Source organism: Deltaproteobacteria bacterium (assembly GCA_016875395.1).
GTDB lineage: Bacteria > Myxococcota_A > UBA9160 > UBA9160 > UBA6930 > VGRF01.
This window is the reverse complement of sequence record VGRF01000014.1, coordinates 1-57671: the sequence shown is the minus strand read 5'-3', so window position 1 is coordinate 57671 and position 57671 is coordinate 1. Positions and strand designations below refer to the sequence as shown.

Sequence of the window (57671 nt, the reverse complement as noted above, 5' to 3'; positions counted from 1 at the left end):
GCACCGGCGACGGGCTGCTCACCGCGCTGCAGGTGCTCGCGATCATGAAGCGCAAGAATCGCCCGCTCTCGGAGCTTGCCAGTGGCATCGAGCGCTTCCCGCAAGTGCTCGTCAACGTGGCGGTGGCGCAGAAGCGACCGCTCGATTCGCTGCCCGAGTTCACGCGCCAGCTGCGCCAGGTCGAGCAGGCGCTTGGCGACCGTGGGCGCGTGCTGATCCGCTACTCCGGCACCGAGGCGAAAGCGCGCGTGATGGTCGAGGGCGAGAACGAGGCGCACGTCAGCGCGCTCGCGAACGAGCTCGCCGACGCCCTGAAGCGGGCGCTCGCCGCCGCGACCGGCTGAAGCCCGCAGCGCCGCAAGCGGGCGGGCGCTGCCCAGAGGCCCGCGCAGCTGCGGAACTTCGCGCTTCCGGCCGTTCACTCCGCTACGGGTCTCGCATGCTCACCTACCGCTGGCCCCTCGCGACCGCCGCCGAGATGCGCGCGCTCGATCGCCACACGATCGACGTGCTCGGCGTGCCCGGCGAAGTGCTGATGGAGAGCGCGGGCCAGGCGATCGCGGCGCAGGCGCTGCGGCTGCTCGGCCGTGGCGGCGAGGTCTGGTGTTACTGCGGCGCGGGGAACAATGGCGGCGACGGCTTCGTCGTCGCGCGGCTGCTGCATCTGCGCGGCGTGGCAGTCCGGATCGCGCAAGTGGGGGACGGCGCGCGCTTCACGCCCGAGGCTGCGGCGAACTTCGCGCGTGCCGAGCGCGCGGGCGTCCCGCTCGTGAAGCCGAGCGCAGCGCCGCCGCGCGGCAGCGTGCTGGTCGACGCGATCTTCGGCACCGGCCTCGCACGCGAGGTCGCAGGCGCCGCCGCCCGCGCGATCCGGCGCATCAACGCGAGCCGGCCGCAGTGCAAAGTGCTCGCGGTCGACGTGCCTTCGGGCGTCGAGGCGGATGGCGGCCAGGTGTTAGGGGCAGCGGTCGAGGCGGACGTCACGGTGTGTCTCGGTCTCCCGAAGCTCGGGCTCACGCAGGAGCCGGCGCGGTCTCTCGCGGGCGAGATCGTGGTGGCCCGCATCGGCATCGTGGATGCGGCGCCCGGCGTCGCGCCGCGCGCGGAAGGCTGGACGCGCGTCGCCGCGTCGCGCGCGCTGCCGAAGCGACCGCGCGGGGGGCACAAGGGCACGTTCGGACACGTGCTGATCGCGGGCGGCTCCACCGGCAAGGCCGGCGCGGCCGCTCTCGCAGCGCGCGGCGCGGCGCGCGGCGGAGCAGGGCTCGTGACGGTCGCGTGCCCACGCTCGCAGAGCGCGATCTTGCAGCGCGCGAGCCTCGAGGCGATGACGGCGCCGCTGGCCGAGTCGAAGCACGGCACGTTCGCGCGCGACGCCGAGCAGGCGCTCAGCGCGCTCGCGCGCGAGCGGAGCGCGCTCGTGCTCGGCCCGGGCTGCGGGCGCGACGCCGAGACGCGCGCCGCGCTGCGCGCCTTCGCCCTCGCCGCGCCCGGGCCGCTCGTGCTCGACGCGGACGGCCTCGTCGCGTTCGAGGGGCACGTCGAGGCGCTGCAGGCGCGCAGGGCGCCGACCGTCCTCACGCCGCATCCCGGCGAGGCGGGGATGCTGCTCGGCCTCACGCCGAAGCAGATCAACTCGTCGCGGCCGCTGCACGCGCGCGCGCTCGCCGAGCGCACCCGCGCGATCGTGGTGCTGAAGGGCGCGGGCACCGTGATCGCGGAGCCGAGCGGGCGCATCGCGGTGAATCCCACCGGCGGCCCGGTGTTGGGGACGGGCGGCACCGGCGATGTGCTTGCGGGCCTCACGGGCGCGCTGCTCGCGCAGAAGGTGGCCGCGTTCGAGGCAGCGACGCTCGCCGCATTCGTGCACGGCGCGGCGGGAGATCTCGTGGCGTCGCGTCGCGGCAGCCGCGGCGCGCTGGCCAGCGAGATCGCCGACTCGATTCCCGAGGTGATGCGCGCGCTCGCCGAGAAGGAGCCTCAGATCGGAGCGGGCGATGCGATTCGTTTCCCAGAGCCCCGCTGACACGCGCAGCCTCGCGGCTGGCCTCGGCGGCGCGTGCGACGAAGACGGAGGCGTGATCTCGCTGACCGGCCCGATCGGTGCCGGCAAGACCCTCTTCGTGAAAGCGCTCGCGGGCGCGCTCGGCATCGAGGAGCGCGCCGTCGCGAGCCCGACCTTCGTGATCGCGGGCGAGTACCCGACTGCGCGCGCCGGCGCGCCGTGGCGGCTCGTGCACGTCGATTTCTACCGCGTCGAGAGCGAGGGTGAGCTCGAAGCCGCGGGGCTGCTCGACTGGCTCGAGGCAGGCACGCTGCTCGTCGCCGAGTGGGGCGAGCGATTCCTCACCGCACTTCCTGCGGACCGGCTGGAAATTCGCATTGCGAGAGGCGAAGCTGCCGAGTCCCGAATTTTGGAGGCCGCCGCGCTCGGACCGCGCTCGCAGGCACTCCTCGCGCGCTGGAGCAAGCGATGGCCCTGATAGTCCAGAAGTTTGGCGGCACGAGCGTCGCCGATGTCGCGCGCATCCAGAACGTGGCGCGGCGCGTCGTGCGCACGCTCGAGGCCGGCAATCAGGTGGCGGTCGTCGTGTCGGCGATGGCGGGCGAGACGAACTCGCTCGTCGCGCTCGCGAAACAGGTCGGCGGCGATCACCCGGATCCGCGCGAGTACGACGCGCTCACGTCGATCGGAGAGTCGAAGACGATCGCGCTGCTGGCGATGGCGATTCATCAGCTCGGCCACAAGGCGCGCAGCTTCACGGGCACGCAGATGGGCATGCTCACGGACTCGAGCTTCACGCGCGCGCGCATCCAGAACATCGACACGGCCAAGATCGGTGCGGTGCTGAACGAGGGCGGCGTCGCGGTGCTCGCTGGCTTCCAGGGCGTCGATGATGCGGGCAACGTGACGACGCTCGGCCGCGGTGGCTCGGACACGTCGGCGGTGGCGATCGCGGCCGCGGTGAAGGCCGACGTGTGTGAGATCTACACCGACGTCGACGGCGTCTACACGACGGACCCGAACCTCGTGCCCGCGGCGAAGAAGCTGAATCGCATCTCCTTCGAGGAGATGCTCGAGATGGCGAGCCTCGGCGCGAAGGTGCTGCAGATTCGCTCGGTCAAGTTCGCGATGCAGTTCGGCGTGCCGTTGTGCGTGCGCTCGTCGTTCGACGACAGCGAAGGCACCTGGGTGGTGCGCGAGGAGGACGTGGTGGAACGGCTCGTAGTTTCGGGAGTCACGTACAACCGCGGCGAGGCGAAGATTCGCGTGATCGGCGTGAAGGATTCCCCCGGCGTAGCCGCGAAGCTGTTCGGCGCGATCGCCGACAACGGCATCGTCGTCGACATGATCGTGCAGAACGCCTCGGCCGACGGCACGACCGACATGACCTTCACCGTCCCGCGCGACGACTTCGCGCGCGCGAAGGCGATCGCCGAGCAGATCGCGCCGCAGGTGGGCGCGTCGCACGTGGAGGGCGACAAGTCGATCGCGAAGGTATCGGTCGTTGGCCTCGGCATGAAGGACCACGCGGGCGTCGCGGCGCAGATGTTCCGTGTGCTCGCGAGCGAGGGCATCAACATCCAGATGATTGGGACGAGCGAGATCAAGATCTCGGTCGTGGTTGAAGAGAAGTACACCGAGCTCGCCGTGCGCGCGCTGCACGCCGCGTTCGTGGAAGCGGGCGCGGAGGCGCCGCGCGCCGAGGCCTGAGCAGTCGCGACTCCCTGTCTCGCGAGGTGCGGGATGCTGCAACACGGCCGAGTCCTCGCTCTCGCGGGTGCGCTGCTCGCCGTGCGTGCGCTACTCGACGCGGAAGTCAGCTCGAGCCCGCCCGAAGCTCGCTCCGCGCCCACGCACGGAGCAGCGCGCCTGCTGTACGGCGAGCGCCTCGATGCGAATCGGGAGCCCTCCGAGGTGCTCGCGCTGCTGCCGGGGCTCGGACCCGTTCGCGCACAGGCGCTGGTGGACGCTCGTCCGCTTTGCTCGCTCGCGGAGGTCGATCGCGTGGCGGGAATCGGTCCTGTGACGCTGCGTACACTCGCGGGGCAGCTGGCTTTCCCCGACTTGCCGCGCGGATGCGAGCACGAGTTGCGGGTGCAGAGCCATTGATCCCTCGAAACTCTGCGGGTTAAGTTGCGCCGCACCGCGTTTCCGCGGAATGAGGAGTTTCTCTCGATGACTCGAAAATCCGGCTCTCGCTCGCTGGTCGTTGCGCTCGTCGCGTTCGTCGCGCTGAGCACTGGTTGCGCCAGCGTCACCCCGAAGACCTGCGCGCTGGTCGGTGCGCTGGCTGGTGGCGCAGGCGGCGCCACTTACGGCACGAACAACGACAAGGGCCACGACATCGACTCGGGCATCGGCTATGGCGTCGCGATCGGCGCTGCGGCCGGCACCGCGGCCTACTTCGTGTGCAAGGCGCTCGGCGTCGGCGAAGGTGCTGCCGAGCCTGCCCCGCGCGCGGCCGAGCCGGCGCCCGCTCCCGAGCCCGCTCCGGCTCCGGCGGAAGAGCCCGCACCGGCGCCGCAAGCGCAGCGCATCGTTCTGCGCGGCGTGAACTTCGACCTCGACAAGTCGGACATCCGCGCGGACGCGTCGGTGATTCTCGACGAGGCGGCGAGCCAGCTCGGTCAGGCGCCGAGCACGCGCGTGAGCGTCGAGGGCCACACCGATTCGAGCGGCAGCGACGCGTACAACCAGTCCCTGTCCGAGCGCCGCGCGGCTTCCGTGCGCGACTACCTCGCGAACAAGGGCGTGGACGCGGGCCGGCTCTCGACCGCCGGCTACGGCGAGTCACAGCCGGTGGCTGACAACGCGACGGCCGATGGCCGCGCGCTGAACCGCCGCGTCGAGCTGAAGGTCCAGGAGTAATCCCGGGGCCGTTCGCACGTCTCCGCGACTTCGTCGCGGAGAACCTCTGGAATCCGGAGCCACTCGAGCCCAAGCCGCTCGGGTGGCTCCGGTCTGTTTTTCAGCTCGTGGTCCTGATCGGCGAAGGCTTCGTTCGCGACGCGCTGCTGCTGCGCGCCAACTCGCTCGCGTACCTGACGCTGCTCTCCATCGTGCCGTTGCTCGCGCTCGGCGTCGCGCTCGTCGACCTCGTGGGTAGCGGGAAGGAGGTCGCGGAGCAGCTGCTCGACCTTCTCGCCGTCGCGCCTGAAGCGAAGCTGAACTTTCTCGCTCGCGTGGAGAGCTTCAACTTCAAGACGCTCGGCGGCGTCGCGAGCGGCGTGCTGCTGGCGACGATGGTGCTCGCCGTCGGGCGCGTCGAGCACGCGCTGAACGCGCTGTGGGGCGTGACGGAGCGGCGCCCGTGGTCGCGGCGGATTCCCGACTACCTGGCGGTGATCGTCGTGACGCCGCTGTTCGTGGGCGTCGCGGTGTCGCTGCGCGCATCTTTCGAGAGTCAAACCCTCGTGCAGAAGGCGCTCGAGTTTCCGCTGCTCGAGCTCTTCTATCGCTTCGGCCTGCGCTGGGCGCCGCTGCTCTTGATCACCGCCGCGTTCGGCTTCCTCTACTGGTTCTTGCCGAACACGCGCGTGCGAAAACGCTCCGCGCTGTTCGGTGCGGTGGTCGGCGCGGTGCTCTTCAACGCGGCGCAGGTCGCGTACGTGCACCTCACCCTCGGCGCGAAGGAGCGGATGGACGAAGCCTTCGCCGCCTCGGCCTGGGTCGTGATGTTCTTGATCTGGGTCTACATTTCGTGGGCGATCGTGTTGTTGGGAGCCGAGGCCGCCTACGCGCACCAGACGCTCTCGCTCTACCGGCGCGAAGTGCGCGGCAAGAGCGCAGGGCCGGCGGCGCGCGAGACGATCGGCCTCGCGATCGCGCTGTGCTGCGCGCGCGCATTCCGCGACCGCGCGCAGCCTTGGCACCCCGACGCACTCTCGGACGCGCTCGACATCCCGCTGCGCACCGTGCGCGACATCCTGCGCGCGCTCGAAGAGGCCAACATCGTGGCCCCGTGTGGCGGTGAGTCGGCGGGCTGCTTCCAAATGGCGCGCCCGATCGAGCAGGTGCGCGTCGCCGACGTGCTGATCGCGCTGCGTGGCGCCGCCACGGTGCCGCTCGGCGTCGCGGATCTCTCGCGCACGGTGAACGGCGTGATCGCCGACGTCGAGCGCGCCGCGAGCGTCGTCGCAGAGGCGCGCAACCTGCGCGATCTGATCGGAGACGCGCCGGCGGCGTGAGCCGCGCGCGAAGTCGGCGTTCTTCACGCTGTTAAGCTGCCGACCGTGAAACGCATCTACCTCGATCACAACGCCACGACGCCGCTGCGCGACGAAGTCGTCGCCGCGATGAGCGACGTGCTGCGCGCGAACTTCGGGAATCCCTCGAGCACGCACGCCGAGGGCGCCGCGGCGCGCGCGGCAGTCGAGCGCGCGCGAGCGGAGGTCGCCTCGTTGTTAGGAGTCGCGAGCGGCGACGTGATCTTCACGGCTGGCGCGACCGAGGCGAACAACGCCGCGCTGCGCGGCGCGCTGCGTGCGCGCGCGGGGCGCGCGCACGTCGTCACCACGACGATCGAGCACCCGTCCGTCGAGGAGCCGCTGCGCGCGCTCGAGCGCTCGGGCGAGGCGCGCGTGACGCGCGTGCCCGTGGACGCGAACGGGCGAGTCGACCTGGATGCCTACGCCGCCGCCATCGGCGAGGAGACCGCGCTCGCCGCAGTGATCCTCGCGAACAACGAGATCGGCGTGCTGCAGGACGTGGCGAAGCTCGCCGATGCGGCGCACGCGCGCGGCGCATGGCTTCACGTGGACGCGACGCAGGCGATCGGGAAGATCCCCGTCGATGCAGTCGCGCTCGGCGCGGACCTGCTCGCGTCGTCCGCGCACAAGCTGAACGGACCGAAGGGCACGGGCTGCCTCGTGGCGCGCAAGCACGCCGCGATCCCGGCGCTGTTGTTAGGGGGTGGCCAAGAGAAGCGGCGGCGCGGCGGCACCGAGAACGTCGCCGGCATCGTCGGCTTCGGCGTGGCATGCGCGCTCGCGCGGGCAGAGCTGCCCGTGCGCACGGTGCGCCTCGAGGCGCTGCGCGACCGGCTCTGGGCCGGGATCGAGGCGAGCATTCCGCGCGTGCGGCGCAACGGCGACGCGCGCTTCGTGCTGCCGAACACGCTCAGCGTCGAGTTCGAGCACACCGCGGGCGAGGTGCTGCTCGAAGCGCTCGACGGCGAAGGCATCGCGGTCTCGGCAGGCGCCGCTTGCCACTCGGGCTCGGTCGAGCCCTCGGCGGTGCTGCTCGCGATGGGACGCACGCCGGCAGCGGCGCGCGGGACGCTGCGCTTCTCGGTGGGGCCGAGCACGACCGAGGGCGAGGTCGCGCGCGTGCTCGAGGTGCTCCCGGCATTAGTCGCGCGCGTGCGCGCGCTCGAGGCGTGACGTGACGCGCGTGGTCGTGGGCATGTCGGGTGGCGTCGACTCGTCGGTCGCGGCGGCGCTGCTCGTGGAGCAGGGCTTCGAGGTGATCGGCGTGACGATGCACCTCGCCGGCAGCGAGAGCCGCTGCTGCTCGCTCGACGACGCCGACGACGCGCGCCGCGTCGCCGAGAGACTCGGCATCCGCTTCTACGTCGCGAACTACAAGGACCGCTTTCGCGAGGAGGTGATCGAGCCCTTCGCGGACGCCTATCTCGCGGGCAAGACGCCGATCCCGTGCGTCGCGTGCAACGACCGCTTCAAGTTCGATCACCTGCTCGCGCGCGCGAAGGCATTAGGGGCAGACGCGGTCGCGACGGGCCACTACGCGCGCGTCGAGCGCGACCCGAGCGGCGAACCGCGACTCTTGCGCGGCGCCGATGCGCGCAAGGACCAGAGCTACTTCCTGTTCCGCCTGACGCCCGCCCAGCTGCGCCACACCCACTTCCCGATCGGCGCGCTCACGAAGCCCGATGTGTGCGCGCGCGCGCGGGCGCTCGGGCTCGCGACCGCGGAGAAGGCCGAGAGTCAGGAGATCTGCTTCGTGCCGGACGGCGACTACGCTAGGGTCGTGGGCGAGATCCGCCCGGGACGCGCACGGCGCGGCGAGATCGTGGACAGCGAGACCGGCCGCGTGCTCGGCACGCACGACGGCATCCACCACTTCACGGTGGGGCAGCGGCGCGGACTCGGCGGCGGCGGCAGCGAGGCGCGCTACGTCGTGCGCGTCGATGCGATCACGAACCGCGTGCTGGTGGGGCCGGCGAGCGCGCTCGGCGCCCGCGGCGCGAGGCTCAGCGGCGTGAGCTGGACGCGCGGCGAGGCGCCCGAGCGCGAGCTCCGCGCGAGCGTGCAGGTGCGGTACAAGCATGCGCCGGTCGCGGCGGTCGTCACCGCGAGTGCGGACGGGAGCGCGCGCGTGGCGTTCGACGAGCCCGTGCGCGCGGTGTCGCCCGGCCAGGCCGCGGTGTTCTACCGCGACGAGGAGCTGCTCGGCGGCGGCTGGATCGAGGAGTCGCTGCCGTGAGCGACGGCGCCGCCACGCCGGTCGACGAAGTCGCCGCGCATCTCGGCTACCGCTTTCGCGACGCCGCGCTGCTCGAGACCGCGCTCACGCATCCCTCGGCGGCTTACGAGCGCGACCGCAGCGGCGGCAACGAGCGCTTCGAGTTTCTCGGCGATGCGGTGCTCGACCTCGCGGTGGCGAAGCTGCTCTTCGAGGCGCATCCCGACTGGCGCGAGGGCGCCCTCACGCGCGCGCGCGCTGCAATCGTGAACACGCGCTCGCTCTCGCGCCGCGCGCGTCACCTCGGCCTCGGCGCGCACATTCGCCTCGGGCGCACCGAGCAGAAGAGCGGCGGCGAACGCAAGGAGCGCGTCCTCGCGAACCTCTTCGAGGCGGTGGTCGCCGCGGTCTATCTCGACGGCGGGCTCGAGCCCGTGGTCGCGCTCGTGCGGCGCGTGTTCGGCGGCGAGATCGCGAGTGGTGCGCTGCTGGAGCGCGATCCCAAGACGACGTTCCAGGAGTGGACGCACGCGAAGCTGAAGGAGACGCCGCGCTACCGGCTCATCAGCGACAGCGGCATCGAGGAGGCGGAGGACCGCTTCGCCGTTGCCGTGGACGTGAGCGGGAGCTGCTGGGGCGAGGGCGTGGGCCGCTCGAAGCGCGTCGCGGAGCTCGCCGCCGCGAGCGCCGCGCTGGAGCGCGTGCGGAAGCAAGATGAGTCCTGACGCGCCCGCTCATCGCGCAGGCGTCGTCGCGTTGTTAGGCCGCCCGAACGCGGGCAAGTCGACGCTGCTGAACGCGCTGCTCGGGCAGAAGCTCGCGATCGTCACGGCGAAGCCGCAGACGACGCGCAGCCGCATTCTCGGCGTGCTCACGCTGCCGCACGCGCAGCTCATGCTGCTCGACACGCCCGGCCTTCACGACGCGACGCGCGCACTGAATCGCTCGCTCAACACGATCGCCGAGGAGGTCGCCGAGGATTGCGACGTCGCGCTGATTCTCGTCGATCCGCGCACGGGCTGGGATGCAGGTCACGCGGCGCTGCGCGAGAGGCTCGCGGCGCAGCGCACGCCCACGCTCGTCGTGGCCACCAAGTCCGATCGCGACGGCGCCGTCCCGGCAGAAGCGGAGCATTCGGTCTCCGCGGAGACCGGCGCGGGACTCGACGAGCTCGTCGCGCGGCTCGTCGCGCTGCTTCCCGAGTCGCCGCCGCACTACGACGCGGAGCAGGTCACGGACCGCACGCTGCGCTTTCTCGCGGCGGAAGAGATTCGCGAGGCGCTGTTCGAGGAGCTGGAAGAGGAGCTGCCGTACTCGACGGCGGTCGAGATCGAGAGCTTCGACGAGTCGCGCGCCGACGGCGTGCGCATTCGCGCCACCCTCTGGGTCGAACGCGACTCGCAGAAGGGCATCGTGCTCGGCCAGGGGGGTCGCAAGATCAAGGCGATCGGCACGCGTGCGCGTGCGGCGATCGCGAAGCTGCTGGAGGGCCCCGCGCACCTCTCGCTGTGGGTGAAGGTCGATCCGAAGTGGGCGAAGAAGCCGAAGAAGCTCGCCGCGCTCGGGTATCACTGAGCGAGCGGGACGCATCCCGCTGCGCGTACTGACATCCTGCGTGCCACTTGCGCCGCGGCTGCCGCGAGGCGGCTGACCCCGAGTCGGCGCCGCGACTCTCCGAAGGGCTCGAAGGCCACCCATGGGTCACCTAAGGTGCGCCTCTTTTCCGGCGCAGGAGCCCCGCAATGGCCATCGACACGAAGCAACTCCGCACGCTGATCGCATCGCGCAAGATCGAGCGAGTCGTCGTGCTCGGCGCAAACGGCACGATGGGCTACGGCAGCGCCGCACTGTTCACGCAGGCCGTGCCGCAGGTGACGTTCCTCGCGCGCAGCAAGGCGAAGGCGGAAGAGGGCCTCGCAGCGGCGATCAAGCAGGTGCGCTCGCCCACGGTCGCGCTGCGCGCGAAGACGGGCGACTACGCGAACGATCTCGCGGCGGCCGTCGCGGGCGCGGACCTGATCTTCGAGGCGCTCACCGAGGAGCTCGCGCTGAAGCAGGAGATGTTCGCGAAGGTGGACGCTGCGCGGCGCGACGACGCGATCGTCGCGACGGTCACCTCGGGGCTCAGCATCAACAAGCTCGCCGAGGGCCGCAGCGCGTCGTTCCGCAAGCACTTCCTCGGCCTCCACTTCTTCAATCCGCCGAACGTGATCGTCGGCACCGAGCTCGTCGCGGGTCGCGAGACGGCGAAGGACGTGGTCGACTTCGTCGAGGCCTTCGCGACCGTGCGGCTCGGGCGCGAGATGATTCGCACGCACGACACGCCGGCGTTCGCGGGCAACCGCGTCGGCTTCAAGGTGCTGAACGAGGCGGCGCAGCTCGCGGAAGAGCACGGGCCGCTGCTCGTCGACAAGCTCGTCGGTCCGTACACCGGCCGCGCGCTGACGCCGCTCGCGACGATCGACCTCGTGGGCTGGGACATTCACCGCGCGATCGTCGACAACGTGTACGCGCAGACGAAGGACGAGGCGCACGCGACGCTCGCGATGCCGGCCTACATGGCGCGCGCGATGGAGCAGGGCACGCTCGGCGACAAGTCGGGCCGCGGCTTCTTCAAGAAGGAAGGCAAGGCGCGCCTCGTGCTCGATCCGGCGAGCGGCGCCTACAAGCCCGAGAGCGAGATCAAGCTGCCGGCGCTGCCGTTCATCGACGAGGTGTCGCGGCTGCATCGCGAGGCGCGCTACGGCGAAGCGATGCAGGCGTTCCTCGCCGCGCACGGCGAGTACGCGGCGATCGCGAAGCGCGTGATCGCGGGCTACCTGAGCTACGCGTTCCATCGCGTCGGCGAAGTGACGGACACGATCGACGGCATCGACCGCATCATGGGCACCGGCTTCAACTGGGCTCCGCCCTCGGTGCTCGTGGACGCGCTCACGCCGAAGGGCGCCGTCGCGCTGATCGAAGGCGCGAAGCTCCCCGTGCCTGCGGCGCTGCGCGCGCTGAAGCCGGGTGAGCGCCTGTTCCGCCACGCCACGATCAACCCCGGCCGCTTCTTCGTCGCCAGCTAGCTCGGCGGCGATCACAACTTCACCCGCACCGGAGACTCTGATGACGACTCGAGAGGTCTACGTCCTCGGCGGCTTCCAGACCGACTTCGCCCGCAACTGGACGAAGGAAAACAAGCACTTCTCGGCGCTGATGCGCGAGTCGGTGCTCGGCGCGCTCGAGCGCTGCGAGATCGCGCCCGAGGAAGTGCAGAGCGCGCACGTCGGCAACTTCGCCGCCGAGCTCTACTGCATGCAGGGCCACCTCGGCGCGTTCTTCACCGAGGTGCACCCCGCGTTCAGCGGCCTGCCTACGTCGCGCCACGAGGCGGCGTGCGCGTCGGGCTCGATCGCGCTGCTCGCGGCGTCCGCCGAGATCGAAGCGGGCCGCTACGACCTGCAGGCCGTCGTCGGGATCGAGCAGATGAAGACCGTCTCGGCCGCGAAGGGCGGCAGCTACCTCGGCACCGCCGCGTGGTACGAGCTCGAGGCGGACGGCGTCGAGTTCCCGTTCCCGAAGCTGTTCGGAAAGCTCGGCGACGAGTACGACGCGCGCTACGGGCTCAAGGACGAGCACCTCGCCGAGATCAGCCGCATCAACTACGACAACGCGAAGCTGAACCCACTCGCACAGACGCGAAACTGGTACATGAACAAGGACCACGCGCTGGTCCGCACCGAGGACAACGCGGCGGTCGGCGGGCGCATCCGCATCAGCGACTGCTCGCAGGTGACGGACGGCGCGGTGACGGTGTTCCTCGCCTCGCGCGAGTACGCCACGCGCTACGCGAAGGGCCGCGGGCTGCGCCTCGATCAGATCCCGCGCATCAAGGGCTGGGGCCACCACACGGCGCGGCTGCGCTTCGCGGACAAGGTCGCGGAGAGCAAGTCCGCGCAGTACGTGCTGCCGCACGTGCGCGCCACGATCACGGATGCGTGGAAGCGCGCGGGCATCGCCGACGTGAACGGCATCGACGGGATCGAGACGCACGACTGCTTCACCACGAGCGAGTACATGGCGATCGATCACTTCGGGATCACGGCGCCCGGCGAGAGCTGGAAGGCGATCGAGCGCGGCGATCTCGAGATCGGCGGCAAGCACCCGATCAACCCGAGCGGCGGCCTGATCGGTGCGGGTCACCCGGTCGGCGCCACGGGCGTGCGCCAAGTGCTCGACGCGGTTCACCAGGTGACTGGCAACGCCGGCGCGTTCCAGGTGGAGGGCGCGAAGAACTTCCAGACGCTGAACATCGGCGGCTCGGGCACGACGAGCTGCAGCTTCATCATCGGCGTCTGAGCGAAGTCGGGCTTACGATGCGGCGCGCGGGAGCGATCTCGCGCGCCGCAGTCGTTTGAGGCACGCGAAGGAGAGCGCGATGGACACGGTGCGGATTCACGAAGCCGGCGCGCGCGACGGCTTGCAGAACGAGGCCGACGTCATCGCGACGCAAACCAAGCTCGAGCTGCTCGGGCGCCTCGCGGACGCCGGCATTCGCTCGATGGACGCGACCAGCTTCGTCTCGCCGCAGTGGATCCCGCAGCTCGCCGACGCGGACGAAGTCGCGGCGCGCATCGAGCTGAAGCCTGGCGTCTCGTACATGGCGCTGGTGCCGAACCTCGCGGGCTACGAGCGCTTCCAGAAGTCGCGCTTCGACGTGGTCGCGTTCTTCGCGTCGGCGAGCGAGTCGCATAACAAGTCGAACGTGAATCGAGGGGTCGCCGAGCACCTCGACCGCTTTCGCCCCGTGGTCGAGCGCGTGAAGGCCGACGGCAAGCTGCTGCGCTGTTACCTCTCGACCGTGTGCGGCTGCCCGTTCGAGGGCGATGTCCCCGTCGCGCAGGTGATGCGCGTGACGAAGCAGCTGCTCGCGCTCGGCGCCGACGAGATCTCGTTCGGCGACACGATCGGTGTCGGCGTGCCGAGTCAGGTGCGCGAGCTCGTGCGCGCGCTCGCGGGCGAGATCTCGCTGGAGCGCGTCGCGCTGCACTTCCACGACACCTACGGCCGCGCGCTCGCGAACGTCGCGGTCGGCTACGAAGAGGGCATGCGCGCCTTCGACTCCTCGCTCGGCGGCCTCGGCGGCTGCCCGTACGCGCCCGGCGCCTCGGGCAACGTGGCGACCGAGGACGTGGTGGACCTGTTCGAGCGCTCGGGCGTGCGCACGGGCGTGAATCTCGACGCGCTCGTGGATGTGACGGACTGGATGGCGCGCGACGTGCTGAAGCGCCCGCTGCCGGGTCGCGTGTACCGGGCCGTGCTCGGCGGGCGAGCGAGGGCGGCACGAAAGGCGACCGGAGCGGGCTGAGTGCGAACGCCGGCGGAGAGCTCGCGCCCCGCGGGGCTCTCCATCCTTCTGTGGCTCCTATGGCTCGTTCCCCCGCCGCTCGATAAGGTTTGCCAGTTCACGTCAACTGGCCGAGGCCGACATGACAGCTGACCCCGCCGCAACCGAGCTCTCCATTTCCGAGGTCTGTGCGCGCCTCGATCTCTCGGCGCGCACGGTCCGGTACTACGAAGAGCTCGGGCTGCTCCCGGGCGTGCGCCGCAAGGCGGGGGCGCGCCGCGTGTACGGCGAGGACGAGCTGCAGCGGCTGCGCTTCATCACGCGCCTCAAAGCGCTCGGCCTCTCGCTGGAAGAAGTGCGCGAGCTGAACGCCGTCTACGCCATCGAAGGCTCGACGCGGGCGATGCTCGCGCGGCTCGACGCGCAGCTCGGCACCCGCCTCGCAGACCTCGACCGCCGCATCGCCGAGCTCGGCGCGCTGCGCGACGAGATCAGCAAATACCGGGACCACGTGGGAGAACGCGTCGAGGCGCACCTCGCCGCCCAGCGCACCCGCGACAAGGAGAACGCATGACCGCCGCCGCCAACGTCACGCCCCTGCACCGCACGCCGCAGCGCATCCGCGTCGTCACGGCCGCCTCGCTGTTCGACGGCCACGACGCCGCGATCAACATCATGCGCCGCCTGCTGCAGCAGCAGGGCGCCGAGGTGATCCACCTCGGCCACGACCGTTCGGTGCACGACATCGTCGAGGCCGCGATCCAGGAAGACGCACAGGCGGTCGCCGTGTCGAGTTATCAGGGCGGCCACGTCGAGTTCTTCAAGTACCTCGTCGATCGCCTGCGCGCGCTGGGCGCCGGCCACGTTCGCGTCTACGGCGGCGGCGGCGGCACGATCGTTCCGGAAGAGATCGCCGAGCTTCACGCCTACGGCGTCGCGCGCATTTTCTCGCCCGAGGACGGCCGCGCGCTCGGGCTCGAGGGCATGATTCGCAAGATGCTCGACGAGTGCCGCGAGCACGCGCTGCCCGCGCGCGCTGCGGACGCGAGCGCGCTCTCGAGCGGCGACTTCGGCGCGATCGCGCGCACGATCACGTGGTTCGAGGAGGAGTCCGCGGACGCGCTCGCAGCGGCGGAGAAGCTGCGCGCGCAGCTGCGTGCGCAAGCTGCTGCGAAGGCGGTGCCGGTGCTCGGCTTCACCGGGCCCGGCGGCGCGGGCAAGTCGAGCGTCGTCGACGAGCTCGTGCGGCGCTTCCGGCTCGACTACCCGGAACGGCGCGTGGGCTTGTTGTTGGTGGACCCGACGCGGCGGCGCTCCGGCGGCGCGCTGCTCGGCGACCGCATCCGCATGAACAGCGTGCACGGCGACGGCGTGTTCGTGCGCTCGCTCGCGACGCGCCAGGCGCACCTCGCGCTCTCGCAGGCCGTGCAGGATGCCGTGCTCGTCCTGAAGGCGGCGGGCGTCGATCTCGTGCTCGTCGAGACCGCGGGCATCGGCCAGAGCGACAGCGAGATCGTCGACCTCGCGGACGCCGCGGTCTACGTGATGACGCCCGAGTACGGTGCGCCTTCGCAGCTCGAGAAGATCGACATGCTCGAGCTCGCCGACGTGGTCGTGCTCAACAAGTCCGATCGGCGTGGCGCGGCCGATGCGCTGCGCGACGTGCGCAAGCAGTGGCGCCGCAACCACCCTGGCGCGCCGAGCGCGGACGACCAGCTGCCGGTGTTCGCGACGGTCGCCTCGCAGTGGGACGACCCCGGCGTGGAGAAGCTGTTCGCGACGCTGCGCGCGAAGGCGGAGTCGCTCGGCGGCTCGTTCCCGGCGCGCGAGTCGAGCGCGCATCAGCCGATCGTGTCGCCGCCGCCGCTCGTGCCCGCGGGCCGCGAGCGGTACCTCGACGACATCGCGCAAGCGGTGCGCCGTTATCGCGCGCGCACGGACGAGCTTGCGCAAGCGGCGCACGCGGCGCAGTCGCTCCGAGCCGCCGAGCGCGAGCTCGCCGACGCCGCTGTGAGCGTGCGCGACGCGCTCGCGACGAAGGCCGCGCAGCGCGAAGCCACGCTCGAGCCCGCGCTGAAGGATGCGCTCGCGCAGTGGCCAGGGCGGCGCGCGCAGTACGAAGCGGAGCGCCAACGCTACGAGGTGCGCGGGCGCGCGATCGAGGTGGAGAACACGGTCACGACGCTCTCCGGCACGAAGCTGCCGCGAGTGTCGGTGCCGCGCAGCGACGACGCCGCCTCCCTGACAAGGTTCCTTCGCCAAGAAAATCTGCCCGGCGAGTTCCCGTACACCGCCGGCGTGTTCCCGTTCAAGCGCCCGGAGGAAGAGCCGGCGCGTATGTTCGCGGGCGAAGGCCCGCCCGAGCGCACGAACCGCCGTTTCCACGTGCTCGCGCAGGCGCAGCCCGCGAACCGGCTCTCGACCGCTTTCGACTCGGTCACGCTCTACGGCCGCGATCCCGACGAGCGTCCCGACATCTGGGGCAAGGTCGGTACGTCGGGCGTCTCGGTGCCCACCGTCGACGACGCCAAGAAGCTCTACTCCGGCTTCGACTTGTGCGATCCCGCGACGAGCGTCTCGATGACGATCAACGGGCCCGCGCCGACGATCCTCGCGTTCTTCCTCAACGCCGCGATCGATCAGCAGGTGGAGCGCCACCTACGCGAGACCGGGCAGCTCGCTGCGGTGCGCGCCAAGTTCGCCGCGCGCGGGCTGCCGACTTATCAGGGCGACCAGCCTGGAACGCACGACGGCCTCGGCCTCGCGCTGCTCGGGATTCGCGGCGACGAAGCCGTCGACGGCGCGACCTACGCGCGCATCAAGGCCGAGGTGCTCTCGAAAGTCCGCGGCACGGTGCAGGCGGACATCCTCAAGGAGGATCAGGCTCAGAACACCTGCATCTTCTCCACGGACTTCTCGCTCAAGGTGATGGGCGACATCCAGGAGTACTTCGTCCGCAACAAGGTGCGGAACTTCTACTCCGTCTCGATCTCCGGCTACCACATCGCCGAAGCGGGAGCGAACCCGATCTCGCAGCTCGCCTTCACGCTCGCGAACGGCTTCACCTACGTGGAGGCGTACCGAGCGCGCGGCATGCAAGTCGACGACTTCGCGCCGAACTTCTCGTTCTTCTTCAGCAACGGCCTCGACGCCGAGTACAACGTGATCGGGCGCGTGGCGAGGCGCATCTGGGCGATCGCGATGCGCGATCTGTACGGCGCCGACGAGCGCAGCCAGAAGCTGAAGTACCACATCCAGACTTCGGGCCGGTCGCTGCACGCGCAGGAGATGGCGTTCAACGACATCCGCACCACGCTGCAGGCGCTCACCGCGATCCAGGATCACTGCAACTCGCTGCACACGAACGCGTACGACGAGGCCGTGACGACTCCCACGGACGAGTCGGTGCGGCGCGCGCTCGCGATCCAGCTCGTGATCAATCGCGAGCTCGGCATCGCGCGCAGCGAGAACGCGCTGCAGGGCAGCTACGCGATCGAGTGGCTGACGGACGCCGTGGAGGAGGCGGTGCTCCAGGAGTTCGAGCGCATCGCGCAGCGCGGCGGCGTGCTCGGCGCGATGGAGACCCACTACCAGCGCGGCAAAATTCAGGACGAGAGCCTCTACTACGAGGCGAAGAAGCACTCGGGCGAGCTGCCGATCATCGGCGTCAACACGTTCGAGAATCCGCACCCCGAGAAATCGCAGCGGCCTCTCGCGCTGCAGCGCGCGACGGATGCGGAGAAGCAGCAACAGCTCGACGCGCTGCGCGCGTTCCAGGCGCGGCACGCGGAGGAGGCGAAGACCGCGCTCGCGAAGCTGCGGAGCGTCGCCCGCGCGGGCGGCAACGTGTTCGAGGAGCTGATGGAGACGGTGAAGGTCGCGAGCCTCGGACAGATCACGCACGCGCTCTTCGACGTCGGCGGCAGCTACCGCCGCTCGATGTGAGCGGGAGTTCCGCAATCATGCGCAGGCGCGCAGCCCGTGCGGCGCGCGACCTCGAAGGAGAACGCGATGTCTGAGCTCGAGAAGTGGCGCGGCCTCGCCGCGAAGGAGCTGCGCGGAGCGGACGCCGACTCGCTCACGCTCACCAGCGCCGACGGCATCGCCGTGAAGGCGCTCTACACCGCCGCGGATCTCGAGAAGCTCGCGCACACCGACACGCTGCCGGGCGCGTTCCCGTTCCTGCGCGGCCCGCGCGCCACGATGTACGCGAATCGCCCGTGGACGATCCGGCAGTACGCGGGCTTCTCGACGGCCGAAGAGTCGAACGCGTTCTACAAGGCGAACCTCGCCGGCGGCCAGCAGGGTCTCTCCGTCGCGTTCGATCTCGCGACGCACCGCGGCTACGACAGCGACCACCCGCGTGTGACCGGCGACGTCGGCAAGGCTGGCGTTGCCATCGACTCGGTCGAGGACATGAAGATCCTGTTCGACGGCATTCCGCTCGATCAGGTCACGGTCTCGATGACGATGAACGGCGCGGTGCTGCCGGTGCTCGCGTGCTTCGTGGTCGCGGGCGAGGAGCAGGGCGTTACGCAGGAGAAGCTCGCGGGCACGATTCAGAACGACATTCTCAAAGAGTTCATGGTCCGTAACACCTACATCTATCCGCCCGAGCCGAGCATGCGGATCGTGGCCGACATCATCGAGTACACCGCGAAGCGCATGCCGAAGTTCAACTCGATCTCGATCAGCGGCTACCACATGCAGGAAGCCGGCGCGACGACGGTGCAGGAGCTCGCGTTCACGATCGCCGACGGCCTCGACTACGTGCGCGCGGCGCTCTCGAAGGGCCTCGACGTCGACGCGTTCGCCGGCCGGCTCTCCTTCTTCTGGTGCATCGGCATGAACTTCTATTTCGAGATCGCGAAGATGCGCGCCGCGCGGCGCATCTGGGCCGAGCGCATGCAGAGGCTGTTCGCGCCGAAGAAGGCCGACTCGCTGATGCTGCGCACGCACTCGCAGACGTCGGGCGCGAGCCTCACCGAGCAAGACCCGATGAACAACATCATCCGCACGACCATCGAGGCGATGGCGGCGGTGTTCGGCGGCACGCAGTCGCTGCACACGAACGGCTACGACGAGGCGGTGTCGCTGCCGACGGACACCGCGGCGCGCGTCGCGCGCAACACGCAGCTGATCCTCCAGGAAGAGTCCGGCATTCCCGCCGTGATCGATCCGTGGGGCGGCTCGTACTTCATGGAGTCGCTCACCGAGAGCGTTTATCAGGCCGCGAACGCGCTGATCGACGAGGTCGAGGCGATGGGCGGCATGACGAAGGCGATCGTCGCGGGCATCCCGAAGCTGAAGATCGAGGAGGCGGCGACGCGGCGGCAGGCGCGCATCGATTCCGGCGAGGACACGATCGTCGGGGTGAACAAGTACCGCCTCAAGGAAGAGACGCAGATCGAGGTGCGCGACATCGACAACAGCGCGGTGCGCGAGTCGCAGATCAGGCGCCTCGTCGCGATCCGCAGCAAGCGCGACGCGAAGCGGTGCGAGGCGGCGCTCGCGAAGCTCACCGAGCTCGCGCGCAGCGGCGCCGGCAACCTGCTCGAGGCCGCGATTGACGCGGCGCGCGCGCGCGCGAGCGTGGGCGAGATCAGCGCAGCGCTCGAGACGGTGTACGGGCGCCATCGCGCCGAGATTCGCAGCGTGTCGGGCGTGTACGCGGGCATGTACCGCGGCGACGGCGAGTTCGAGTCGGCGCGCGCCGAGGTGGAGACGTTCGCGAAGGGCGAGGGCCGCCGGCCGCGCATGCTCGTGGTGAAGCTCGGGCAGGACGGGCACGACCGCGGCATCAAGGTCATCGCGACGGCGTTCGCCGACATGGGGTTCGACATCGACGTCGGCCCGCTGTTCCAGACGCCCGACGAAGCGGCGCAGCAGGCGATCGACGCCGACGTGCATGCGATCGGCGTGTCGAGCCAGGCGGGCGGACACAAGACGCTCGTACCGGAGCTCGTCGCAGCGCTGCGGAAGCGGGGCGCGAACGACGTGGTCGTGATCGTGGGCGGCATCATCCCGCCGCAGGACTACCCGTACCTGCGCGAGCACGGCGCTGCCGCGATCTTCGGGCCGGGCACGGCGGTGCCGAAGGCGGCGCGCGAGGTGCTGCACGCGATCAAGTCGCGACGCGCGGCGTGAGCGAGCGCGCGAAGACACCGCGATTCGAGAGCGCGAGTGATTATTGCGCCGCGATCCGCGCAGGCGATCGCCGCGCGCTCGCGCGCGCGATCACGCTGATCGAGAGCACGCGCGCGGATCATCAGCGCCTCGGGCAGGCGATTCTCGACGCGCTCGTGGGCTTTGCTGGCGGCGCCGTGCGCGTCGGCATCACGGGCCCGCCCGGCGTCGGCAAGAGCACGTTCATCGAGGCGTTCGGTCTGCACCTCATCGAAGCGGGCAAGCAGGTCGCCGTGCTCGCGGTCGATCCTTCGAGCCCCGTCAGCGGCGGCAGCATCCTCGGCGACAAGACGCGCATGGAGCGCCTCGCGCAGCAGGGGCGCGCGTTCATTCGCCCCTCGCCGAGCGGCGGCGCGCTCGGCGGCGTCGCGCATCGCACGCGCGAGGTGATGCTGCTGTGCGAGGCGGCAGGCTTCGACGTCGTCGTGATCGAGACGGTCGGCATCGGTCAGAGCGAAGTCGCCGTGCGCTCGATGGTCGACTTCTTCGCGGTGTTGCTGCAGCCCGCTTCGGGCGACGAGCTGCAGGGCATCAAGCGCGGCGTGCTCGAGCTCGCGGACGCGCTGGTCGTGAACAAGGCGGATGGCGAGCTGCGCGCCGCGGCGCTGCGCTCGATGCGCGAGCACGAGCAGGCGCTCGCGCTGTTTCGCCCGGCCGCGGGCGGCTGGAAGCCGATCGCGATGGCGGTGAGCGCTCGTACCGGCGAGGGCGTGGGCGAGGTGTGGAAGGCGGCGCTCGCGCAGCGAAGTGCGCTCGAGGCGAGCGGAGAGCTCGCGCGGCGGCGGCGCGGCCAGGCGCGCGAGTGGATGTGGAGTCTCGTCGAGGAAGGCCTCGCGCAGGCGCTGCGTGCGCACCCGTCGGTCGCGGCCGCGATCCCGCGTCTCGAAGCGGCAGTTGAGGCGCAAGAAGTCACCCCCGCCGCGGGGGCCCGCGAGCTGCTCGCCGCCTTCCTCGCGAAGTCCTGAATCCCCCTCAACGCTCCCGACCCTCCTGCCGATGAGTAGTGCGCCAGGGCACAAAGCCCGCTTTGCGTGCGGTAGTCGCGTGGGGTCGGTCGGATGGTTCAGATCAACATGGCAGGGCGCGAGATCGTCCTGAAGTTCGTCTACTACGGACCCGCGCTGTCCGGGAAGACGACGAACTTGAAGAAGCTCCACGAGCTCCTCGATCCCGGTTCGCGCGGCAAGATGGTCACGCTCGATACGGCAGACGACCGCACGCTCTACTTCGACTTCCTGCCCGTTCAGTTCGATACCGCCAACGGTTTCGCCGTGAAGATCAAGCTCTTCACCGTGCCGGGGCAGGTGATGCACAAGTCCACGCGCAAGGTCGTGCTGTCGGGCGCCGATGGCGTCGTGTTCGTGGCCGACTCGCAGCGGACCTCCGCCGGCGCGAACGCCTACTCGTTCCGCGACATGGAGGCGAACCTCAAGTCGAACGGGGTCGACTTCGCGTCGATGCCGAAGGTGGTGCAGTTCAACAAGCGCGATCTCCCCGACGTGAAGCCGCTGGAAGAGATCAAGTCGGCGTGGGGCGACATTCCGACCTTCCCGGCGGTCGCGACCCGGGGCGAGGGTGTGATCGAGACGTTCCGGGAGCTGCTGCGGCTCACCTACCGCCAGCTCAACCAGCGCCACCAGTTCCAGGACAAGTTCGGTCTCTCGGAGGCGGACTTCCTGAAGGGCGTGCTCAAGCGCCTCGGGGCGTAGCGGCCCCCGTCGGAGTGGCGCTAGGGTGGCTCTCGTCCCGGCTCGGGGCGGAGTTGTTAAGCCCGGCCTGAGCCCGCGGCGCGACGGAACCTGCGCAGGAGTTGCCGGTCCGTACGACGTGGACCGAGCGAGAGCGCATGACCAACGTCGCCCCGAAGCCCGCGTCGCCCCGGCCCGCCGATTGGAGCGACGTGGTCGTCGGCATCCCCGAGGCGATCGCCGAGATCCGCGCCGGCCGCATGATCGTGCTCGTCGACGACGAGGATCGCGAGAACGAGGGCGACCTGTGCATGGCGGCCGACGCCGTCACGCCCGAGGCGATCAATTTCATGGCCATGCACGGCCGTGGGCTGATCTGCCTGCCGATGATGGGCGAGCAGCTCGAGAAGCTGCGCCTCGGCATGATGGTCCCCGAGAACGAGAACTCCTCGGGCTTCGGCACCGCGTTCACGATCTCGATCGAGGCGCGCGAGGGCGTCACGACCGGCATCTCCGCGCACGACCGCGCGCACACGATTCTCACCGCGATTCGCGCCGACGCGCGCCCGCAGGACATCGTGCGCCCCGGCCACGTGTTTCCGCTGCGCGCGCGCCAGGGCGGCGTGCTGCGGCGCGCGGGCCAAACCGAAGGCGCGGTCGATCTCGCGCGGCTCGCCGGGCGAGGCCCGTCGGGCGTGATCTGCGAGATCATGAACGACGACGGCACGATGGCGCGCATGCCCGATCTCGTGAAGTTCGCGCGCAAGCACGGGCTCAAGATCGCCACGATCGCCGACATGATCGAGTACCGGCTCCGCAACGAGAAGCTCGTGCGCGCGAGTGGCGACTGCACGCTGCCGACGAAGTTCGGCGGCGAGTTCCGCGCGATCGTCTACGAGAACGACATCGATCACATCGATCACGTCGCGCTCGTGAAGGGGTCGATCGGACCCGAGGACGAAGTGCTGGTGCGCGTGCACAGCGAGTGCCTCACCGGCGACGGCTTCGGCTCGCTGCGCTGCGACTGCGGCGAGCAGCTCGAAGCCGCGATGAAGCTGATCGAGGCCGAAGGCAAGGGCGTGATCCTCTACATGCGCCAAGAGGGCCGCGGCATCGGGCTAAAGAACAAGATCAAGGCGTACGGCCTGCAGGACCGCGAGGGCCTCGACACGGTGCAGGCGAACGAGCGCCTCGGCTTCGCCGCGGACCTGCGCGACTACGGCGTCGGCGCGCAAATCCTCCACGACCTCGGCGTGCGCAAGATGCGCATCATCACGAACAACCCGGGCAAGCGTGCGGGCATCGAGGGCTACGGCCTCTCGATCGTCGAGCGCGTGCCGCTCGAGATCACGCCCAACGAACGGAACTTCCAGTATCTCCGCACGAAGAAGGAGAAGCTGGGGCACGTTCTGCACCTGATGAGTTGATCGCCAACAATTCGAGCGCGACTGGCGCTCCAGCAGTACACGAGGAGTCGCCATGTTCGCGTCGGTCGACGACGTCATCTCTCAGTTGAACGCTCAGGGCTACGTCTGCGGCAAGAACATCGCGACGGTGGTCTACCTCGCGACGAAGCTCGGCAAGCCCGTGCTCGTTGAAGGCCCGGCGGGCGTGGGCAAGACTGAGCTCGCCAAGGTCGTCGCGAAGGCGACGGGCCGGCCGATGATTCGCCTCCAGTGTTATGAAGGCCTCGACGAGGCGAAGGCGCTGTACGAGTGGGAGTACTCGAAGCAGCTGCTCTACACGCAGATTCTCAAGGAGAAGTTCGCGGAGGCGATGAGCGGCGCGACCACGCTGCGCGACGCCGCGGAGCGCGTGGGCGCGCAGGACAACGTGTTCTTCTCCGAACGCTTCATCGTGCAGCGCCCGCTGCTGCGCGCGATCCAGGCGAGCGAGCCCTCGCTGCTGCTGATCGACGAGGTCGACAAGTCCGACCCCGAGTTCGAAGCGTTCCTGCTCGAGGTGCTGTCGGATTTCCAGGTGACCGTGCCCGAGATCGGGACGCTCGCCTCGAAGCACATCCCGATCGTGTTCCTCACCTCGAACGACGCGCGCGAGATGAGCGATGCGTTGAAGCGCCGCTGCCTGCACCTCTACATCGACTTCCCCGACGAAGCGCTCGAAACGAAGATCCTCGAGGCGAAGGTGCCGGGCATCGACGTGCGGCTCGCCGAGGAGCTCGTGGGCGTGATGCAGCGCCTGCGCAAGCTCGACATGAAGAAGCTGCCGTCGATCTCCGAGACGCTCGACTGGGCGCGCGCGCTGCTCGCGCTGAACGCCGGGCAGCTCGACGAGGGACTCGTGCGCGACACGCTCAACGTGATCCTCAAGTACGAGGCCGACATCAAGAAGGCGCAGAGCGAGCTCGGCCGCCTGATCACGCGCAAGGAGCCGGCGCCCGCGGCGGCGCCGGCGGCCGGCGCAGCGCCCGCGGCGGCTCCTGCGCAACCGCAGGCCGCGACCGCGAAGAAGGGTGTCCTCCACTAGGAGCAGCCGTGGAGAAGAAAATCATCGAGTTCGCGAATCTCCTTCGAAAGAGTGGGATTCGCGTCTCGGTCGCCGAGACGATCGACTCGTTCTCCGCGATCGACGAGCTCTCGTTCGACGACCGCGAGATCTTCCGCGACGCGCTGCGCACCACGATGGTGAAGCGCTCCGAAGACATCGCGGGCTTCGACCAGCTGTTCGACCTGTATTGGTCCTCGTTCTACGACGGCCTGCGCAACGCCTTCGATCAAGCGCAAGGGCAGATGGGGGGCGACTTCGATCTCGAGAAGCTGATGGAAGCCATCAAGCAGGGCATGCAGAACATGCAGGGCCAGATGGACAAGCTGGACCTCAGCGAGCTCGCGAAGGCGCTCCTTACCCAGGATCTCTCGCAGCTCGAGCAGCTGATTCGCGAGGCGGCGCAGAGCGCCGGCACGGAACGCATCGAGAACATGCTGCAGATCGGCTTCTTCACGCGCCGAACGATGGAGCAGCTCGACGCGGAGGGCGCTGGCAGGCAGCTGCGCGATCTCGCGCAGCAGCTGCGCGAAGGAGGCATGCCCGACGCGCAAGTCGATGCGCTGCTCGACCTGATCGAGAAGTTCCTGGAAGCGCTGCGCCAGTCGGTGCGCAACTTCACCGAGCGCGAGCTGCAACAGCGCAACTACGACTACATGGAGAAGTTCCGGCGCGAGAGCCTGCTCGAGAAGAGCTTCTACAACCTCACGGAAGACGAGATCAAGCGCATGCGCGAGGTGGTCGCGCGGCTCGCGCAGCGCATCAAGAACGTGCTCACCATCCGCAAGCGGCGCCTCAAGCGCGGCAAGCTCGATCTGCACACGATGCTGCGCCGCAACGCCGGCCACGGCGGCGTGCCGTTCGAGCTGATCTTCAAGCAGCGCAAGAAGGACCGACCGAAGCTCGTGATCCTGTGCGACGTGTCGTCGTCGGTCGCGAACGTGTCGCGCTTCATGCTGCAGTTCATGTACTCGCTGCAGGAGTGCTTCACCAAAATCCGCAGCTTCGTGTTCGTCTCCGAGCTCGGCGAAGTGACGCCCGTGTTCAAGGAGAAGGACATCAACGGCGCGATCGAGAAGGCGCTCGACGGCGGCGACGTGATCAACGTCTACACGCGCTCGAACTTCGGCGCGGCGTTCCACTACTTCTGGCAGAACTACCTCTCGGCGATCGACCAGAAGACGACGGTGCTGATCCTCGGCGACGCCCGTAACAACTACAACGACCCGCGCGCGTGGTGCCTGCGCGACATGTACAACAAGGCCAAAGACGTGGTGTGGCTCAACCCGGAGAGCCCGAGCGCGTGGGGCTTCGGCGACTCGGTGATGGACAAGTACATGCCGTACGTGGACGTCGCGGAGGAGTGTCGGAACCTGAAGCAGCTCTCGAAGGTGGTGGACCGGCTGGTCCTCTAGCGCGGGAGTTGTTGGGCGGGGCGCTCGTTCGGGGCAGCGGCGCGACGGCGGGCGCCGGCTCCGCGGGGGCTCGCGTCGCTCGGCCGCGTGGTCGCGTCTGGTGTTGGCGTGCAGGGATCGTGCTTTCTGGCGCGCGCACCCGAGCGTGCGCGCGACCACGCCCGGGCACTCGCTCTGCGACACCCGCTGCGCCGGCGTCCGCCGCCGCGCCTTGCCTTGCCGCGGTCTCTCTGGGGTTGGTGGATGGAGGAGAGTGCGGCGACGGCCGCATCGAGCGGCCGTCACCGCAACGCTGCGCGCTTGCGCTAGGGCCGAGTCGCCGCGCTCGACCGAGGGAGACGCGATGTCGCGCACGCATCCTGGGCGCGCTTCCTCCGCGCTTCTGCTTTGCGCCGGCAAGCCTCGGTGGCGATCGGCGCGGACAAGTCGGCCTACAAACTGAAGCCCCGCCGGACTTGCGTCGGGCGGGGCTTCGGGAAGGGCGGAGGGCGGCGGATAGATGATGGGGGGGTGAGAGGTTGGACATTTCGTCGGAGAAATGTCTTATCCGCCGCCGCTCCAGAAATCGTTTCGAGGTGAGAATGATTATGGTCCGCCGCGTTCGCGATTGTCAAACGTCTTTTCGGAATTCTCTTCGTCTGCGACACCATTTCGTGTCGGAAGGCGCCGCGCCGAGCGCTTCCAGGGAGCTCGCGGGCGAGTCCTCGCCCGTCCCGCGACGCGGAAAAAACCCCGTAACTCCGCTGGTTTCGGCGGAAACGCGCCGGTAAGTTCGCGCGCGATGGTGCGCAGCTTCCACATCCGCAGCTACGGCTGCCAGATGAACGCCCACGACTCGGAGAAGGTCGCGAACCTGCTTCACCACGCCGGTTTCGAGCGCGCCGCGGCCGAAAACGAGGCGGATCTCGTGGTCGTGAACACGTGCTCGATCCGCGAGAAGGCGGAGCACCGGCTCTACACCGACCTCGGCATCCTGCGGCTTTGGAAGCAGGAGCGAGCGGGGCGCCTGATCGGGGTGGGGGGCTGCGTCGCCCAGCAAGAGGGCGACTCGCTGTTGCGCCGCTACCCGCAGATCGATTTCGCGTTCGGCACCCACAACCTGCGCTGGGTCCCGGAGATGGTGGCCGCCGCGTACGCCGGGCGGCGCGAGGCGCGCTTCGCGGACGACCTGTCGCTCGCGCGCTTCGACCTGCCCGAACGCCACGCCGAGTTCGCCACGGAGTCGCCGGGTCGCGCCTGGCTCACGGTGATGGAGGGCTGCGATCTCTTCTGCTCGTACTGCGTGGTGCCGCTCACGCGCGGGCGGGAGATCTCGCGCCCCGCGGAGTCGATCCTCGCGGAGGCGCGCGCGCTCGCGGAGCGCGGAGTCCCGGAGCTCACGCTGCTCGGGCAAACCGTGAACGCCTACGGCCGACACGACGTGCGGCGCGGCCGCACCGCCGCCTCGGGCACGCTCGCTTTCGCCGACCTGCTGGCCGCGCTCGCGGCGATCCCCGGCATCGAGCGGCTGCGTTACACGAGCCCGCACCCGATGTTCTTCGACGACGCGCTGATTCGCGCGCACGCGGAGCTGCCGCAGCTGTGCCCGCACGTGCATCTCCCGGTGCAGAGCGGGTCGGACCGCATGCTCGATGCGATGCGCCGCCGGTACAGCGTGCGCGAGTACCTCCGCATCGTGACCGCCCTGCGGCGCGCGCGCGCCGACGTCGCGATCACCACGGACGTGATCGTGGGTCATCCCGGCGAGACGCGCGCCGACTTCGAGGCCACCCTCGCCCTGGTGCGCGAGGTCGGCTTCGTCGACGGCTTCTCGTTCAAGTACTCGCCGCGCCCCGGCACCGCGTCCGCGAGCCTCGCGGAGACCGTCTCGCCCGAGGAGTCGCAGGCGCGCCTCGAGGAGCTGCAGGCGCTGCAGCGCGAGCTCACCTTCGCCGCGCATCGCGCCCGCGTCGGCACGCGCACGCGCGTGCTGGTCGAAGGCGCGAGTCGCCGCGCTGGAGCGGATGCCGGAACGGCGGCGCTGCAGGGGCGCGACCCCCATCACCGCGTCGTCAACTTCCGCGCTCCGCTGGCGGCGGCGCCCGCGCCGGGAACGTTCACCGAGCTGTCGATCGTCGAGGCGACTCCCCACTCGCTCATCGGCTCGATCGACGAGCTGCACACGGGTGCACATCGCGTGCGGCGCGCGGCCGATGAAGAGGGGCCGCGGGCGGCGGTCTGAGCGGGCGAATCGGGGGGAACGCGTGAGCCAGGGCAAGATCCTCGCGGTCGACGATCAGCTGTACTTCCGCGTGTACATCGAGGATCTGCTGCGCGAAGCGGGCTACGACGTAGTCACCCAGCCGAGCGGCGCGGACGCGCTCACGGCGCTGGAAGCCGGCGCCTTCGACGTCGTGATCACCGACCTCGTGATGCCGCAGATGGACGGCAGCGAGCTCGTGCAGCGCGTGAAGGAGCGTTGGCCGGAGGAAGAGATCGTCGTTGTGACGAGCGTCGGCGACGTGAAGACCGCCGTCGACGCGATGGAGCTCGGCGCCAGCGACTACTTGCTGAAGCCGCTCGACCGCGCCGCGCTGCTGCGCAGCCTGTCGGTCATCGGCGAGCGCCGACGCATGCGCGAAGAGAACCGGCGCCTCACCGCCGAGAGCCTCGACCACCTGGGCGCGCTCGCGCAGTACGAGCGCATTCTCGCCCTGTTCGGAACGCAGGCGGTGGAGCCGCTCGCGGACCGCATCGTCGAAATGCTCTGCCTCGAAACGAACGCGCACGGCGGCGTCGCGTGGATTGCGCGCGTGGATGCGCCGGAGCGGCTCCGCATCTCGGGCGTCAGCGGGCTCGTGCGCGTCGAAGGTGACCACAGCGAGCTGCACGTGGAGCGCTTGCCCCCCGAGCTCGAAGGGCTGAACGCGCCGAACGCGCGCCCGCTGGGCGCCGAGGCGGCGCCTGGGTCGGGGCGGCGCTGCCTGTACGTGCCATTCGCCCGCGGCGGGCGGCTGCTCGGCATCGTGCGCCTCACGGACAAGCTCGACGGCGGCGACTTTCAGGAGGCGGACCTCGCGGTCGCAGAGCGGCTCGGGGCCTTCGCGGCGCAGGCGCTCGCCAACGCCTTCGCGTTTCGCACGCTCGAGGGGCGGTCGTTTCGCGAACCGGTCAGCCAGGCCTACACGAAGGCGTACCTCGACGACGTGGTCGAGCACGAGATCCAAAAGTCGCGGCGCTTCGATCGCTGCTTCTCCGTGCTGAAGCTCGAAGTCGACCAGCTCGGCGCGGCGACGGCCGGGCTGCCTCACGGGCAGGTGGAGAGCGTGCTCGCCGAGGTCGCTGCCAGTCTCGCGCGCTCGCTGCGTGCGTCGGACCTGTTCGCGATCGAAGGCGAGGGCCTCTACTACGCGCTGCTTCCCGAGACGGACGCGCTCGGCGCTGCGGTGAGCAAGCGGCGCCTGCGCGGCGCGCTCGAGCGCTCTCCGGCGCTGCGTGGGCTGCCCGGGACGCCAGCCGTGCTCGCCGCGTGCGTCACGTTTCCAGGCGACGGCGAGCGCGGCGATGCGCTCTGGAGCAGCCTCAACGCGCGCATCGTCGACGATCGCGCCAGCTTCGTGCGCGCGCGCGCGCCGGAGCAGGCGCCATTCCGCGGCCTCGCCGACGCGCTGCTGGCCGAGGCGCCGACGATCTCGGGGGCGCTCACGGAGCAGGCCGCGATCTTCCAGCTCGACGAGATCTCGCGGCGTCCGCACGAGCGCGGCCTGTTGTTCGTGGGCGCCGGCGGCGCGCTCAGCGCGCCCGTGCGCGGCGCGCTCGAGCAGCTGCGCGGGCTTGCGAACAAGACCGACGTCGTGCTCGTCGCCGAGCGCGCGGCCGATGAGCCGCCGGGTCTGCCCGTGACGTGGGTCTCTCCGCTGCGGGCCGGCACGGACACCCCGTTCGTCGTCTACTTCGGCGAGCGCCCGGCGTACGCACTCGTGCGCGAGCCGTGGCGCGACGACTCGGACGTTTCGCTCTATCACACCGCGGACCGCGTGCTCGTCGAGCACCTCACCTTCCAGCTGGGCCGCGATCTCGGGATTCCCATCGGTGGATGACACGATTCTGATTGCAGACGCCGATCGCGCCCGCGCGAGCCGCCTCGCGCGAGAGCTGGCGGAGCGCGGCTTCGGCGCGGCGTTCGCGGAGACCGGCGCCGCTGCGCTCGAGGCCGCCATCGCCGACGTGCCCGACGTGCTCGTGGCGACGCAGGACTTGCCGCTGATCGCTGCGCCTCGCCTCGCGGAGATTCTGCGCGCGAACCCGCGCACGCGCGCCGTGCGGCTCGTCTACGTCGGCGCCGACGCCGCGCAGGAGCGCAGCCGCTTCGACGAAGCGCTCACGGACGAAGCGCAGATCGCCGAGCGCGTGGAAGCGCTGTTCGGCAAGCGCGAGAGGCTCGGCGCCGTCGAGCGCGCCAGCGCGAGCGAGGTGACGGTGGAGGGCGATCTCGCGCAGGTCGCCCTCGCCGACGTGCTGCAGCTGCTCCACCAGAACCGCCGCACCGGGCGGCTCTCGGTCACGCGCAGCGCTGGCGTGCAGCCGCGCGATCGCGGCGAGGTGTGGCTGCGCGACGGCAACATCGTGCAGGCGAACGCGGCTCCGCGCGCGCAGGACGAGAAGGCGCTCTATCGCATGCTCGGCTGGAGTGAGGGCGGCTTCGCCTTCGCGCCGAGCGACGAGATGCGCGCCGCGCGCATCCAGACGCCCACGCGCGCGCTGCTGCTCGAAGGCATGCGCCAGCTCGACGAGTGGAATCAGCTCGTGCGCGGCCTCCCGCCGGACAGCGCGCGCGTCGCGATCGCGATGCCGGCGGCGCAGATCCCGAAGGTGGTGCACCCCGTCGCGCAGGAGGTGCTGCTGCTGCTCGAGGCATACGACGACGTGCGCACGATCGTCGACCACTGCACGCACTCCGATTATCAGGTGCTGCGCACGCTCCAGACGCTGATCGACCGCGGCATCGTGAAGCTGCGCCGCGAGTGCGACCGCCGCTTCGGCGCCCAGGGGCTCGCGCTGTTCGACGCGCCGCTGGCGAAGCGCTTCCGCGACTGGCTGGAGAGCGGGCGGCCGCGCAGCGCGTCGCTCGCGCCCGCAAAGCTCCTGCTCGCGTCCGCGGACCCCGCCGCCACGGCAGACCTCTTGCGCGCCCTCGAGCAGCTGCCGGGCGTCGAGCGCATCGCGTCGGGCGCCGGTGGCGTGACGGCGCGCGACCTCGTGCCGCTCGTACGGCTATCCGTCGCGGACGGCCTCGCGATCGAGCTGATCCACCTCCCGGCGCGCCCGCTCTACGCGCCGCTCTGGCCCGCCGCCGCGCACGGCGCGCTCGGCCTCATCCTCCTGCACGTCACGCCCATCGCCGAGTCGGAGGCGCAGCTGCGCGCCGCGAGCGATGCATTCCAGCGCGTGCCCGACAGCCGCGTGTTTCACGTGCTGCTGCTGCGCAAGGGCGAGCGCATCGCGCCTGACGCGGTGCAGGAGAAGCTGGCGTTGCTGAGCCACGCCTCGCTGTTCCTGCTGCACCTCGATGGCGAGCGAGACTCCGCGCCGCTGCTGCGCACGATGCTCGCGCGGGTGATCCCGTGAGCGCGGTCGACTGGGCGCGCTTCCCGATCTTCGCGGACCTCGCGGAGAGGGAGCTCGCGATCCTCGCCGACGTGGTCGAGGAGCAGGCGCTCCGGGCGGGCGAAATGCTCTGCCTCGAGGGCAGCGAGGCCGACGGCGCGTTCCTGCTCGTAGACGGCGCGCTCGACTGCTCACGCGAAGGAGTGGGCGAGCTGCCGCGGATCGAGGCGCCCGCCGCGCTCGGCCTCGCGGCGCTCGCGCGCAGCGGCAACCGCGAGGCCTCGCTGAAGGCCGCCGCGCCGTCCCGTGTGCTGCTCCTCACGCGCACCGCCTTCCACCGCTTCGCGCAGGACGCGCCGCAGGCCGCGGTGCGCGTGCTCGAGGCGGTCGTGCGCGAGCTCGGGGGGGGGCGCTGCACGCCTCGACCGCCGCGCTGCTTCCCCCGAAGAGCTGAGGTCCTGCGCCGCCCGGGCGCGGAGCTCTCCCCGAGAGCGGATCCGCTGCCGCGCGAAGCGTCGTGAGGTGCTCGGTCTCACGCGTCCCCCGCAATCCAATGGTTGACCGTCGGAGAGGGCCTTCGTATGTTGCGCCGCCAATCCGGGGCGGCGAGCAGGACTTCTCCTCTTGGGCTTGGTCTATCTCGGCGCCAGCGGTGAACGCGGAGGCGCGATGGACGAGAGCCGGATTCGCGAGGCGCTGACCTTCGACGACGTGCTGCTGACGCCGGGCGCGTCGGAGGTGCTGCCGAAGGACGTCTCCCTAATAACTCAGCTGACGCGCGAGATCGAGCTGGCGATGCCAATCGTCTCGGCGGCGATGGACACCGTCACCGAGCACGCGAGCGCGATCTGCCTCGCACAGCACGGCGGCATCGGCGTGATTCACCGCAACCTCTCGGTGGAGGCGCAGGCCGGCGAGGTCGACAAGGTGAAGCGCTCCGAGTCGGGCATGATCGTCGACCCGTGGACGCTGCCACCGGACGTGCCGATCGCCGAGGCGATGGCGCTGATGGCGAGCCGCAAGATCTCGGGCGTACCGATCACGCAGGGCGGCAAGGCGGTGGGCATTCTCACGAACCGCGACCTGCGCTTCGTGAAGGACGCGACGCGCCCGATCTCGAGCGTGATGACGAAAGAGAACCTCGTGACGGTGCCGCCTGGCACGACGCGCGAGCGCGCGAAGGAGCTGCTGCACGAGCACCGCATCGAGAAGCTGCTCGTCGTCGACGGCGGCGGCGCGCTGCGCGGGCTGATCACGATCAAGGACATCGAGAAGAGCGAGCGCTTCCCGAGCGCGTCGAAGGATGCGCTCGGCCGCCTGCGCTGCGGCGCGGCGGTCGGCGCCGGGCCCGACAACGTGGCGCGCGCGCAGGCGCTCGTGAACGCGGGCGTCGACGTGATCGTGGTCGACACCGCGCACGGCCACTCCGCGGGCGTGCTCGAGACGATCGTCGCGCTGCGCCGCACGTTCCCGGAGCTGCCGATCATCGGCGGTAACGTCGCGACGGCGGAGGGCGCGGAGGCGCTCGTAAAGGCGGGCGTGTCGGGCGTGAAGGTCGGCGTCGGCCCCGGCTCGATCTGCACCACGCGGGTGGTGGCCGGCGTCGGCGTGCCGCAGCTCACGGCGGTGATGGACGCCACGAAGGTCGCATCTCGCTTCGGCGTGCCGGTGATCGCGGACGGCGGAATCAAGTTCTCCGGCGACGTGGTGAAGGCGCTCGCGGCGGGCGCGGGCACCGTGATGATCGGCTCGCTGTTCGCGGGCACCGACGAATCGCCCGGCGAGGTGATCCTCTACCAGGGCCGCTCCTACAAGGTCTACCGGGGCATGGGCTCGCTCGGCGCGATGGCCGAGGGCAGCAAGGACCGATACTTCCAGGGCGACGTCGAGGACAACCGCAAGCTCGTGCCGGAAGGCATCGAGGGCCGCGTGCCGTATCGCGGCTCGCTCTCGAGCAGCATCCACCAACTGCTCGGCGGCCTGCGCTCCGGCATGGGCTACTGCGGCGCCGCGACGCTCCAGGACCTGCGCACGAAGGCGCGCTTCGTGCGCATCTCGCAGGCGGGCCTGGTCGAGAGCCACGTGCACGACGTGATCATCACGAAGGAGGCTCCGAACTATCGGATCGACTGATCCGAGCCCGCGGCAGCGCGGCATCCCCCGCCGCCCCTAACAACCAACCCGGCGGCTTCCCCTCGGCTGCCCCACCGAGATTTCCCCCATGTCCGCCGACGCCCACGCCGACCGCATCCTCATCCTCGACTTCGGGGCCCAGTACAGCCAGCTGATCGCGCGCCGCATCCGCGAGCAGCGCGTCTACTGCGAGATCCAGCCTCCGAACTGGCCGCTCGAGAAAATTCGCGCCTTCGCGCCGAAGGGCATCGTGCTCTCGGGCGGGCCGTCGAGCGTGTACGCGGAAGGCGCGCCGAGCTGCGACGAGGGCGTGTACGAGCTCGGGGTGCCGGTGCTCGGGATTTGTTACGGGCAGCAGCTGATGGCCTACCAGCTCGGCGGCGTGGTCGAGAAGGCCGAGGCGCGCGAGTACGGCCGCGCGGCGCTGCACGTCGAGAAGCCGCACCCGCTGTTCGCGGGGCTCGGCGGCGCGGACCGCAACGTGTGGATGAGCCACGGCGATCGCGTGCTGCGCCTGCCCGACGGCTTCGAGGTGATCGCGACCAGCGCGAACTCGCCCTTCGCGGCGGTGGCGCATCGCTCGAGGCCCCTCGTCGGCGTGCAGTTCCACCCCGAGGTGCTGCACACCGAAGGCGGCGACGTGCTGCTGCGCAACTTTGCGCTCGGCATGTGCGGCGCGCGCCCGAACTGGACGGTGGACGCGTTCGTCGACAGCGCCGTCGCGCGCGTGCGCGAGCAGGTCGGCGCGGGGCGCACGATCTGCGGGCTCAGCGGCGGCGTCGACTCCTCGGTCGCGGCGGCGCTCGTGCACCGCGCGATCGGCGATCAGCTCACGTGCATCTTCGTCGATCACGGCTTGCTGCGAGAAGGCGAGCGCGCCGAGGTCGAGCGCACCTTCCGCGAGAACCTGCACGTGAAGCTCGTGACGGTGGATGCGAGCGAGCGCTTCCTCAGCGCGCTCGCGGGCGTGACGGACCCCGAGAAGAAACGCCGCATCATCGGCCACCTCTTCATCGAGGTGTTCGACGCCGAGGCCGCGAAGCTCGGCGGCGCGGACTACCTCGTGCAAGGCACGCTCTATCCCGACGTGATCGAGAGCATCTCGGTGCGTGGGCCGTCGGCGACGATCAAGACGCACCACAACGTGGGCGGCCTGCCGGAGCGTATGCGCCTCAAGCTCGTCGAACCGCTGCGCGAGCTGTTCAAGGACGAGGTGCGCGCGGCCGGGCGCCAGCTCGGACTCCCGCACGTGATGGTCGGGCGGCACCCATTCCCTGGCCCGGGCCTCGCGATCCGCGTGATCGGCGAAGTCACGCGCGAGCGGCTCGCGATCCTGCGCCGCGCCGACGCGATCTTGATCGAGGAGATCCGCCGCGCGAACTGGTACGACCAGATCTGGCAGGCCTTCGCCGTGTTCCTCCCGATCCAGAGCGTGGGCGTGATGGGCGACGAGCGCACCTACGAGAACACCATCGCGCTGCGCTGCGTGTCGAGCGCCGACGCGATGACGGCGGACTGGTCGCGCCTCCCGCACGAGCTGCTCGCCACGATCTCGAGCCGCATCACGAACGAGGTGAAGGGCGTGAACCGCGTCGTCTACGACGTGTCGTCGAAGCCGCCGGCCACGATCGAGTGGGAGTGAGCGCGTGACCGCCTTCACGCACCTCCACCTGCACACGCAGTACTCGCTGCTCGACGGCGCGATCAAGCACAACCCGCTGTTCGAGCGCGTGAAGGCGCTCGGGCAGAGCGCGATCGCGATGACCGATCACGGCAACTTGTTCGGGGCGGTCGAGTTCTACGAGAAGGCCGTCGCGAACGGGGTGAAGCCGATCATCGGCTGCGAGGCCTACATCGCGGCGGGCTCGCGCTTCGACAAGGAGAAGCGCGAGAAGGACGCGAGCGGCTACGACGCGATCAGCCACCAGTTGCTGATCGCGACGAACGAGGTCGGGTACAAGAACCTGATGGTCCTGATCTCGAAGGCGTACCTCGAGGGGTTCTACTACAAGCCGCGCATCGACCTCGAGCTGCTGGCGAAGCACAGCGAAGGGCTCGTGACGACCTCCGGCTGCCTCAGCTCGCTCGTCTCGCGGCGCATTCTCGCGGGCGACTCGAACGCGGCGTGGGCGATGGCCGAAGAGTTCTCGCGCATGTTCAAGGGCGCGTACTACCTCGAGCTGCAGCGGCACGGCATTCCCGACCAGGATCGCGTCAACGCCGAGCTCTTGAAGATGGCGAGCGACCTGCGCCTGCCGCTGCTCGCCACGAACGACGCGCACTACCTCGAGCACAGCGACCACGAGCACCACGACGCGCTGCTCTGCATCGGCACCGCCGCGAACCTCGACGACCCGAACCGCTTCCGCTTCGACGGCCGCGGCTTCTACGTGAAGAGCGGCGACGAGATGCTCGAGCTCTTCCACGATCACCCGAGCGCGGTGCACAACTCGATGGAGATCGCCGAGCGCTGCTCGCTCGAGATCCCCATGGGCAAGTACCACATGCCCGAGTTCCAGGTCGCGGCGAACACGACGCGCGAGGCGGTGCTGATCGCGAACTCGCACGCCGGGCTGCGCAAGCGATTTGGCCTCGCGCCCGATGAGCCGCTTCCGAAGAAGCTCGCGGAGTACGGGAAGCGCCTCGAGTACGAGCTCGGCGTGATCCAGCAGATGGGCTTCGCCGGCTACTTCCTGATCGTCGCCGACTTCATCGGCTACGCGCGGAACCACGGCATCCCCGTCGGCCCCGGCCGCGGCTCTTCGGCAGGCAGCCTCGTCGCGTGGAGCCTCGGCATCACCGGCGTCGATCCGATCGAGTACGACATCATCTTCGAGCGCTTCTTGAATCCCGAGCGCATCTCGATGCCGGACATCGACGTCGACTTCTGCATGCGCGGGCGCGGCCAGGTGATCGAGTACGTCTCGAAGAAGTACGACGAAGAGGGCCGCGGCGACGACGGCCGCAAAGTCGCTCAGATCATCACGTTCGGAACGCTGCAGGCGCGCGCCGTGCTGCGCGACGTCGGGCGCGTGATGGGCATGCCGTTCGGCGACGTGGACCGCATCGCGAAGCTGATCCCCGAGACGCTCGGCATCAAGATCGACGAGGCGCTCGAGCAGAGCCCGGAGCTGCGCGCGCGCGTCGAGTCCGACGGGCAGATCGCGAAGCTGATCGAGACGGGCCGGCGGCTCGAAGGGCTGACGAGACACGCATCGACCCACGCGGCCGGCGTCGTGATCGGCGACGTCCCGCTGATCCAGCTCGCGCCGCTCTACCGCGACGCGAAGACGGGCGACGTGGTCGTGCAGTACGACATGCGCTGCGTCGAGAAGATCGGCCTGATCAAGTTCGACTTCCTCGGCCTGAAGACGCTGACCGTGCTCGCCGACGCCGAGCGCAACGTGCGCGCGAGCGGCGCCCGCGACTTCGACGTGGAGAAGATCCCGCTCGACGACGAGAAGACGTTCGAGCTTCTCTCGCGCGGCGACACCGAGGGCGTGTTCCAGATGGAATCGTCCGGGATGACCGACCTCGTGACGAAGCTGAAGCCGCGCACGTTCAAGGAGATCATCCCGCTGATCGCGCTCTACCGGCCGGGCCCGCTCGGCTCGGGCATGGTCGAGGACTACGTCGCGCGCAAGCACGGGCAGGCGAAGGTCGAGTACCTCGTGCCCGAGCTGCAGGAGCTGCTCGCCGAGACGCTCGGGGTGATCGTCTATCAGGATCAGGTGCTGCAGATCGCGAACCGGCTCGCGGGCTACTCGCTCGGCGAGGCGGACTTGTTACGGCGCGCGATGGGCAAGAAGAAGCCCGAGGAGATGGCGAAGCACCGCGACAAATTCGTCGCGGGCTGCGCGGCCAAGCAGATCGATCCGAAGAAGGCCGCGACGCTGTTCGACCAGATCGCGGAGTTCGCGGAGTACGGCTTCCCGAAGGCGCACTCGACGGCGTACGCGTTCGTCACGTACCAGACCGCGTATCTCAAGGCGAACCATCCGCGCGAGTACTGGGCGGCGCTGCTCTCGATCGAAGCCGGCAACCACGACAAGCTCGCGCGCTACATCGCGCACGCGCGCGACCGCAAGATGGACGTGCTGCCGCCCGACGTGAACGAGAGCGCGCGCGACTTCACGCCGGTCGCGGAGGGCATTCGCTTCGGACTCGCGGGCGTCAAGAACGTCGGCGAGGGCGCGATCGAGTCGATCCTCGGCGTGCGCGGCGAGAGCGGCGCGTTCACCTCGCTGTTCGACTTCGCCTCGCGCGTCGACTCGCGCAAGGTGAACCGCCGCGTGGTCGAGGCGCTCGTGAAGTGCGGCGCCTACGACTCGCTGCACAAGAACCGCGCCTCGGTGTGGAACGCGCTCGACTCCGCGCTCGAGAGCGGCGCCGCGGCGCAGCGCGACCGCGAGATCGGGCAGGAGAGCCTGTTCGGCGACGGCGGCGGCTCGACGAGCGCCGCGCGCGAGCTGCCCGAAGCGCCGGCGTGGACCGAGGCGGAGCGGCTCTCGAACGAGAAAGAGGTGCTCGGCTTCTACGTCACGGGCCATCCGCTCGAAGCGCACGCCGCGGCGCTTCGCCGCTTCACGGACGTGACCGCGGTCGCGGCCTCCGAGAAGGTGGGGCGCGAGGTGCGCGCGGGCGGAGTGATTACGGCGCTGCGTGAGACGCGTACGCGGCGCGGACAGACGATGGGCTTCGCGACGCTCGAGGACGCCACGGGCAGCTTCGAGCTCGTGATCTTCGCCGAGCCGTTCGGCGTGCATCGCGCGCTGCTGAAGCGCGCGCTCGAGTCGGCCTCGCAGGCGGGCGGCGGCGTGCTGCCCGTGATCGTGTCGGGATCGCTCGAGAGCGCCGACCCGCCGCGCATGATCGCGCGCGACCTCTACTCGCTCGCCGAAGCGGAGGAGAAGCTCGCTGCGCGCGTCACGATTCGCGTGCTCGCCACCGAGTCGACGCACGACCGCATGGCGGCGCTCAAGGCGGTGCTCGGCAAGCACGGCGGCGACTGCTCGGTCTCGCTGCACGTCACGATCCTGGGCGAGAGCGAGACGGTGCTCGCGCTGCCGGACACGCTAGCGGTGACGCCGACGGAGGCGCTGCTCGCCGACGTGAACGCGCTGTTCGGCCGCCCCGTCGCCGAGGTCGCGCTGTGAGCTTGCGCGCGGCGTGGGTGATCGCGCTGCTGCTCACTCCGCTCGCCTCGCTCGCGGCGGGCGGCGCCGTGCGCGTGCAGGCGGACGGCGCATTCGCGCTCCCGCCGCGGATTCCGGGAGCGCCGCCCGCGCCGAAGCCCGATGCGGAGACGCTGCGCGCGCGGCGGCAGGCCGCGGTCGCGAAGGGCATCGAGAACGCCGTGCTTTCGTACGCGGCGCAGTTCGCGCGCGAAGACGCGCGCGACGACGAGGCGGCACTGCGCGCGGCGCTCGGCAAGCTCGCCGACTACACGCTCGGTCACGGCGTGCTGGCGGACCTCGGCGTGCGTGAGCCCAAGCCGAAGCGGCAGCCCGGCGACCCGCCGCCGAAACCTCGGAAGGCGACGGACCCGATCCCGCTCGAGCACGCCTGGCGAGTGGAGGCGGTGGTCGACGCCGCGCGAGTGCAGGCGGCGCTCGCAGCGGCGGGCCTCGCGCTCGTCAGCGGCGCCGATGCCGGGGCGACCACGCAGGTGATTCTCGAGGCGCCCTACGACGCGCAGGCGCTCGCAGCGCTGCGCGCCCGCATTTCGGCGATTGGGGCACAAAGCGCGGTCCCGCGCCGGTTCGAAGCCGCCGAGATCACCCTGTTCGTGACCGGACTGCCGGCGGACGTGCTTGCGCGCCGACTCGCGAGCGAGCCGCCTGCGGGCTTCAGCGCAGAAGCCACCGTGCCAGAGAGTGCGCCGGCGTCCGTCCGCGTCCGCTTGCATCCGGAACGCACGGGTCTCGCCCCGGCGAGGGGGCCGAAGGCGCCCTGAAGGCGTGGGTTTGATTGACACCCCAAGCCGAAAACGGTATTGAAATCGCCTCTTTAGAGGAACTTCAGACACGTAGCTCAGTTGGCTAGAGCGCCGCCTTGACATGGCGGAGGTCGGCGGTTCGAGCCCGCCCGTGTCTACCAAGCCTTTCGACCCACCTGGCCGCTCACCCCGCTCGGGGCGCGGCAGTCAGCCCGAGAAGACCGAGTCCACACGGAATGTCGCTCTCGTCCCAACACCGTTCATGAGCTCCATCGAGGTCGGCCTGCCCGACGGTCGAAAGCTCACGGTGTCTGCCGGTGCGACCGTGCTCGAAGTTGCGGCGCAGATCGGCCGCGGGCTCGCGAAGGCCGCGCTCGCGGGGCGCATCGACGGCAAGCTCGTGGACCTGCGCACGCCGCTGCGCACGAACGTGTCGCTCCAGATCGTGACGGACCGCGACCCGCAGGGCGCCGAGGTGATCCGCCACTCCGCAGAGCACGTGATGGCCGACGCGGTGAAGCGGCTCTTTCCCGAGGCGCAGGTCGACGCCGGCCGCGCCGATCACAGCGAGAAGTTCCAGTACGACTTCAAGGTCGCGCGGCCGTTCACGCCCGACGACCTCGCGCGCATCGAGGACGAGATGCGCCGCATCCTCGCGGAGGGCGCCGCGTTCTCGCGCGAAGTGATCTCGCGCGACGAGGCGAAGAAGCTGTTCGCTTCGATGGGCGAGGAGCTGAAGCTCTCGCGCCTGGGCGACATCCCGGAAGGCGAGGAGATCACGGTCTTCCGCCACGGCCGCTTCGTCGATCTCTGCCGCGGCCCCCACGTGCAGCACACGGGCCAGATCGGCGCGCTGAAGCTGCTCGAGTCGTCGGGCAATTATTGGCGCGGCGACGAGCGCAATCCGATGCTGCAGCGCATCTACGGCACCGCGTTCGCGTCGCAGAAAGAGCTCGACGCGCACCTCGCCGCCGTCGAGCAGGCCAAGGCGCGCGATCACCGCCGCCTCGGCGCGCAGCTGAAGCTCTTCCACATCGACCCGATCTCGCCCGGCGCGCCGTTCTGGCTCCCGCGCGGCATGGCGCTCTACAACGGCCTCGTCGCGTTCGTGCGCTCGCTCTATCCGAAGTACGGCTACCAGGAAGTGATGGCGCCGCAGCTCTTCCGGGCGGAGCTGTTCAAGACCTCGGGCCACTACGACAACTTCCGCGACGACATGTTTTGGTTCGCCGGCGCCGACGAGGGCGAAGAGCTCGGCGTGAAGGCGATGAACTGCCCCGGCCACTGCCACCTGTTCGGGCTCGAGAAGCGCAGCTACCGCGATCTGCCGCTGCGCCTCGCGGAGTTCTCGCGCCTTCACCGCAACGAGCGCAGCGGCACGCTCACCGGCCTCGCGCGCGTGCGCACCTTCGCGCAGGACGACGCGCACATCTATTGCGAGCCCGAGCAGGTGGAGGCGGAGATCCACCGCTTCTTCCAGATGCTGCGCGAGATCTACGACGCGCTCGGGTTGTCAGGGATCGAGGTGAATCTCGAGACGCGGCCGGAGAAGGGCTTCCTCGGCAAGCCCGCCGACTGGGAGCGCGCGCAGACGGCGCTGATGGAGGGCGTGCAGAGCGCGGGCTACGCGTGCGGCATCAAGCCAGGCGACGCCGCGTTCTACGGCCCGAAGATCGCGTGCGACGTGCGCGACGCGATCGGTCGCGCCTGGACGCTCGGCACGCTGCAGATGGACATGGCGATGCCGGGCCGCTTTGCGCTGCGCTACATCGGACGCGACGGCAAGGAGCACCAGCCCGCGATGCTGCACCGCGCGGTGCTCGGCTCGCTCGAGCGCTTCATCGCGCTTTACATCGAGCACACCGCGGGCGACTTCCCGCTCTGGCTCGCGCCCGATCAGGTCGTGGTGCTGCCGATTACGGATCGCCATCGCGAGTACGGCGCGAAGGTGCGAGACGCGCTCAGCGCTGCGGGATTGCGGGCAGCGCTCGACGACCGCGCCGAGAAGCTGAACTACAAGATTCGCGAAGCCGAGCTGATGAAGATCCCGGTGATGGCCGTGGTCGGCGATCAGGAGCAGGCCGCGAGCACCGTCACTCCGCGCTTCCGCGCGCGGGGCGAACGCAATGCGGCGGCGATGGCGCTGGATGCCTTCGTCGCCGATCTCTCCGCGCGCGTCGCGCGGCGAGAGACCTAACAAGAACGGAGGGTACGGATATCGCCGAGAAGGACACCACGCGCGTCAACGAGCGCATCCGCGTTCGGGAGATTCTCGTAATCGGAGCCGAGGGCGAACAGCTCGGCGTGATGAGCCCCGAAGTCGCGATGGTGAAGGCTCAGGAAGTCGGCCTCGATCTCGTCGAGGTCGCGCCGAACGCGCGGCCGCCGGTTTGCCGGATCATGGATTACGGCAAGTACAAGTACGAGCAGAAGAAGAAGGCAGCCGTGGGCAAGGCGAAGGGCAAGGGGCGTACGGCGCAGCTCAAAGAGGTGAAGATGCGCCCCGCGACCGACGAGCACGATCTCCAGTTCAAGCTGAAGAACGCGCGCCGGTTCCTGATCGACGGCGACAAAGTCAAAGTGACCGTGATGTTCAAGGGCCGCGAGATGGCGCACCGCAAGGCGGGCTACGACAAGCTCGACCAGGTGCGCGCCGTGCTCGGCGACCTCGTCACCGTGGAGAGCAACCCGCAGATGCTCGGGCGCGCTCTCTCGATGACGCTGGTGCCGAACCGCGAAGTGGCGGAAGCCATGCGCAAAGCGGAAGAGCAGGAGGCGGCGCGCCTGGCCGCGGCAGAAGAAGCGGAGCGCGCGGCGAAGGCGCCCGCCGCGCCCGAGAAAGAAACCCACGCCTGATCGTGCGTGGCGAACCACGCTCCGAGGAGTTCCGATGCCGAAGATGAAATCGCACAAGGGCGCGCAGAAGCGCATCAAGCGGACGGCGAGCGGCAAGCTCACGTACCAGAAGCGCAACAAGCGCCACATCCTGACCAAGAAGTCGAGCAAGCGGAAACGCCAGCTCCGCAACAAAGGCATCTTGGCGCCGGGCGACGCGAAGAAGGTCGACCAGCTGATCCCGTACCTCTAGAGCGGGCGCGGCTCGAGCGCGGGAAGGAACCGCGCCACCGCACCGCATTCACGATTCGAGGAGAACGTCATGTCCCGTGTCAAACGCGGCGTCACCAAACACCGCCGCCACAAGAAGATTCTCGACGCCGCCGAAGGTTATTACGGCGCGCGCAGCAAGCTGATCAAGCGAGCGCGCGAGACCGTCGAGCGCGCGCAGAAGTACGCCTACCGCGACCGCAAGCAGCGCAAGCGCGAGTTCCGCAAGCTCTGGATCGCGCGCATCAACGCCGCCGCGCGCGAGCACGGCCTCTCCTACAGCCGCCTGATCGCCGGCCTCGCGAAGGCTGGCATCGAGCTCGACCGCAAGAACCTCGCCGACCTCGCGGTGGCGGACCCTGCGGCGTTCGCGGGGCTCGCCAAAGCGGCCGGCGCGAGCGCCTAACCAACGGGCGCACGAGATGCCGAGCGCCGCGAGCGAGCTAGCCGAGATCCTGCGCGAGGCGGAGCCCGTGCTCGCGGACGCCCGCACGCCGCAGGAGCTCGTCGAGCTGCGCGCGCGCTTCCTCGGCAAGAAGGGCAGCGTGTCGGGCGTCCTGCGCACGCTCGGCTCGCTCGCGCCCGAGGAGCGCGCGGCGCTCGGCGCCGCGGCGAACGCGGCGAAGGCGCGCATCGAGGCGTGGGCCGACGCGCGCGAGGCGCAGCTGCGCGGCGCGCAGCAGGCCGCGGCGCTCGCGCAGCATCGCCTCGACGTGACGCTGCCGAGCGCCGGCGCGCCGCGCGGGCACATGCACCCCGTGAGCCGCATCGAGCTGGAGATGCAGCGCTTCTTCGCGGGCCTCGGCTACTCGCTCGAAGACGGCCCCGAGGTCGAGACCGACTGGAACAACTTCGGCGCGCTCAACTTCCCCGAGGACCACCCCGCGCGCGACACGCAAGACACGTTCTTCGTCGACGGCGGCCACTTGTTACGGACGCAGACCTCGAACGTCCAGATCCGCGGCATGACGGGGCGCAAGCCGCCCTTCCGCCTGATCACGACGGGCCGCGTCTATCGCCACGACCTCGACGCCACGCACTACCCGATGTTCCATCAGATCGAGGGCATCTGTGTCGGCCCGAACGTCACGTTCGGCGACCTCAAGGGCACGCTCTACGCCTTCGCCCGCCACGTGTTCGGGGCGAACACCGAGCTGCGCTTCCGTGCGCACTTCTTTCCCTTCACCGAGCCGAGCGCCGAGATGGACTTTCGCTGGGGCGATCGTTGGCTCGAGTGGGGCGGCTGCGGAATGATCCATCCGACCGTGCTGCGCAACTGCGGCATCGATCCCGACCAGCATCAGGGCTTCGCGTTCGGCATGGGCTTCGATCGCGTGGCGATGGATCGCTTCGGCATTCCGAACATCCAGCTCATGTTCGATGGCGACGTGCGCGTGCTGGAGCAGTTCTGATGCGCGTCGCAGTGAGCTGGCTCGAGGAGTGGATCGGACTTCCTCCAGTGGAGGCGCTGTGCGAGCGCCTCACGACCGCGGGCATCGAGATCGAGGGCGTGGAGCGCACGGGGCCCGATCTCTCGGGCGTGCGCGTCGGCCACGTCGTGGCGCGCGAGAAGCACCCCGATGCGGACAAGCTCTCGCTCTGTCGCGTCGACGTCGGCGAGGGCGAGCCGCTCGAGATCGTGTGCGGCGCGCCGAACGTCGCGGCGGGGCAGCGAGTGGCGGTCGCGCTCGTGGGCGTGGATCTCCCCGGCGGCCTGCGCATCAAGAAGTCGAAGATCCGCGGCGTCGTCTCGAACGGGATGATCTGCTCTGCGCGCGAGCTGGGCCTCGGGGAGAGCCACGACGGGATTCTCGTGCTCGACGCCAGCGCACCCGTCGGGAGGCCACTGCCCGAGGTGTTACGGACGGGCGACACGGTGCTCGACTTCGAGCTCACGCCGAACCGCGGCGACTGGGCCTCGATGCTCGGCATCGCGCGCGAGGTGCGCGCGCTGTTCGGCGGCGAGCTCCGCTTCCCGCAGCTCGCGCCACGCGAGTCGGGCGACGCCGCGGCGAAGCACGTGCGCGTCGCGATCGAAGATCGCGCGGGCTGCTCGCGTTACGCGGCCCGCGTCGTGCGCGGCGTGCGCGTGGCGCCGTCGCCCAAGTGGGTCGTCGACAAGCTCGAAGCCGCAGGGGTGCGCAGCGTCAACAACGTCGTCGACGTGACGAACCTCGTGATGCTCGAGCTCGGCCAGCCGCTGCACGCGTTCGATCTCGATCGCGTGCGCGGCACGGTGCGCGTGCGCGCGGCCAAGGCGGGCGAGAAGCTGCGCACGCTCGACGGCCAGGACCGCACGCTCGAAGCGGGCGATCTCGCGATCGCTGACGACTCGGGCGCGATCGCGCTCGCCGGCGTGATGGGCGGCGCCGAGAGCGAGGTTCACGAGGGCACCACGAACGTGCTGCTCGAGAGCGCGCACTTCGACCCGAGGCGCGTGCGCAAGACCGCGCGCCGGCTCGGGCTGCACAGCGAGGCGAGCTACCGCTTCGAGCGCGGCGTCGACCCCGACGGTCAGGCGCGCGCGGCGGATCGCGCGGCCCTGCTGCTCGCGGAGCTCGCGGGCGGAAGCGTCGCGCCGGGCGTGGTCGAGGCGCTCGGCGAACCCGTGCGGCGCGCGAGCGAGATCAGCCTCGATCCTGCGCGCGCGAATCGCTTGCTCGGCACGCAGCTCTCGGCGAGCGAGATGATCGCGCTGCTCGCGCGCGTCGACGTCGCTGCAGAGCCCGCGGGCGCGCTCCTGCGCTGCAAGCTCCCGCGCTACCGCGGCGATCTCGCGATCCCCGAGGACCTGATCGAGGAGATCGCGCGCATTCACGGCTACGACGCGATTCCCGCGACGTTGCCGCCGGCCGCGCTCGAAGGCACCACGCTGCCGCCGCGCCGCGCGACGCTCGACGCCGCGCGCGCGAGCCTGGTCGCGTCGGGGCTGACCGAGCTGATGACGTTCGTCGGCGTCGATGCTGCGGAGCACGATGCCCTGCGCCTCGCGCCGAACGATCCGCGCCGTGCGTGCGTGCGCATCGCGAACCCGATTCACGCGAGCGACGACACGCTCCGCACGCAGCTCACCGGCACCGTGCTCCGCATCGCGCGCGCGAACCTCGCGCGCCAGGCGAGCGGGCTGCGCGTGTTCGAGATCTGGCGCGTGTTTCGCAAGGGCCCGCCCGGCGAGCTTCCGAGCGAGCCGCTCGAGGCGGTCGCGCTCATCACCGCAGGCGATGCCGGCGTGTGGGACCGCGCGGAGACGCCGCCGTTCTTCCAGGCGAAGGCGATCGCGGAGCGGCTGCTCGCCGATCTCGGTCACGCCGTCTCGTTCTCGGCCGGCGAGTGCGAGCCGTTCCTGCACCCGGGCGCTGCGGGGAGCTTCAGCGTCGCGGGCAAGTCCGTCGTGCGCGTCGGAGAGCTTCACCCCGAGGTCGCTGCCGCGTTCGAGATCGCCACGCCGTGCGCGCTCGTGGTCGCGGACGTCGAGGCTCTCGACGGCGCGAAGGCGGAGCCGCCGAAGTACCGGGAAGTCTCGAAGCACCCGCGCGTGGTGCGCGACATCGCGCTCTTGTTAGGTCGCGACACGGCGGCGGGCAGCGTGATCGCGACGATCCGGCGCCTCGCGGGAGCCTCGCTCACGTCGGTCACGGTGTTCGATCGATACGAAGGGAAGGGCGTGCCGGAGGGCAAGCTGAGCCTCGCGTTTCGCCTCGTCTTCCAGCGCACGGATCGAACGCTCACCGAGCAGGAAATCGCGAAGACCATGGAGCGCGTGGTGAACGCGCTGAAGCAAGAGCTCGGAGCCGAGCTTCGTTAGCCGCAAGCGCAGCCGAGCGAAGTCCAGATGGATAGGAGAGAGCCATGACGAAGGCCGAGATCGTCGAGCAAATCTACGAGCGGGTGGGCTTCTCGAAGAAGGAGTCCGCCGAGCTGGTGGAGCGCGTGTTAGACATCATCAAGGACACGCTCGCCGACGGCGAGAAGGTGAAGATCTCCGGCTTCGGCAACTTCGTCGTGCGCGAGAAGAACGCGCGCAAGGGCCGCAACCCGCAGACGGGCGAGGAGATCCGGCTCGCAGCGCGGCGCGTGCTCACGTTCAAGCCGAGCCTCGTGCTGAAGAACATCCTCAATGGCGAGGAGCCCGGCACCGACGACGCGCTCGACGACTGAGCGAGGTCAGCGCGCGCCCGGCAGGTGCTCGCGCGCCATCTCGACCAGCCGCTCCGCGCGCAGCGGGGGGACGCCCGCCACAGCCCACAGGTCGAAGTAAGGCGCTCCGCGGCGCAGCGGCACGACGAGCTCGAAGCCCGCGGCCTGCAGCGTTCCCACCAGCACGCGCTCGGTGAAGCCGCACTTGTGCGCCATGTACGTCTTGCCGCGCGCCACCTCGCCGCGGTGTCCGTACAGGATGTCGAGCGGCGCGATCGGGCCGGCGGGCGAAACGTACGCGGAGTCGGTGAGCTTGTCCTGTGCGACGAGCTCGCACACGGACTGCAGATCCGGGCAAGTGATCACCGCTAATCCGCCGGGCCGCAGCACGCGGCGAAACTCGGCGAGGGCGACGGGCACCTCGTGCGCGAACAGGTGCTCGAGGTTGTGACTCGAGAAGAGCGCCTCGACCGAAGCGTCGGCGACTTCCGCCATGTCCGTCATCGAGCCGACGATGTCGGACGCGGCGGCCGGGTCGATGTCGAGCCGGAGCTCGCGCCAACCCGGCGTGGCGAATCCGCGAGTGGTCGACTCGCGCCGCTTCGGTACGCAGCCCACGTGCAAGAACGTCTGCATCGCCTCGCTCCTTCGCGCACCTCATCGCTACGAGCTCGGCGCAGCTGGAGCGCAATCCCGCGCTCTGCGTAATTCCCGGTGAGCGACCCCGTCGCGCGAGCGGCGCGATTCCTCCGTGGAATCACTGGGCAAAACCCGTGTTTCGCGCGCTCGCGCGTCTCCGAGAAGCGCGAGGTGCACTTCGCCGCGAGGCCGTTGCGCGCGCCCTAACAAGTGCGCCGCACGGAGGGGAGCGGGCGGAAGGCGAGATCGGGAGCCAAGGCGCGTCGAGGAATGCGAACAGCGCCGGTCCCGAGACGAGCTGCCGCAGCGTCGTGAGATCCGCGAGCGCCTGCGCCGGGTTCGCGCCGCGTTCGCGCAGCCCGCGCGCGAAGGCGGCGTCGAACACGCGCGCCCCGAGCGCGGCATCGAGCGCCGCGCCCACGCGAATCGTGATCAGCCCGCGCGTCCACTCGAGGGCGCCGCCGAGCGCGAAGAAGGCGAGCGCGAGGACCGTCAGCAACGCGAGCGTCGTCTCGTTCCGGCTCGTGAGCACGCGATCGAAGATCTGCAGCATGTACAGCGAAGGCACGAGCATGAGCAGGTTCGTCGCGGCGGAGAACAGCGCGAGGTAGCGGAACAGCCGGCGGTGCTGGAGCAGCGCGGCGTCGATCTCGCGGGAGGGATCGAGCACGACAGGCCCCTGCGCAGTGCGACGGCGTGCGCAGCCCCGTGCTCGCGAGCGCCTCGGCTGCTCGCGTTATCGGAGCGTGCGCGCGCGGCCTGAACGCGACTGGCGCGTTTTTTCATCGGAGCGGCACGATTTCAGAATGAAACGTCGGCGCAAGAAAGCCTACGATGGCGCCTTCGCGACGGGGGCAGGCGATGGCAAAGCGGTCGGCGCGCAAGGCAGCCACGAAGAGCAGCAGCGGGCTCGCGCTCGAGAAGCGTTACTACCGGATCGGCGAAGTGGCGAAGCTCACGGGCATCAAGCCGTATGTGCTGCGGTACTGGGAGAGCGAGTTCCGCTGGATGGCGCCCGCGAAGTCTCGCTCGAAGCAGCGCCTCTACCGCGCGCGCGATGTCGAGGTCGTCGAGCTGATCAAGCGGCTCCTGTACGCGGAGCGCTTCACGATCGAGGGCGCGAAGAAGAAGCTGCGCGAGCTCGGCGTGGAGAAGGCGCTCGACGCGCCGCAGCTCGACCTCGCGCTCGGCGGCGATCCAGCCACGCAGCTGAAGCGCATTCGCGAGACGCTGCTGGAGGTGCGCGCGGCGCTCCTCGCATGAGCGATCTGCATGAGCGCTTGCGCGCGCTCGAAGCGGAGAGCGCGCCGCTCGAAGCGGATGCGCTGCGGCGCCGCGAGCTGGCGGATGCTGCGCTCGGCTACGGGGAGGCGCGCATCGACGAGATCGCGCGCGGCCCCGCAGCGCCGCAGACGCCTGCTCCGCGACTCGACGAGCTCGCCGTGCGAGACGAGCCGGCGCCGCTGGCGGACGTGCTCGCGCGGCTCGAGCGCAACGTCGAGGCGGGCGCGGCGCGTCCCGCGTCGGGGCGCTTCTTCGCGTACATCCCGGGCGGGAATCTCTACGAGTCCGCGCTCGCGGACTTCGTCGCCGCCGTGAGCGGCCTCTACTCCGCACGGCACAGCGTCGCCGCCGGCGCCGTCGCGGTCGAGAACGCGGTGCTCGCGTGGCTCACGCAGCTGTTGGGTCTCCCCGCGCAGAGCGCCGGCAACCTCACGTCGGGGGGCAGCCTCGCCAACTTCATCGCGATCGTGACCGCGCGCGAGCACGCGCACATCCGCGCCGCCGAGATTTCGCGAACCGTCGTGTACGCCACCGCGCAGGCGCACCACAGCCTCGCGAAGGGCCTGCGCGTCGCGGGCCTCGGCGAGGCCGTCGTGCGCGAAGTGCCGATGGACGCGCGCTTCCGGATGGACGCGAGCGCACTCGCGCGCCTCGTGGCGGCGGACCGCGCGGCGGGACTCACGCCTTGGTTGTTGTTGGCGGCCGCCGGAACTACGGACACCGGTGCGGTCGACCCGCTGCCCGCGCTCGCCGACCTGGCGGCGCGGGAGAAGCTGTGGCTCCACGTCGACGCGGCGTACGGCGGCATGTTCGCGCTCGTGAAGGCGCCGATCCTGCGCGGCATCGAGCGCGCGGACTCGATCGTCGTCGACCCGCACAAGGGGATGTTCCTGCCGTGGGGCGTCGGCGCCGTGCTCACGCGTCACCGCGAAGCGATGCGCTCCGCGTTCTCCTTCGAGGCCAGCTACATCCACGATGCGCTCGGAGGCGAGGTGACGCTCTCGCCGATGGAGACATCGCCCGAGCTCTCGCGTCCGTTCCGTGGGCTGCGCGTTTGGCTTCCGCTTGCGCTGCTCGGCACGCGGCCCTTCGCGGCAGCGCTCGAAGAGAAGTTGTTACTGGCGCAGCATGCGCACGCGCGGCTCAGCGAAGACACGGCCTTCGAGACCGGGCCCGCACCCGATCTCAGCGTGGTCCTGTTTCGCCCGCGCGGCGCCGGGAGCACGGCGGAGCGGAATGCGCGCACCGAGCGGCTCGCCGCGTCCCTCGCCGCCGACGGCCGCGCTGCGTTCTCGCCCACCACGATCGCCGGCGAGCGCTGGCTGCGCATGGCGATCCTCGCGGCGCGCACGCACCTGCGCGAGGTCGACGAGGCGCTTCAGATCCTGCGCGAGCACGCAGCGAAGCTCGGCTGAGCGCGGAACGCGAGCGGTACGCACTCGCGTCGCGGGGCCGTCGAGACGAAACAGCGCGGGTGGAACCCTTCGGCGTCACGAGCGATCCCGCCTTCTACGTGCCGCGCCTCGGCACCGAGGCTGCACTCACGGCGCTGCGCGAAGGCTTCGCGTCGGGCAAGCGCATCAGCGTCCTGACGGGGCCGCCGGGCCTCGGCAAGACGATGGTGCTGCACGTGCTCGCACGGGACCTGACGAACGCGCGGTCCCGCTTCCTGCCGTACTCGGCGCTCGCGCCCGAGGATCTCGCGCATTTCGCACTCGCGCCCGGTGAGCAGGCCGAAGGGGAGAGCGCGCTGGCAGCGCTCGCGCGGCTCGCGAAGAAGGAAGGAGCGCGCCCACTCGTGCTGCTAGTCGACGACGCCGGGGCACTTCCGCCCGAGACGTCGCGGAGCCTGCGGCAGCTCGCGGACTCGCTGGGCGGGGCGCTGCGAGTCGTTGCCGCGATCGGAAACGAAGCCCGCCAGGGCGCCGCGATGGCCGCTTTCGGCGAGGGCCTTCATCACGTGCGCCTCAAGCAGCCCATGCTCGATCGCGAAGTCGGCGTCTACGTCCGCCGGCGGCTCGAGCTTGCGGGCGCGGCACCCGACGCGCTGCATCCGCAGCAGATCGAGTGGCTCGCTACCGAATCCGGCGGAGTGCCGCGCGTCATCAACACGCTCGCAGCGCGCCTCCTGCAGACCGCAGTCGAGATCGGCAGCGACGTCGCGACGGCGATCGCCAGCGCGCAGGGCGAATCCGGGGCGCGCCGACAACACGCGCAAGCGCGGTCGCGCGCTCCAGCCGCGGACCCGAAAACGGCTATCTCCGTGAAGGCGCCGAAATCGCGCGCTTCGGGTCCAGGCCGCGCAGCGCCGAGCCGCGGGCTGGTCGCGTGGCTCCGCGCGCTGCTGCGTTTTCGTCGACACTGAAGGATCGGCCGGCTACCCACTGCGACCGGTCGGGCCGTGGCGCAGCCTGGTAGCGCACCTGAATGGGGTTCAGGGGGTCGCTGGTTCGAATCCAGTCGGCCCGACCAGTAAACGCCGAGATTCCAAGCACTTACAATCTCGGCTGTTCTTGACGAAGCCCGCGGAATCCCCCTAAATCCCGCTGCGGTTCTTCCGCCTTTCTTCCGCGGTCCTGTTTTCGCGACCCGCTGAGAGGCTCACCGAAGGCCGCGAAGGGGGCGCGATGCCGAAGCGCAGCACGGTCAAGCTCACGAAGTCGGTCGCGGACAAGGCGAAGAAGGCGGGCTTCGTGTGGGACGCGGAGATTCCGGGATTCGGCCTGCGCGTGCATCCGAGCGGCGCGCGCGCGTGGTGCGTCCAGTACATGCTCGACGGCCGCACGAAGCGGCACTCGCTCGGCTCGTATCCGAAGATCACCGCGGAGAACGCGCGCGCGCACGCCGCGAGGCTGCTCGCCGAGGTGCGTCTCGACGGCCGCGACCCCTCGCGCGAGAAGCGCGAGCGCCTCGACGCGCTCACCGTCGCCGAGCTCGTCGAGCGCTACGAGGCCGAGCACCTGCCGAAGAACGCGCGCGCGACGCAGCTCGAAAACAAGCGCATCCTCGCGAAGTACGTGACGCCGGCGCTCGGCCCGATGAAGGTTGCGGCCGTCACGCCGAGCGACGTGCAGCACGTGCACGCGAGCCTCGCGACGAAACCGGTGCAGGCGAACCGCGTGCTCTTCCTGATCTCGACCCTGTTCAACCTCGCCGAGCGCTGGGGCCTGCGTCCCGACGGCACGAACCCGACGCGCCGCGTCGAGCGCTTCGCCGAGGCGCCGCGCGAACGACACCTGAGCGAGCTCGAGCTGCGCCGACTCGGCAAGGGCTTGAAGGCGGTCGAGACGAGCGACCCGGCGAAGTGCGCGGCGATTCGGCTGCTCGTCCTAACAGGTTGCCGGCGCGCGGAGATCCTGGGGCTCGAGTGGGCGCGCGTCGACCTCGAGCGCGGATTCATCGCGCTCGACACGCACAAGACCGCACGCCACCACGGCGCGAAGCACGTCGTGCTCAACGAGCCCGCGCTCGACGTGCTCAGAAGCCTCGCCAACGCGCCGAAGCGGCATGAGCGGTGGGTCTTCCCGAACCCGACGAAGAAAGCCGCGCTGCGCGAAATTCGCGCGGCGTGGAACGACGTGAAGACGAAGGGCGGGCTCGACGCGGCGATCCGGCTTCACGACCTCCGTCACTCGTTCGCGTCGCAGGGCCTGCTGGAAGGGCTCTCGCTGCCGGCGATCGGCGCGCTGCTCGGTCACTCGCGCGCGACGACGACGCAGCGTTACGCGCACTGGTCGCAGGACCCGCTGCGCGAGGCGAGCGCAAAGGTGGGCGAGCGCATCGGCGGCGCGCTCGAGCGCGAGGTGGCGGAGTGAAGCGCCCTAAACCTCGGCCCGGGATCTACGACGACCTCGACGACTCGACAACCAGCGGGCACGTCGAGCGATGCCGGCGCGACTTCATGCTTACGAGAAACCCCCTCTTTGCCTGGGAGGCATGGGACGTTGGTAAACCTCGTCGCCGCGCGCGGCGCCAGACAGGACGCCCGACGTCGTCGCGCCCTCCGCGCGCATGCCGCCCTTCTCGAACACGGGGTGAGCCTCGGTCGAGACGGAGCAGCCTGCGAGCGCGAGCGCACCCGCGACGCATACGGCCGCCGCTCGCCGCGCGTCCCGCGCGCGCGCCGCGCCCGGAGTCGCTCTCACATCTCGAGGATTCGAGGCTCTCGTCACGCCGGCATTCTAGGTACTGCCGTCGGGGCCCCGCGAACCTGCTCCCCCAAACCGCGCGCCGGGGCGCGATCGCGCCGCTGGTCGCGGCAGCACTCGACATCGACGGTTCCTGCAATCGGCGCTCAGCGAGCGCGCGCAACGGGCCCGAAGGAACCGGAGCACCCAGCGTCCCGCCTCCGCATCACGCCCGAGCTTCTCGACGCGACATGAGTTCGCCGGAAAGCCGCGCGCTGCTCGGACGACAAGTGCCGACGCTCAATCCCCGGGTGCCTGATTGTCGGTGGCCGCACCACGAAGCTGAGGTCAAAGAGCTGCTCGTGTCAGGAACCGCTGACAGCGTTCCAACAACTCGTTGGCCCCAAGGGCGTCTACACCTTCGCCCCCGAACGGGGAGGGTTCTGCTTGCTTTGTCGGCGCATAGCGGCGTAGGATGCCGCAGCGGTACTGGCCATCGGGCCGCGTCAACAACGATCTGAGGGAGATGAATCGTGAATGTGAATCCGTACAAGCTCATCGGTTGGGCAGGTCTCGCCGTCTGCATCGTCGGCGCGTTCGTGGAAATCCCGTACGCGTCGCTCATCCTGGTGGTGGCCGGCGTGGCCGTCGGCGTGTCGATCGCGACGGAAGACAGCGTTCGCGTGATCGTCACGGCGCTCGCCCTGACGTCGTTGTCGAGCGTGCTGATGAACGTTCCGGCGATCGGCGAGATACTGACGAAGATCTTCAGTGCCGCAGGCGTGCTCACGTCCGGCGCAGCGCTGTCGATGATCGGCCGTAACATGTGGAACCGTTTCAAGCCCTGACTGAAGCCGAAGGACGCGGCTGACGAAAGGCCCTCCGCGAGGCGGGCCTTCCCCCTTGCCACGCGGGTCGTCGGCGAGCAGGTGCGGCGCGATCGTGCGGATCGCGCGCGCTCACGCCACTGGGCCTCGTCATCTTCGATGTAGCGCGCTCGCGCTCGCGGCGAGCCGTTCGCTGAGCTTCGAGATCGCCCTGCCGAGCTCCGACTCAGGTCCCGCGCCAAGTTCCGCGGCGAGGTTCTCGGCCTCCTCGAGCAACGCGCGGCCGGTCGCCGAGTCGTCGCTGCTCGCTTCCAGCAACCCACGCGCGCAGAGCAGCATGCCGAGTTCGAGCTTGTCTCCCACCTCGCGCAGGAGCCGCTCGCCGGCGGCGAAGTGCGCTCGCGCCTCGGGCATCGCGCTGGTCTGCGCGCAGAGGTCAGCCAGCAGCCCAAGCACGGCGCCTTCCTGCTGACGGTCCCTCACCTCGCGGAGGATCAGGAGCGAACGCTCGAAGTGCTCCCGCGCGTTGTCCGTCCGGCCTCGGCGCGCGAGAAGACCTCCCCGAGCGGCAAGCACGATCCCTTCGAATCGCCGGTTGCCCACCTCGCGATGGATCGCGAGCGCCTGCTCATTGAGTTCCCACGCCCCCTCCACTCGGCCTTCGCCAACATGCAGGTGGGCGAGGTTCCCGAGCACATGCCCCTCCGAGCTGCGGTCGCCCACCTCGCGGTTGGTCGCGAGCGCCCGCTCGAAGAGCTCACGTGCTTCCTGCGCACGACCTTGGTCCATGCGCAGCAGGCCGAGGTTGCCGAGCACGATGCCCTCGTTTCGCCGGTCACCACACTCCCGGTAAATCGCGACGGCGCGCTCGTCAAACGCGAGCGCGTCCGTCAATCGACCCTGGAGGTGGTGCATGGTGCCGAGGTTGCCGAGCACGACACCCTCCGCATGGCGGTTGCCCACCTCGCGATAGATCGCGAGCGCTTGCTCGAAGTGCTCTCGCGCTTCCTCCAGGCGCCCGGGGCCGACCAGTAAACGCCGAGATTCCAAGCACTTACAATCTCGGAGGTGATGTGGGAGAAGGGGCTCCGCCTCGCCGCCGCGTTCAACCAGATACCCGGCGCGTCGCCTGTGACGGCAATGCGCGCCGCGCGAAGCGCGAACCGCTGGGCAATCCGGAAGGTCCAAAAGCGCGAATTGAGTCGCCTGGGATGCGCCGCAGGAGAGCGCCGGTGAGGGGCCGGAGACCGAAGCCGCGGGCGCTGAAGCTCCTGCTCGGAAACCCCGGCAAGCGAGCACTCGGCGACGAGATGCAGGGCGAGCCGGGCCTCGGGCCTTGCCCTGACCACCTGACCGGGCACGCGCGCGACTGCTGGCTCGACCTCGCGCCGCAGCTCGACGCTCTCGGCATCGCGCAACGCCAAGACCGCGGGATGTTCGAGGGACTTTGCGTCGCGTACGGCACCTGGCGCACGGCGCTTGAGCTGATCGCGCGCGACGGGATGACTTACACGACGACGAACCCAAAGACCGGCGCCGTCACCGAGCGAGTGCGGCCTGAGGTCGGGGTCGCGCGCGGCGCCGAGCGCCTCTTCGCACAGTTCGCGACGGAGTTCGGGCTCTCGCCCTCGTCGCGTCAGCGCGTCGCGTTCCGGGCACCGCGGAAGGCGACGCCGTTGAGGAACTTGATTCGATCGAAGTACGAGACCGACTGAGAGTCGCCGCCGCAAGTCGCGACGGCGCGGCGACCCAATAAGTGGGCGCCCGGAGCCGGAATTCCCGCCAAGAGATGAACCGGTAACCGAGCGCCCCGAGGAGAACTCAACGTGAAGAAGAAGAACCCGAAACGCAACCCGTCCGGCGCCAACGCCTACACGCTCAGCGCGCTCATGCACGCGATGCTCGCCGAGCTGAGTCCGAGCTCGCGGCGCCGGCTGCGGGAAGGCTCACCGGCGCCGCGCGTTCGCGCGCGGAGCGCGATGCGGGCGAGTGGTTCGCCGACTGCGCGGACCGCGTGATTCGCGTCGAGTACCGCGAGCTCCTGCAGCTCGCGAAGCGGCACAGCGACAAGAGCGGCGTCATCGCCGACACGTTCTTCGCCGCCGCCGAGGCGCTCTACGCGAAGCGCATTCGCCGCTTCGCGGAAGGCGTCTACAGCGAGCCCGCGCACACGTTCGGCCGCGACGTGAAGGAGCACGCCGAAGCGCACCTCGCGAAGTCGCACGAGCTGCTATTCGCAATGCGCGGGGCTCGCGGGAGCGGCGCGAGAAGCTGCTGCTCCGGTGGCGAGATCGGCGCATGGGGACGTTCGAAGTCGAGTGCACACGCACACCTCTCTTCGAGGAAGGCTGGCGAGTTGCCCTCGAACAGCGCGAGCAGAATGCGCACCCTCGCCCAGCGGTTGCGAGCAGGTTCACGTTCCCGCCCCGTAGGAGCGCCGCTACTTGATCTCGTAGACGCCCGGCGTGACCTCGCGCTGCGGCGCGGCCTTCGGCGCTGGCGGCGCCGAGGTCGGGAAGTCCGGCGCCGACATCTTCTCGATGCAGCGCGCGAGCACGTACGGGATTGCGGCGATCGCGAGCGATTGCGCATACCAAGCCGCCGACTGCACCGCGTTTGCGTCGCTCGGGATGCTGCACCCGTGCACCGCGCCACCGATTGCAAACAGGAAGGCGAGCCCGTACACGAACCTCGCGCCGGAGGAAACCATCGCGAGCAACCTCCGCCCCGAGCATCGCACGCTCCGCGGCGCGCTCGCCGCCGCACTGCCGCACTGCCGCACCGGGAGTGATCCCTTCCGCAAGCCGGAGCGGAGGAAAACGCGTGCGCGTTCTTCCGCAGTTCTTCCGCGAGTTCACGCCGCTCGCGTAACCACGCGTGCTGTCGACGCTTTCCGTCGGTGCATCGCTGAATGGGGTTCAGGGGGTCGCTGGTTCGAATCCAGTCGGCCCGACCAGCAGAATCAAACGGTTCCGAGACCCTTCATTCCCCCAGAGAAACCGAAGTGGGCATTAAGTGGGCAGCCGGCGCCTCGCGTTCTAGGGGTGACCTGCCTGAGATCCTCGGCCCTAATTCCTCTAGAGAACGGCCTCTGTCTGCTGCGTTGTTGAACACCGCTCGGCGAACTCCGCCGGGGTGAGGTTGCCGAGGCTCGAGTGCGGCCGGACGGAGTTGTACTCCCGTCGCCAGGCCTCGATCAACCCGCGGGCCTCGGTTCGATTCTGGAACCACTGCATCCCTAAGCACTCGTCGCGGAACTTGCCGCTGAACGATTCGTTCGCTCCGTTCTGCCACGGCTTGCCCGGATCGATCAGCGCCGTCTCGATCTTCGCCTCGTGGGTGAGCCACTGGAGGATCGCCCGCGAGACGAACTCCGGGCCGTTGTCGCTGCGCAGGTAGCGCGGAGCACCGCGCACGCTGAGGAGCTTCGACAGCACCTCGATCACGCGCTGTGATCGGATGCTGCTGCCCACGTCGATCGCGAGCGCACCCTCGAGTCTCGCCTCTACTTTGTCTTGGCGCTGCGCGGAAAGAACAAGACTACCACTATGGTGCATCCAACCAGGATGGCTGACACGTCGGTTCCATCGAGCCACGCAACGTGCAGCAAGAACGTCAGGATCACGCCACGACCAATGAACACCCGCATGGGGGCGCGGGTCTCGTAGGTCCACGTCGCGAAAAAGCAGACCGCTACGACCACGACACAGAGGAGTGCGGTTACCAGCATACCGGAGGTCATCAGTGTAGAACCTCCTCCTCTTCCCGCGTCGCATCCCTGCGTATTCTGTCGCCCTTTGAAATGACAGCGCGACCTATCCCCGTCGGTCTCCAGAAGGCGCTGAGCTGTGCCGGACCGAGTCTTCCTTTGCGTACCGCAAAATCGCCCGCTTTCACTGCCAGCTTTGCCACGCCAACCGACACCCCAAGATCCACTGCGTCATACAAGATGTCCCCGCGACGCTCGCCAAGCACATCTCTCGAGATCGATCGCAGCCAACCTGGCTCTCCTGTGGTCCCTTCTTGCATGTTGTTGGTCCCGAGAAATACTAGGCCGGCGCTTGCCATCGACGTGCTCGCGTGCCCACGCTGTGGCGCCCGCACGCGCGTGATCTCGGCGCATCTTCCCCCGGATGCAGCCGCCGCGATCCTCGGATGCCTCGGCCTGCCGACGCGAGCGCCTCCGGCCGCGCCGCCGCGAAGCGACGAGCTATGGGTGGACGACGGATTCGAGACGCACCTTCGCACCTGAGGAGCCGCGAGCGCCGCGGCGGGCTGCGGAAGGCGGGCGTGCGCCCGCTCGCAGGGCGGGGGGCGCGGCGTCCCGTCGCCGCACCCGGATCG

Annotated in this window: 49 protein-coding genes, 3 tRNA genes and 1 pseudogene (1 of these 53 running past the window's edge); 47 read left to right on the top strand and 6 right to left on the bottom strand. The window is 69.9% G+C overall.

All coding sequences use genetic code 11. The features are described 5' to 3' along the window. The 38 genes from FJ091_12350 to FJ091_12165 all read left to right on the top strand — a co-directional run. Positions 1–344: the 3' end of a phosphoglucosamine mutase gene (locus FJ091_12350; protein MBM4384144.1), read on the top strand. The gene continues 1021 nt to the left of window position 1, outside the view; only the last 344 of its 1365 coding nucleotides appear in the window; its start codon lies off the left edge, out of view; it ends in the stop codon at positions 342–344. Between the two features lie 95 nt (positions 345–439). After that, positions 440–2026: an NAD(P)H-hydrate dehydratase gene (locus FJ091_12345; protein ID MBM4384143.1), complete on the top strand. Its 1587-nt coding sequence runs from the start codon at positions 440–442 to the stop codon at positions 2024–2026. Then, positions 1998–2483, top strand: a complete 486-nt coding sequence (gene tsaE / locus FJ091_12340) for a tRNA (adenosine(37)-N6)-threonylcarbamoyltransferase complex ATPase subunit type 1 TsaE (protein MBM4384142.1) — start codon at positions 1998–2000, stop codon at positions 2481–2483. The genes FJ091_12345 and tsaE overlap by 29 nt, the downstream gene beginning before the upstream one ends. Further along, entirely contained in the window at positions 2474–3715 is a 1242-nt protein-coding gene (locus tag FJ091_12335) for an aspartate kinase (GenBank protein ID MBM4384141.1), read from the top strand. The genes tsaE and FJ091_12335 overlap by 10 nt, the downstream gene beginning before the upstream one ends. 204 nt (positions 3716–3919) lie before the next feature. After that, a complete protein-coding gene (locus tag FJ091_12330; GenBank protein ID MBM4384140.1) occupies positions 3920–4114 on the top strand; it encodes a helix-hairpin-helix domain-containing protein in 195 nt (64 codons plus the stop codon). 66 nt (positions 4115–4180) lie between these two features. Next, a complete protein-coding gene (locus FJ091_12325; GenBank protein ID MBM4384139.1) occupies positions 4181–4873 on the top strand; it encodes an OmpA family protein in 693 nt (230 codons plus the stop codon). A 107-nt stretch (positions 4874–4980) separates the two neighbouring features. Next, entirely contained in the window at positions 4981–6192 is a 1212-nt protein-coding gene (locus FJ091_12320; protein ID MBM4384138.1) for a YihY family inner membrane protein, read from the top strand. 45 nt (positions 6193–6237) lie between these two features. After that, on the top strand, positions 6238–7386 hold the full coding sequence (locus tag FJ091_12315) for a cysteine desulfurase (protein ID MBM4384137.1): 1149 nt from the start codon (positions 6238–6240) through the stop codon (positions 7384–7386). 22 nt (positions 7387–7408) lie between these two features. Then, positions 7409–8449, top strand: a complete 1041-nt coding sequence (gene mnmA / locus FJ091_12310; GenBank protein ID MBM4384136.1) for a tRNA 2-thiouridine(34) synthase MnmA — start codon at positions 7409–7411, stop codon at positions 8447–8449. Further along, complete coding sequence (gene rnc / locus FJ091_12305; GenBank protein ID MBM4384135.1) at positions 8446–9153, top strand: ribonuclease III; 708 nt, start codon at positions 8446–8448, stop codon at positions 9151–9153. Before mnmA ends, rnc begins: the two co-directional genes overlap by 4 nt. Next, positions 9143–10003 carry a GTPase Era gene (era, locus tag FJ091_12300; protein ID MBM4384134.1) on the top strand — a complete coding sequence of 287 codons (861 nt, stop codon included), beginning with the start codon at positions 9143–9145 and terminating at the stop codon, positions 10001–10003. The genes rnc and era overlap by 11 nt, the downstream gene beginning before the upstream one ends. A 167-nt stretch (positions 10004–10170) precedes the next feature. Continuing rightward, positions 10171–11496, top strand: a complete 1326-nt coding sequence (locus tag FJ091_12295) for a 3-hydroxyacyl-CoA dehydrogenase family protein (protein ID MBM4384133.1) — start codon at positions 10171–10173, stop codon at positions 11494–11496. Between the two features lie 40 nt (positions 11497–11536). Continuing rightward, a complete protein-coding gene (locus FJ091_12290) occupies positions 11537–12769 on the top strand; it encodes an acetyl-CoA acetyltransferase (protein MBM4384132.1) in 1233 nt (410 codons plus the stop codon). 79 nt (positions 12770–12848) lie between these two features. Beyond that, positions 12849–13778, top strand: a complete 930-nt coding sequence (locus FJ091_12285; protein ID MBM4384131.1) for a hydroxymethylglutaryl-CoA lyase — start codon at positions 12849–12851, stop codon at positions 13776–13778. Positions 13779–13899: 121 nt separating this feature from the next. Then, positions 13900–14331 carry a MerR family transcriptional regulator gene (locus FJ091_12280; protein ID MBM4384130.1) on the top strand — a complete coding sequence of 144 codons (432 nt, stop codon included), beginning with the start codon at positions 13900–13902 and terminating at the stop codon, positions 14329–14331. After that, the gene (locus tag FJ091_12275; GenBank protein MBM4384129.1) at positions 14328–17702 is read left to right on the top strand and encodes a methylmalonyl-CoA mutase family protein; all 3375 of its coding nucleotides are present in this window, start codon (positions 14328–14330) and stop codon (positions 17700–17702) included. Before FJ091_12280 ends, FJ091_12275 begins: the two co-directional genes overlap by 4 nt. A gap of 66 nt (positions 17703–17768) precedes the next feature. After that, the gene (gene scpA, locus FJ091_12270) at positions 17769–19904 is read left to right on the top strand and encodes a methylmalonyl-CoA mutase (GenBank protein ID MBM4384128.1); all 2136 of its coding nucleotides are present in this window, start codon (positions 17769–17771) and stop codon (positions 19902–19904) included. Continuing rightward, the gene (meaB, locus tag FJ091_12265; GenBank protein MBM4384127.1) at positions 19901–20908 is read left to right on the top strand and encodes a methylmalonyl Co-A mutase-associated GTPase MeaB; all 1008 of its coding nucleotides are present in this window, start codon (positions 19901–19903) and stop codon (positions 20906–20908) included. Before scpA ends, meaB begins: the two co-directional genes overlap by 4 nt. Before the next feature lie 93 nt (positions 20909–21001). Further along, positions 21002–21652, top strand: a complete 651-nt coding sequence (locus FJ091_12260; GenBank protein MBM4384126.1) for a hypothetical protein — start codon at positions 21002–21004, stop codon at positions 21650–21652. A 191-nt stretch (positions 21653–21843) separates the two neighbouring features. Continuing rightward, positions 21844–23058: a bifunctional 3,4-dihydroxy-2-butanone-4-phosphate synthase/GTP cyclohydrolase II gene (locus FJ091_12255; protein MBM4384125.1), complete on the top strand. Its 1215-nt coding sequence runs from the start codon at positions 21844–21846 to the stop codon at positions 23056–23058. Positions 23059–23110: 52 nt separating this feature from the next. Further along, positions 23111–24118, top strand: a complete 1008-nt coding sequence (locus tag FJ091_12250) for a MoxR family ATPase (protein ID MBM4384124.1) — start codon at positions 23111–23113, stop codon at positions 24116–24118. Between the two features lie 8 nt (positions 24119–24126). Then, positions 24127–25551, top strand: coding sequence for a VWA domain-containing protein (locus FJ091_12245; GenBank protein ID MBM4384123.1), 1425 nt, complete (start codon positions 24127–24129; stop codon positions 25549–25551). Positions 25552–26332: 781 nt separating this feature from the next. Next, a complete protein-coding gene (gene miaB, locus FJ091_12240) occupies positions 26333–27772 on the top strand; it encodes a tRNA (N6-isopentenyl adenosine(37)-C2)-methylthiotransferase MiaB (GenBank protein ID MBM4384122.1) in 1440 nt (479 codons plus the stop codon). A gap of 22 nt (positions 27773–27794) precedes the next feature. Next, complete coding sequence (locus FJ091_12235) at positions 27795–29630, top strand: response regulator (protein MBM4384121.1); 1836 nt, start codon at positions 27795–27797, stop codon at positions 29628–29630. After that, positions 29623–31158 (top strand): DUF4388 domain-containing protein, encoded by a 1536-nt coding sequence (locus FJ091_12230; protein MBM4384120.1) that lies wholly within the window; start codon positions 29623–29625, stop codon positions 31156–31158. Before FJ091_12235 ends, FJ091_12230 begins: the two co-directional genes overlap by 8 nt. Next, complete coding sequence (locus FJ091_12225; protein ID MBM4384119.1) at positions 31155–31658, top strand: cyclic nucleotide-binding domain-containing protein; 504 nt, start codon at positions 31155–31157, stop codon at positions 31656–31658. Before FJ091_12230 ends, FJ091_12225 begins: the two co-directional genes overlap by 4 nt. A gap of 148 nt (positions 31659–31806) precedes the next feature. Continuing rightward, positions 31807–33270, top strand: a complete 1464-nt coding sequence (gene guaB, locus FJ091_12220; GenBank protein ID MBM4384118.1) for an IMP dehydrogenase — start codon at positions 31807–31809, stop codon at positions 33268–33270. Positions 33271–33358: 88 nt separating this feature from the next. Continuing rightward, positions 33359–34912, top strand: a complete 1554-nt coding sequence (guaA, locus tag FJ091_12215; GenBank protein ID MBM4384117.1) for a glutamine-hydrolyzing GMP synthase — start codon at positions 33359–33361, stop codon at positions 34910–34912. A 4-nt stretch (positions 34913–34916) separates the two neighbouring features. Continuing rightward, positions 34917–38426, top strand: a complete 3510-nt coding sequence (dnaE, locus tag FJ091_12210; protein MBM4384116.1) for a DNA polymerase III subunit alpha — start codon at positions 34917–34919, stop codon at positions 38424–38426. Then, on the top strand, positions 38423–39226 hold the full coding sequence (locus tag FJ091_12205; GenBank protein ID MBM4384115.1) for a hypothetical protein: 804 nt from the start codon (positions 38423–38425) through the stop codon (positions 39224–39226). Before dnaE ends, FJ091_12205 begins: the two co-directional genes overlap by 4 nt. A gap of 66 nt (positions 39227–39292) precedes the next feature. Then, positions 39293–39369: transfer RNA gene (locus FJ091_12200), tRNA-Val, on the top strand. A 101-nt stretch (positions 39370–39470) separates the two neighbouring features. Beyond that, on the top strand, positions 39471–41405 hold the full coding sequence (thrS, locus tag FJ091_12195; protein MBM4384114.1) for a threonine--tRNA ligase: 1935 nt from the start codon (positions 39471–39473) through the stop codon (positions 41403–41405). 20 nt (positions 41406–41425) lie between these two features. Next, on the top strand, positions 41426–42064 hold the full coding sequence (gene infC, locus FJ091_12190; GenBank protein ID MBM4384113.1) for a translation initiation factor IF-3: 639 nt from the start codon (positions 41426–41428) through the stop codon (positions 42062–42064). 34 nt (positions 42065–42098) lie between these two features. Beyond that, on the top strand, positions 42099–42296 hold the full coding sequence (gene rpmI, locus FJ091_12185) for a 50S ribosomal protein L35 (protein ID MBM4384112.1): 198 nt from the start codon (positions 42099–42101) through the stop codon (positions 42294–42296). Positions 42297–42365: 69 nt separating this feature from the next. Next, complete coding sequence (rplT, locus tag FJ091_12180) at positions 42366–42719, top strand: 50S ribosomal protein L20 (GenBank protein ID MBM4384111.1); 354 nt, start codon at positions 42366–42368, stop codon at positions 42717–42719. A gap of 16 nt (positions 42720–42735) precedes the next feature. Then, on the top strand, positions 42736–43725 hold the full coding sequence (gene pheS, locus FJ091_12175; GenBank protein MBM4384110.1) for a phenylalanine--tRNA ligase subunit alpha: 990 nt from the start codon (positions 42736–42738) through the stop codon (positions 43723–43725). Then, the gene (locus FJ091_12170; GenBank protein ID MBM4384109.1) at positions 43725–46118 is read left to right on the top strand and encodes a phenylalanine--tRNA ligase subunit beta; all 2394 of its coding nucleotides are present in this window, start codon (positions 43725–43727) and stop codon (positions 46116–46118) included. Before pheS ends, FJ091_12170 begins: the two co-directional genes overlap by 1 nt. A gap of 44 nt (positions 46119–46162) precedes the next feature. Continuing rightward, on the top strand, positions 46163–46471 hold the full coding sequence (locus FJ091_12165; GenBank protein MBM4384108.1) for an integration host factor subunit alpha: 309 nt from the start codon (positions 46163–46165) through the stop codon (positions 46469–46471). A 6-nt stretch (positions 46472–46477) separates the two neighbouring features. On the opposite strand, the gene FJ091_12160 is transcribed toward FJ091_12165, so the two are convergent. After that, on the bottom strand, positions 46478–47086 hold the full coding sequence (locus tag FJ091_12160) for a methyltransferase domain-containing protein (protein MBM4384107.1): 609 nt from the start codon (positions 47084–47086) through the stop codon (positions 46478–46480). 121 nt (positions 47087–47207) lie between these two features. Beyond that, positions 47208–47759, bottom strand: coding sequence for a hypothetical protein (locus tag FJ091_12155; protein ID MBM4384106.1), 552 nt, complete (start codon positions 47757–47759; stop codon positions 47208–47210). A 191-nt stretch (positions 47760–47950) separates the two neighbouring features. Between FJ091_12155 and FJ091_12150 the strand changes: the two genes are divergently transcribed. From FJ091_12150 to FJ091_12125, 6 genes are all read left to right on the top strand, one after another. Beyond that, positions 47951–48352 carry a MerR family transcriptional regulator gene (locus FJ091_12150; protein MBM4384105.1) on the top strand — a complete coding sequence of 134 codons (402 nt, stop codon included), beginning with the start codon at positions 47951–47953 and terminating at the stop codon, positions 48350–48352. Next, on the top strand, positions 48349–49788 hold the full coding sequence (locus FJ091_12145; GenBank protein MBM4384104.1) for an aminotransferase class V-fold PLP-dependent enzyme: 1440 nt from the start codon (positions 48349–48351) through the stop codon (positions 49786–49788). Before FJ091_12150 ends, FJ091_12145 begins: the two co-directional genes overlap by 4 nt. 59 nt (positions 49789–49847) lie before the next feature. Continuing rightward, positions 49848–50738 (top strand): AAA family ATPase, encoded by an 891-nt coding sequence (locus FJ091_12140; protein MBM4384103.1) that lies wholly within the window; start codon positions 49848–49850, stop codon positions 50736–50738. 30 nt (positions 50739–50768) lie between these two features. Next, positions 50769–50845, top strand: a tRNA-Pro gene (locus tag FJ091_12135). A gap of 155 nt (positions 50846–51000) precedes the next feature. Continuing rightward, positions 51001–52188 carry a tyrosine-type recombinase/integrase gene (locus FJ091_12130; GenBank protein ID MBM4384102.1) on the top strand — a complete coding sequence of 396 codons (1188 nt, stop codon included), beginning with the start codon at positions 51001–51003 and terminating at the stop codon, positions 52186–52188. A gap of 845 nt (positions 52189–53033) precedes the next feature. Beyond that, positions 53034–53348 carry a hypothetical protein gene (locus FJ091_12125; protein ID MBM4384101.1) on the top strand — a complete coding sequence of 105 codons (315 nt, stop codon included), beginning with the start codon at positions 53034–53036 and terminating at the stop codon, positions 53346–53348. 129 nt (positions 53349–53477) lie between these two features. Here FJ091_12125 and FJ091_12120 read toward each other — a convergent pair whose 3' ends face one another. Continuing rightward, on the bottom strand, positions 53478–54377 hold the full coding sequence (locus tag FJ091_12120) for a tetratricopeptide repeat protein (GenBank protein MBM4384100.1): 900 nt from the start codon (positions 54375–54377) through the stop codon (positions 53478–53480). 182 nt (positions 54378–54559) lie between these two features. On the opposite strand from FJ091_12120, the gene FJ091_12115 reads away from it, so the two are divergent. Both FJ091_12115 and FJ091_12110 read left to right on the top strand, forming a co-directional pair. Next, entirely contained in the window at positions 54560–55042 is a 483-nt protein-coding gene (locus FJ091_12115; protein MBM4384099.1) for a phage terminase small subunit P27 family, read from the top strand. Between the two features lie 111 nt (positions 55043–55153). Beyond that, positions 55154–55345, top strand: coding sequence for a hypothetical protein (locus tag FJ091_12110; protein MBM4384098.1), 192 nt, complete (start codon positions 55154–55156; stop codon positions 55343–55345). Positions 55346–55767: 422 nt separating this feature from the next. On the opposite strand, the gene FJ091_12105 is transcribed toward FJ091_12110, so the two are convergent. Further along, a complete protein-coding gene (locus tag FJ091_12105; protein ID MBM4384097.1) occupies positions 55768–56037 on the bottom strand; it encodes a hypothetical protein in 270 nt (89 codons plus the stop codon). A gap of 166 nt (positions 56038–56203) precedes the next feature. Here FJ091_12105 and FJ091_12100 point away from each other — a divergent pair. After that, positions 56204–56283: transfer RNA gene (locus tag FJ091_12100), tRNA-Pro, on the top strand. Between the two features lie 121 nt (positions 56284–56404). Here the strand turns inward: FJ091_12100 and FJ091_12095 are convergent. Together FJ091_12095 and FJ091_12090 are read right to left on the bottom strand one after the other, a co-directional pair. Beyond that, a pseudogene (locus FJ091_12095) lies at positions 56405–56812 on the bottom strand (transposase family protein). A gap of 20 nt (positions 56813–56832) precedes the next feature. Then, positions 56833–57069 (bottom strand): hypothetical protein, encoded by a 237-nt coding sequence (locus FJ091_12090; GenBank protein ID MBM4384096.1) that lies wholly within the window; start codon positions 57067–57069, stop codon positions 56833–56835. Positions 57070–57671 lie beyond the last annotated feature (602 nt).

Coding starts and splice junctions, on each gene's coding strand:
- FJ091_12345 (MBM4384143.1), top strand. CDS start 440: ATGCTCACCTACCGCTGGCCCCTCGCGACCGCCGCCGAGATGCGCGCG.
- tsaE (MBM4384142.1), top strand. CDS start 1,998: ATGCGATTCGTTTCCCAGAGCCCCGCTGACACGCGCAGCCTCGCGGCT.
- FJ091_12335 (MBM4384141.1), top strand. CDS start 2,474: ATGGCCCTGATAGTCCAGAAGTTTGGCGGCACGAGCGTCGCCGATGTC.
- FJ091_12325 (MBM4384139.1), top strand. CDS start 4,181: ATGACTCGAAAATCCGGCTCTCGCTCGCTGGTCGTTGCGCTCGTCGCG.
- mnmA (MBM4384136.1), top strand. CDS start 7,409: ATGTCGGGTGGCGTCGACTCGTCGGTCGCGGCGGCGCTGCTCGTGGAG.
- era (MBM4384134.1), top strand. CDS start 9,143: ATGAGTCCTGACGCGCCCGCTCATCGCGCAGGCGTCGTCGCGTTGTTA.
- FJ091_12295 (MBM4384133.1), top strand. CDS start 10,171: ATGGCCATCGACACGAAGCAACTCCGCACGCTGATCGCATCGCGCAAG.
- FJ091_12290 (MBM4384132.1), top strand. CDS start 11,537: ATGACGACTCGAGAGGTCTACGTCCTCGGCGGCTTCCAGACCGACTTC.
- FJ091_12285 (MBM4384131.1), top strand. CDS start 12,849: ATGGACACGGTGCGGATTCACGAAGCCGGCGCGCGCGACGGCTTGCAG.
- FJ091_12280 (MBM4384130.1), top strand. CDS start 13,900: ATGACAGCTGACCCCGCCGCAACCGAGCTCTCCATTTCCGAGGTCTGT.
- FJ091_12275 (MBM4384129.1), top strand. CDS start 14,328: ATGACCGCCGCCGCCAACGTCACGCCCCTGCACCGCACGCCGCAGCGC.
- scpA (MBM4384128.1), top strand. CDS start 17,769: ATGTCTGAGCTCGAGAAGTGGCGCGGCCTCGCCGCGAAGGAGCTGCGC.
- FJ091_12260 (MBM4384126.1), top strand. CDS start 21,002: ATGGTTCAGATCAACATGGCAGGGCGCGAGATCGTCCTGAAGTTCGTC.
- FJ091_12250 (MBM4384124.1), top strand. CDS start 23,111: ATGTTCGCGTCGGTCGACGACGTCATCTCTCAGTTGAACGCTCAGGGC.
- miaB (MBM4384122.1), top strand. CDS start 26,333: ATGGTGCGCAGCTTCCACATCCGCAGCTACGGCTGCCAGATGAACGCC.
- guaB (MBM4384118.1), top strand. CDS start 31,807: ATGGACGAGAGCCGGATTCGCGAGGCGCTGACCTTCGACGACGTGCTG.
- guaA (MBM4384117.1), top strand. CDS start 33,359: ATGTCCGCCGACGCCCACGCCGACCGCATCCTCATCCTCGACTTCGGG.
- thrS (MBM4384114.1), top strand. CDS start 39,471: ATGAGCTCCATCGAGGTCGGCCTGCCCGACGGTCGAAAGCTCACGGTG.
- rpmI (MBM4384112.1), top strand. CDS start 42,099: ATGCCGAAGATGAAATCGCACAAGGGCGCGCAGAAGCGCATCAAGCGG.
- rplT (MBM4384111.1), top strand. CDS start 42,366: ATGTCCCGTGTCAAACGCGGCGTCACCAAACACCGCCGCCACAAGAAG.
- pheS (MBM4384110.1), top strand. CDS start 42,736: ATGCCGAGCGCCGCGAGCGAGCTAGCCGAGATCCTGCGCGAGGCGGAG.
- FJ091_12170 (MBM4384109.1), top strand. CDS start 43,725: ATGCGCGTCGCAGTGAGCTGGCTCGAGGAGTGGATCGGACTTCCTCCA.
- FJ091_12165 (MBM4384108.1), top strand. CDS start 46,163: ATGACGAAGGCCGAGATCGTCGAGCAAATCTACGAGCGGGTGGGCTTC.
- FJ091_12160 (MBM4384107.1), bottom strand. CDS start 47,086: ATGCAGACGTTCTTGCACGTGGGCTGCGTACCGAAGCGGCGCGAGTCG.
- FJ091_12150 (MBM4384105.1), top strand. CDS start 47,951: ATGGCAAAGCGGTCGGCGCGCAAGGCAGCCACGAAGAGCAGCAGCGGG.
- FJ091_12145 (MBM4384104.1), top strand. CDS start 48,349: ATGAGCGATCTGCATGAGCGCTTGCGCGCGCTCGAAGCGGAGAGCGCG.
- FJ091_12130 (MBM4384102.1), top strand. CDS start 51,001: ATGCCGAAGCGCAGCACGGTCAAGCTCACGAAGTCGGTCGCGGACAAG.
- FJ091_12105 (MBM4384097.1), bottom strand. CDS start 56,037: ATGGTTTCCTCCGGCGCGAGGTTCGTGTACGGGCTCGCCTTCCTGTTT.
- FJ091_12090 (MBM4384096.1), bottom strand. CDS start 57,069: ATGACCTCCGGTATGCTGGTAACCGCACTCCTCTGTGTCGTGGTCGTA.